General features: G+C 53.0%; 55 protein-coding genes (2 of these 55 only partly in view). 36 read left to right on the top strand and 19 right to left on the bottom strand.

The window, feature by feature from the left end; genetic code table 11:
• A protein-coding gene (locus tag EVJ21_RS04655) for a PucR family transcriptional regulator (protein ID WP_070327879.1) crosses the window boundary here: on the bottom strand, positions 1-754 show its 5' portion. 98 nt of this gene lie to the left of the window's left edge; only the first 754 of its 852 coding nucleotides appear in the window; it begins with the start codon at positions 752-754; its stop codon lies off the left edge, out of view.
• Positions 755-829: 75 nt separating this feature from the next.
• Here EVJ21_RS04655 and EVJ21_RS04650 point away from each other — a divergent pair, with 75 nt between their 5' ends.
• From EVJ21_RS04650 to EVJ21_RS04635, 4 genes are all read left to right on the top strand, one after another.
• A complete protein-coding gene (locus tag EVJ21_RS04650; RefSeq protein WP_131466215.1) occupies positions 830-1,921 on the top strand; it encodes a DUF445 domain-containing protein in 1,092 nt (363 codons plus the stop codon).
• 37 nt (positions 1,922-1,958) lie between these two features.
• On the top strand, positions 1,959-2,330 hold the full coding sequence (locus EVJ21_RS04645; RefSeq protein ID WP_016510204.1) for a YlbF/YmcA family competence regulator: 372 nt from the start codon (positions 1,959-1,961) through the stop codon (positions 2,328-2,330).
• A gap of 119 nt (positions 2,331-2,449) precedes the next feature.
• Positions 2,450-4,234 carry an SLC13 family permease gene (locus EVJ21_RS04640; protein ID WP_131489973.1) on the top strand — a complete coding sequence of 595 codons (1,785 nt, stop codon included), beginning with the start codon at positions 2,450-2,452 and terminating at the stop codon, positions 4,232-4,234.
• A 61-nt stretch (positions 4,235-4,295) separates the two neighbouring features.
• On the top strand, positions 4,296-4,787 hold the full coding sequence (locus EVJ21_RS04635; protein WP_145963255.1) for a hypothetical protein: 492 nt from the start codon (positions 4,296-4,298) through the stop codon (positions 4,785-4,787).
• Positions 4,788-4,822: 35 nt separating this feature from the next.
• Here EVJ21_RS04635 and EVJ21_RS04630 read toward each other — a convergent pair whose 3' ends face one another.
• Genes EVJ21_RS04630 through EVJ21_RS04620 form a run of 3 tightly spaced genes read right to left on the bottom strand, consistent with a single transcriptional unit; the run spans position 4,823 to position 7,144 of the window.
• Positions 4,823-5,035: a YhzD family protein gene (locus EVJ21_RS04630; protein ID WP_269089669.1), complete on the bottom strand. Its 213-nt coding sequence runs from the start codon at positions 5,033-5,035 to the stop codon at positions 4,823-4,825.
• Between the two features lie 45 nt (positions 5,036-5,080).
• On the bottom strand, positions 5,081-6,172 hold the full coding sequence (dinB, locus tag EVJ21_RS04625; protein ID WP_236633549.1) for a DNA polymerase IV: 1,092 nt from the start codon (positions 6,170-6,172) through the stop codon (positions 5,081-5,083).
• A 60-nt stretch (positions 6,173-6,232) separates the two neighbouring features.
• Positions 6,233-7,144 (bottom strand): magnesium transporter CorA family protein, encoded by a 912-nt coding sequence (locus EVJ21_RS04620; protein ID WP_131466185.1) that lies wholly within the window; start codon positions 7,142-7,144, stop codon positions 6,233-6,235.
• 83 nt (positions 7,145-7,227) lie between these two features.
• Between EVJ21_RS04620 and EVJ21_RS04615 the strand changes: the two genes are divergently transcribed.
• Entirely contained in the window at positions 7,228-8,187 is a 960-nt protein-coding gene (locus EVJ21_RS04615; protein WP_070327873.1) for an HD domain-containing protein, read from the top strand.
• Between the two features lie 36 nt (positions 8,188-8,223).
• Here EVJ21_RS04615 and EVJ21_RS04610 read toward each other — a convergent pair whose 3' ends face one another.
• Complete coding sequence (locus EVJ21_RS04610) at positions 8,224-9,225, bottom strand: peptidylprolyl isomerase (RefSeq protein ID WP_131489969.1); 1,002 nt, start codon at positions 9,223-9,225, stop codon at positions 8,224-8,226.
• A gap of 151 nt (positions 9,226-9,376) precedes the next feature.
• Here EVJ21_RS04610 and EVJ21_RS04605 point away from each other — a divergent pair, with 151 nt between their 5' ends.
• The gene (locus EVJ21_RS04605; protein WP_236635571.1) at positions 9,377-9,712 is read left to right on the top strand and encodes a DUF1878 family protein; all 336 of its coding nucleotides are present in this window, start codon (positions 9,377-9,379) and stop codon (positions 9,710-9,712) included.
• Here the strand turns inward: EVJ21_RS04605 and EVJ21_RS04600 are convergent.
• Together EVJ21_RS04600 and EVJ21_RS04595 are read right to left on the bottom strand one after the other, a co-directional pair.
• Entirely contained in the window at positions 9,699-10,262 is a 564-nt protein-coding gene (locus EVJ21_RS04600; protein WP_070327870.1) for an HTH-type transcriptional regulator Hpr, read from the bottom strand. The two genes, EVJ21_RS04605 and EVJ21_RS04600, sit on opposite strands and share 14 nt — an antisense overlap.
• Positions 10,263-10,322: 60 nt before the next feature.
• Entirely contained in the window at positions 10,323-10,679 is a 357-nt protein-coding gene (locus EVJ21_RS04595; protein ID WP_233589624.1) for a hypothetical protein, read from the bottom strand.
• 168 nt (positions 10,680-10,847) lie between these two features.
• Here EVJ21_RS04595 and EVJ21_RS04590 point away from each other — a divergent pair, with 168 nt between their 5' ends.
• Positions 10,848-11,183 carry a hypothetical protein gene (locus EVJ21_RS04590; protein WP_071399216.1) on the top strand — a complete coding sequence of 112 codons (336 nt, stop codon included), beginning with the start codon at positions 10,848-10,850 and terminating at the stop codon, positions 11,181-11,183.
• A 52-nt stretch (positions 11,184-11,235) separates the two neighbouring features.
• On the opposite strand, the gene EVJ21_RS04585 is transcribed toward EVJ21_RS04590, so the two are convergent.
• Positions 11,236-11,664, bottom strand: coding sequence for an HIT family protein (locus tag EVJ21_RS04585; protein ID WP_131441620.1), 429 nt, complete (start codon positions 11,662-11,664; stop codon positions 11,236-11,238).
• Between the two features lie 132 nt (positions 11,665-11,796).
• On the opposite strand from EVJ21_RS04585, the gene EVJ21_RS04580 reads away from it, so the two are divergent.
• A complete protein-coding gene (locus tag EVJ21_RS04580) occupies positions 11,797-12,849 on the top strand; it encodes a hypothetical protein (RefSeq protein ID WP_131489968.1) in 1,053 nt (350 codons plus the stop codon).
• A 51-nt stretch (positions 12,850-12,900) separates the two neighbouring features.
• On the opposite strand, the gene EVJ21_RS04575 is transcribed toward EVJ21_RS04580, so the two are convergent.
• Positions 12,901-13,155, bottom strand: coding sequence for a GlsB/YeaQ/YmgE family stress response membrane protein (locus tag EVJ21_RS04575; protein WP_070327866.1), 255 nt, complete (start codon positions 13,153-13,155; stop codon positions 12,901-12,903).
• Between the two features lie 168 nt (positions 13,156-13,323).
• Between EVJ21_RS04575 and EVJ21_RS04570 the strand changes: the two genes are divergently transcribed.
• Positions 13,324-14,061 (top strand): ABC transporter ATP-binding protein, encoded by a 738-nt coding sequence (locus EVJ21_RS04570; protein WP_070327865.1) that lies wholly within the window; start codon positions 13,324-13,326, stop codon positions 14,059-14,061.
• Complete coding sequence (locus tag EVJ21_RS04565) at positions 14,058-15,188, top strand: ABC transporter permease (protein WP_131489967.1); 1,131 nt, start codon at positions 14,058-14,060, stop codon at positions 15,186-15,188. Before EVJ21_RS04570 ends, EVJ21_RS04565 begins: the two co-directional genes overlap by 4 nt.
• Before the next feature lie 48 nt (positions 15,189-15,236).
• On the opposite strand, the gene EVJ21_RS04560 is transcribed toward EVJ21_RS04565, so the two are convergent.
• Complete coding sequence (locus EVJ21_RS04560) at positions 15,237-16,535, bottom strand: ammonium transporter (RefSeq protein ID WP_131489966.1); 1,299 nt, start codon at positions 16,533-16,535, stop codon at positions 15,237-15,239.
• A 128-nt stretch (positions 16,536-16,663) separates the two neighbouring features.
• Between EVJ21_RS04560 and EVJ21_RS04555 the strand changes: the two genes are divergently transcribed.
• From EVJ21_RS04555 to EVJ21_RS04480, 16 genes are all read left to right on the top strand, one after another.
• Positions 16,664-16,969: a MerR family transcriptional regulator gene (locus EVJ21_RS04555; RefSeq protein WP_071399222.1), complete on the top strand. Its 306-nt coding sequence runs from the start codon at positions 16,664-16,666 to the stop codon at positions 16,967-16,969.
• A gap of 116 nt (positions 16,970-17,085) precedes the next feature.
• Positions 17,086-18,135, top strand: a complete 1,050-nt coding sequence (gene hemE, locus EVJ21_RS04550; protein WP_070327861.1) for a uroporphyrinogen decarboxylase — start codon at positions 17,086-17,088, stop codon at positions 18,133-18,135.
• The gene (gene hemH, locus EVJ21_RS04545; RefSeq protein WP_070327860.1) at positions 18,132-19,061 is read left to right on the top strand and encodes a ferrochelatase; all 930 of its coding nucleotides are present in this window, start codon (positions 18,132-18,134) and stop codon (positions 19,059-19,061) included. The genes hemE and hemH overlap by 4 nt, the downstream gene beginning before the upstream one ends.
• Entirely contained in the window at positions 19,054-20,439 is a 1,386-nt protein-coding gene (gene hemG, locus EVJ21_RS04540) for a protoporphyrinogen oxidase (RefSeq protein WP_131489965.1), read from the top strand. Before hemH ends, hemG begins: the two co-directional genes overlap by 8 nt.
• An 84-nt stretch (positions 20,440-20,523) precedes the next feature.
• The gene (locus tag EVJ21_RS04535) at positions 20,524-21,417 is read left to right on the top strand and encodes a Cof-type HAD-IIB family hydrolase (RefSeq protein WP_071399224.1); all 894 of its coding nucleotides are present in this window, start codon (positions 20,524-20,526) and stop codon (positions 21,415-21,417) included.
• Between the two features lie 71 nt (positions 21,418-21,488).
• Positions 21,489-22,478 (top strand): lipoate--protein ligase, encoded by a 990-nt coding sequence (gene lplA / locus EVJ21_RS04530; RefSeq protein ID WP_131441598.1) that lies wholly within the window; start codon positions 21,489-21,491, stop codon positions 22,476-22,478.
• A 155-nt stretch (positions 22,479-22,633) separates the two neighbouring features.
• Positions 22,634-23,107 (top strand): PTS sugar transporter subunit IIA, encoded by a 474-nt coding sequence (locus EVJ21_RS04525; protein WP_236636469.1) that lies wholly within the window; start codon positions 22,634-22,636, stop codon positions 23,105-23,107.
• Positions 23,108-23,210: 103 nt separating this feature from the next.
• Positions 23,211-24,755, top strand: a complete 1,545-nt coding sequence (locus EVJ21_RS04520) for a long-chain-fatty-acid--CoA ligase (RefSeq protein ID WP_131489963.1) — start codon at positions 23,211-23,213, stop codon at positions 24,753-24,755.
• Positions 24,756-24,851: 96 nt separating this feature from the next.
• Positions 24,852-25,154, top strand: a complete 303-nt coding sequence (locus tag EVJ21_RS04515) for a metal-sensitive transcriptional regulator (protein ID WP_070327854.1) — start codon at positions 24,852-24,854, stop codon at positions 25,152-25,154.
• 12 nt (positions 25,155-25,166) lie between these two features.
• Positions 25,167-27,278 carry a heavy metal translocating P-type ATPase gene (locus EVJ21_RS04510; protein ID WP_131489962.1) on the top strand — a complete coding sequence of 704 codons (2,112 nt, stop codon included), beginning with the start codon at positions 25,167-25,169 and terminating at the stop codon, positions 27,276-27,278.
• Positions 27,275-27,481: a cation transporter gene (locus EVJ21_RS04505; RefSeq protein ID WP_131441594.1), complete on the top strand. Its 207-nt coding sequence runs from the start codon at positions 27,275-27,277 to the stop codon at positions 27,479-27,481. The genes EVJ21_RS04510 and EVJ21_RS04505 overlap by 4 nt, the downstream gene beginning before the upstream one ends.
• A gap of 340 nt (positions 27,482-27,821) precedes the next feature.
• Positions 27,822-28,484, top strand: coding sequence for a response regulator transcription factor (locus EVJ21_RS04500; RefSeq protein ID WP_070327853.1), 663 nt, complete (start codon positions 27,822-27,824; stop codon positions 28,482-28,484).
• Between the two features lie 29 nt (positions 28,485-28,513).
• Entirely contained in the window at positions 28,514-29,860 is a 1,347-nt protein-coding gene (locus EVJ21_RS04495; RefSeq protein ID WP_233589622.1) for a sensor histidine kinase, read from the top strand.
• 121 nt (positions 29,861-29,981) lie between these two features.
• Positions 29,982-30,452, top strand: coding sequence for a competence protein ComK (locus EVJ21_RS04490; RefSeq protein WP_131489961.1), 471 nt, complete (start codon positions 29,982-29,984; stop codon positions 30,450-30,452).
• Between the two features lie 87 nt (positions 30,453-30,539).
• Entirely contained in the window at positions 30,540-33,608 is a 3,069-nt protein-coding gene (locus tag EVJ21_RS04485; protein WP_131466155.1) for an efflux RND transporter permease subunit, read from the top strand.
• Positions 33,609-33,743: 135 nt separating this feature from the next.
• The gene (locus EVJ21_RS04480; RefSeq protein ID WP_070327850.1) at positions 33,744-34,154 is read left to right on the top strand and encodes a hypothetical protein; all 411 of its coding nucleotides are present in this window, start codon (positions 33,744-33,746) and stop codon (positions 34,152-34,154) included.
• A 26-nt stretch (positions 34,155-34,180) separates the two neighbouring features.
• Here the strand turns inward: EVJ21_RS04480 and EVJ21_RS04475 are convergent, their stop codons facing one another.
• Together EVJ21_RS04475 and EVJ21_RS04470 are read right to left on the bottom strand one after the other, a co-directional pair.
• Positions 34,181-34,534: a hypothetical protein gene (locus EVJ21_RS04475; protein WP_131489960.1), complete on the bottom strand. Its 354-nt coding sequence runs from the start codon at positions 34,532-34,534 to the stop codon at positions 34,181-34,183.
• Between the two features lie 55 nt (positions 34,535-34,589).
• Positions 34,590-34,970 carry a truncated hemoglobin gene (locus EVJ21_RS04470; RefSeq protein WP_070327848.1) on the bottom strand — a complete coding sequence of 127 codons (381 nt, stop codon included), beginning with the start codon at positions 34,968-34,970 and terminating at the stop codon, positions 34,590-34,592.
• A 156-nt stretch (positions 34,971-35,126) separates the two neighbouring features.
• Here EVJ21_RS04470 and addB point away from each other — a divergent pair, with 156 nt between their 5' ends.
• The 9 genes from addB (at position 35,127) to EVJ21_RS04425 (ending at position 50,687) form a co-directional block, all read left to right on the top strand.
• A complete protein-coding gene (gene addB, locus EVJ21_RS04465) occupies positions 35,127-38,567 on the top strand; it encodes a helicase-exonuclease AddAB subunit AddB (RefSeq protein WP_131489959.1) in 3,441 nt (1,146 codons plus the stop codon).
• Positions 38,551-42,153 carry a helicase-exonuclease AddAB subunit AddA gene (gene addA / locus EVJ21_RS04460; protein ID WP_131489958.1) on the top strand — a complete coding sequence of 1,201 codons (3,603 nt, stop codon included), beginning with the start codon at positions 38,551-38,553 and terminating at the stop codon, positions 42,151-42,153. Before addB ends, addA begins: the two co-directional genes overlap by 17 nt.
• A gap of 114 nt (positions 42,154-42,267) precedes the next feature.
• Positions 42,268-42,630, top strand: coding sequence for a response regulator (locus EVJ21_RS04455; protein ID WP_070327845.1), 363 nt, complete (start codon positions 42,268-42,270; stop codon positions 42,628-42,630).
• Positions 42,627-45,185 carry a sensor histidine kinase gene (locus tag EVJ21_RS04450; protein WP_131466146.1) on the top strand — a complete coding sequence of 853 codons (2,559 nt, stop codon included), beginning with the start codon at positions 42,627-42,629 and terminating at the stop codon, positions 45,183-45,185. The genes EVJ21_RS04455 and EVJ21_RS04450 overlap by 4 nt, the downstream gene beginning before the upstream one ends.
• Positions 45,186-45,322: 137 nt before the next feature.
• The gene (locus EVJ21_RS04445; protein ID WP_070327844.1) at positions 45,323-45,703 is read left to right on the top strand and encodes a YisL family protein; all 381 of its coding nucleotides are present in this window, start codon (positions 45,323-45,325) and stop codon (positions 45,701-45,703) included.
• A gap of 101 nt (positions 45,704-45,804) precedes the next feature.
• Positions 45,805-46,806 (top strand): class I SAM-dependent methyltransferase, encoded by a 1,002-nt coding sequence (locus EVJ21_RS04440; protein ID WP_131466141.1) that lies wholly within the window; start codon positions 45,805-45,807, stop codon positions 46,804-46,806.
• A gap of 104 nt (positions 46,807-46,910) precedes the next feature.
• Positions 46,911-48,404, top strand: a complete 1,494-nt coding sequence (locus tag EVJ21_RS04435; RefSeq protein WP_131489957.1) for a phytoene desaturase family protein — start codon at positions 46,911-46,913, stop codon at positions 48,402-48,404.
• Positions 48,401-49,879 (top strand): phytoene desaturase family protein, encoded by a 1,479-nt coding sequence (locus EVJ21_RS04430; RefSeq protein ID WP_131466139.1) that lies wholly within the window; start codon positions 48,401-48,403, stop codon positions 49,877-49,879. Before EVJ21_RS04435 ends, EVJ21_RS04430 begins: the two co-directional genes overlap by 4 nt.
• On the top strand, positions 49,848-50,687 hold the full coding sequence (locus tag EVJ21_RS04425; protein WP_131489956.1) for a phytoene/squalene synthase family protein: 840 nt from the start codon (positions 49,848-49,850) through the stop codon (positions 50,685-50,687). The genes EVJ21_RS04430 and EVJ21_RS04425 overlap by 32 nt, the downstream gene beginning before the upstream one ends.
• A 474-nt stretch (positions 50,688-51,161) precedes the next feature.
• Here EVJ21_RS04425 and EVJ21_RS04420 read toward each other — a convergent pair whose 3' ends face one another.
• The 6 genes from EVJ21_RS04420 to ybaK form a co-directional block, all read right to left on the bottom strand.
• Complete coding sequence (locus EVJ21_RS04420; protein ID WP_131459106.1) at positions 51,162-52,628, bottom strand: phytoene desaturase family protein; 1,467 nt, start codon at positions 52,626-52,628, stop codon at positions 51,162-51,164.
• A 24-nt stretch (positions 52,629-52,652) separates the two neighbouring features.
• Positions 52,653-53,720 carry a glycosyltransferase family 2 protein gene (locus EVJ21_RS04415; RefSeq protein ID WP_131466133.1) on the bottom strand — a complete coding sequence of 356 codons (1,068 nt, stop codon included), beginning with the start codon at positions 53,718-53,720 and terminating at the stop codon, positions 52,653-52,655.
• On the bottom strand, positions 53,717-54,415 hold the full coding sequence (locus EVJ21_RS04410; RefSeq protein WP_131466131.1) for a lysophospholipid acyltransferase family protein: 699 nt from the start codon (positions 54,413-54,415) through the stop codon (positions 53,717-53,719). Before EVJ21_RS04410 ends, EVJ21_RS04415 begins: the two co-directional genes overlap by 4 nt.
• Positions 54,381-55,130, bottom strand: coding sequence for a carotenoid biosynthesis protein (locus tag EVJ21_RS04405; protein ID WP_131466129.1), 750 nt, complete (start codon positions 55,128-55,130; stop codon positions 54,381-54,383). The genes EVJ21_RS04410 and EVJ21_RS04405 overlap by 35 nt, the downstream gene beginning before the upstream one ends.
• 90 nt (positions 55,131-55,220) lie before the next feature.
• The gene (gene pssA, locus EVJ21_RS04400) at positions 55,221-55,919 is read right to left on the bottom strand and encodes a CDP-diacylglycerol--serine O-phosphatidyltransferase (protein WP_016508135.1); all 699 of its coding nucleotides are present in this window, start codon (positions 55,917-55,919) and stop codon (positions 55,221-55,223) included.
• Between the two features lie 19 nt (positions 55,920-55,938).
• On the bottom strand, positions 55,939-56,403 hold the full coding sequence (ybaK, locus tag EVJ21_RS04395; protein ID WP_131489955.1) for a Cys-tRNA(Pro) deacylase: 465 nt from the start codon (positions 56,401-56,403) through the stop codon (positions 55,939-55,941).
• 154 nt (positions 56,404-56,557) lie between these two features.
• Between ybaK and EVJ21_RS04390 the strand changes: the two genes are divergently transcribed.
• On the top strand, positions 56,558-57,295 hold the full coding sequence (locus EVJ21_RS04390) for an enoyl-CoA hydratase/isomerase family protein (RefSeq protein WP_131441577.1): 738 nt from the start codon (positions 56,558-56,560) through the stop codon (positions 57,293-57,295).
• A gap of 35 nt (positions 57,296-57,330) precedes the next feature.
• On the opposite strand, the gene EVJ21_RS04385 is transcribed toward EVJ21_RS04390, so the two are convergent.
• Positions 57,331-57,671 carry the 3' portion of an MATE family efflux transporter gene (locus EVJ21_RS04385; protein WP_131489954.1) on the bottom strand. Its footprint extends 1,018 nt past the window's final position, so the window shows 341 of its 1,359 coding nt (coding positions 1,019-1,359); its start codon lies beyond the right edge, outside the window; the stop codon is at positions 57,331-57,333.

Here is a 57,671-nt window from a genome sequence, read left to right as displayed (position 1 = left end):
GGTAATTGAGCGTGTTCCGATGCATGAACAGCGCTTTCGCCGTATGGGACACGTTCAGCGAGTGGGCGAACAGCGCCTCTAACAATTCGACGCTCGTCTTATCGAGTATCGAATACGCCGCCTCGGTCAATTGGAGACGTGTGGCAAAAGTCTCATGGTCTTGTAGCAAGTAATGGTATAATAATTGACTAGCAGGGTAAGTTTTAGTAGGGAGTTTCGCGAACGGGCGCAACGTCATGTGTTGATGGTAAAGCGTCCCCAACACACCGAGCGGCCGCTCACTAAAGATGACGTGCGCTTCGACGTAGCAGTCGCTCGCGCCGGCACGCAATACGTCCTCGAAATCAGACAAGTCGACGAGTTGGTTCATCTCAATGATTTCAACGTGATGTCGCGTCATGACGACAATCTCCGCTTCTGGCATGAAATCGTGTAATATCTCTAAAAATTGCTCGAGCGATTCCCTCTCTTGATAGTGGAGCGATAGTGACAACAGACGGAACGGTTGCGCGATCCGATACGAATCGGTGAGCAGGCGGTTTTGCCATTTTTCTTGACGGGGGTCGGCGGTCGTCAAAAACGGTGTCGCCGACCATTCGAGCAGTTGCCGTTCACGCTCGTTCAACTCGGTTTTTGGCAAGCCGAACACGGTCCCATCCTGTGCTTGATACCAAGCATAGTCTCCGGATGCGTCTTCCGACCGATGGACAACGGTCGGGAAAATCGATTTAATACGATCAAACGTAGTCAACACAATCACCTCTTCAACAATGTATCATATTTCAGAACGGGGGCAGGCAGTTTGGATAGTCTACTAAAAATATTCATCATGATCGCCATTGGGGCGACAATCGGGGGAGTGACGAACTTCCTCGCCATCAAAATGTTATTTCGGCCCCACGAGCCAAAGTATATCGGAAAAGTCCGAGTACCGTTCACACCGGGGTTGATTCCGAAACGCCGCGATGAGCTGGCGACGAGTCTCGGCAAGACGGTCGTGAAACACTTGTTGACGCCTGAAGGGATGCGGAAGCGCCTGCTCGACGAACAAGTGAGCGGCCACATCACCTATTTCGTCCAAGAGGAAGTCCGGACGATGCTCCGTTCGGACAAGACGATCCGTACACTAGTCGAACCGCTTTACCCGGACGCCGAGTCGCGTGTGTTGACGGAAGCGGACACGAAACTCCGCCAAGAGCTCCGGCTCGTGCTCGCTGACGTCAAGTCACGCAAGCTGTACGAACTGCTCGGTGAGGACGGGATGGACCGTGTCCGTGACGTGATCCCGGAAATCGTCGACGCGATGCTCGTCAAATCAGAAGAGTATTTCTATTCGGCGGAAGGAGAGGCTCAGCTGCGGTATATGGTCGACTCGTTCGTCCAACGCCGGCTCGGTTTTATCGCCGGGTTCATTCAAAATATGAACTTCGTCGAGATGATTCGCCCGGAGATTGTCAACATTTTACGTGGCGGGTCGACTCGTTCTGGAATGGCGACGATGATCACGCGCGAGTTCGAACGGTTCAGTGAGCGTACGGTCGACACACTCTTAGATGAGCGGTTAGAAGACCGATTGATCGATGGGGTGACGACAGAAGTCATCACCCGTCTCCCGGTCGGCGAATTGCTCGACCGGACCGTCTATTCGTACACACGAGACGTCGAGACACGCATCGTCGACGATCTCGTCCCGAACGGGGTTCGGCTCGTCATCGAGCGGTTCACCAATCAAATGGAGACGGTGATGGACCGTCTGAAAATCGATCAAATCGTGCAAGAGCAAGTCCAATCGCTCGATACGTCGTACCTCGAGGAGATCGTCTTATCGATCTCGAAACGGGAGTTCCGGGCAATAACATGGCTTGGAGCGCTGTTAGGTGGTATGATTGGGTTGATTCAAGGGTTGATTGCCATCGTTTGATCGGCCACGGCCCTAATAGTATTTAGGAGGACGTCACATGTCACAAACAAACTTGTACGATCATGCTAACCAATTGGAAAAAGCACTTCGCGAATCTGAGGAGTTCACAAATCTCTCTTCATTATACGATCGTGTCAATGCGGATGCAGAAGCGAACCAGTTGTTCGCTGACTTCCGTGATATCCAAATGACGCTTCAGCAAAAGCAAATGCAAGGCGAAGAAATCTCAGAACAAGAGATGATGGATGCTCAAACGAAAATGATGAGCGTTCAACAGAACGAATTGATCATGGAGCTCATGCAAGAAGAGCAACGCATGCATCAACTGGTCACAGAAGTGACAAAAATTATCATGAAACCACTTGAAGAGCTATACGCTCCGATGGTTAATGAAAACGAAGTTCAATAACACCTGTGCGGATGGCTTTCGAGCCATCCGTTTTTTGTTGACCGACTTGTCAAATTCGTTATGATAGCGCTTACATATTATAGGGTATAATAACCTTGTATATCAATTCACAAGAGAGGGTGGGCGTCTTGGTCACCTTGTTCATATTAGCGGTCATGATCATCTTTTTCATCGGGGGCTGGTTGCGGGCCGATCTCGTCGCACTCGTCGGGCTGGTCGCGCTCGTATTGACGCAGCAATTGTCGCCTGTCGAGGCGATGGCAGGTTTTTCGAATCCGGTCGTCTTGATGATCGCCGGATTATTCATCGTCGGAGCGGGCTTGTTTCATACAGGACTCGCCGAACGGCTTGGCGCTGGGCTCATTCCTTATGCGAAAGGGAGTGAGGTGCGTCTATTTCTCGTTCTGATGGTCACCGTGACGTTTCTATCGAGTCTCATGTCGAACACGGGGACGGTCGCGCTCTTGATCCCGGTCGTTCTCGCCATGTCGAGACAAACGGGTACGAATCCGGCAAAACTGTTAATGCCGCTCGCGTTCTTTTCAAGCATCGGTGGGACGATGACGCTCATCGGCACCCCACCGAACCTTGTCGCCGCCGAGGCGCTCCGCGGTGCCTCAGGCGGGACGCTCGGTTTCTTCTCGCTACTACCGATCGGGTTCGCCGCCGCCGTCGTCGGGCTGCTCTACTTTTATGTCATCGGGAACCGGCTGCTCGATGCGGGCGAGGTTCGTTCGGTCGTCGTCGCCCGTCTGCCGATGCCCGAGTTGAACATCTACGCGCTCACGCTCACGAAAGGTCATCCGCTCGTCGGGAAAACGCTCCGAGATGTGAAGTGGTCACGTGACGGTTTGATCGTCCTCGGCGAAAAGCGAAAAGGGCTCGCGCATCGACTCGTCACGGCCCGAGCCGATACGGTGCTCTATGAGGGACGTGTCCTCGTTAGCGGGGCAGAAGCGGATGTTCGACGCGTCGCCCGTCAAGAAGGGGTGGTCGTTGAACCGATGGAGCTGAAAGATATCTACGGGAAAGAGTCAGGCGTCGCCATTTTCACCGTCCCGTCTGATAGCCCGCTCATCGGTCACTGTCTCTCGGAAAGTCGGCTGCGGAATGACTACCGCTTGAACGTGCTTCAAGTCATCCGCCCGAACGAAGAAATTGCGATGACACGGCTGAAAGACGTCCCGTTAGAGCGAGGTGATATGCTCGTGGCCCAAGGCGAGTGGGGCGATTTAGAAAAAGCGGGTGACGAGACACACTTGTTGCTCGCGAACGAGCGCGTGACCGATGTCGCCAACCGAGCTGTGTCCGAGCGCCATCAACTCGCGGCCGGTCTCATCATGCTAGTCATGGTCGTGCTCCTCGTCTTCGAATGGGTCGATCCGACCGTTGCCGTTTGGCTTGCGGCCATCGCGATGGTGCTGACGGGAGCGGTCCGGCATATGGACGTTGCCTACGAGTCGGTCCAATGGTCGTCGCTCCTGTTGATCGCCGCCATGATTCCAGTCGGGACCGCACTTGAAAATGCGGGTGTCATGACCTGGCTCGTCACATGGATCAGTGAGTCGTTCGGACGTGCTGGTCCGGTCTGGGTGCTTGTCGCCATCTTCGTCGCAACGATGGTGCTCAGTCAAATCATCTCCAATACGGCGACGGCCGTCTTGTTCGCACCGCTCGCCTTATCGCTCGCCGCGTCACTCGAAGTCAGTCCGGTGCCGCTCGTCGTCGCCGTCGCCGTCGCGGCATCACTCGCGTTTATGACGCCGTTCGGCTCACCGACGAACGCGATGGTGTTCAGTATCGGCGGCTATCGCTTTTTCGATTTCGTTAAAGTCGGTTTGCCGCTACAAATGATTGTCGCGGTCGTCGCGATTTTTTCGATTTTATTCCTCTTTCCATTCTGAAAGAGGAAATTTTTGTTAGTTAACGAATAAGTTGAAAACAACGAACTGATGAGGTGGAGAGATGATGTGGAAACGAATCGGGATCCTCCTGTGCGTCTTCTTCCTGGCGGCTTGCTCGAACGCCAACGAAAAACCGATGCTCGGAGAGGACGCCAAGCTGGCGAAGCGTTACCTCGAGGAGAAAGGATATGAGATTGTTTCTTACAAGGGAGGGGACACGTCACGTTTCGAGAAGGAAGACCTTCTCGATTCACCTGTGCGAGATACTTGGAGCGTCCAGACGACGCCACCGGACGACTATATCGGGCGCGACATTAAGCGAGAGCATTTCGTCGTCCGTAACCATCTGCTCGATGATCAGTACGAGCTCGGACAGACGAACGTCTTGGTCCTAATTGATGACGGGGACATCATCGGCGGGACCTCATTCCCTGATTCAAAGGAACCGCTGATGGGGGCACCTTATTCACTGGATGGGAAGACGGCGGAAGAGCTACATCCGGACGACTATTGGGCATGGCGGGAAGACTGGGAGAAACAATATAGCGAATGAACAAAGCGCCTCGGGTTTCCTGAGGCGCTTCGCTGTTATGAGGCCGTGCCTTTCAGTTTTCCAGGAAGTTTGCACCGTTCGAAATAGATGAGTTGTCCTTGGCGGACGATGCGCGCTCCTTTATGGTCGTGACCGGCCTCATGGAGCATCGCTAGCCCTGTCGCTTTTCCTTCTTCGTCGTTCGCTGCCTCGAATGAATCATTAAGTAAGACTGTGCCGTCATTCTCGAACGCAGTGACTGTGTACATGTTCAAACGGACCCCCCCTTTCTTTCCATTGTACTGAATCACCATTCATTCTTCAAGCGATGGTTTCGTCAGTTCGTCGAACGTGAGCTGACGGGCCGTCTCCGTTCGGGGAATCAAATCGGAGACGGTCATGCCGATTAGACGGACCGGCTCGTTGATTGACATCTCGTCGAACAAGCGTCGGGAAAGCCGTTTGATCTCATCATGGTCATGGGTCGGATGGTTCAGCTTGATCTGGTGACTGCGTGCTTGAAACTCGCTCGTTTTGATTTTGATCGTCACAGTTTGACAACTCAATTCACGGCGGTCGAGCTGCTGCAACACGTCTTCGATCTCAGGGATGACGCGCTCATACACTTCCTCCGGGTCGTCGAGGTCAAAGGCGAACGTCGTCTCCGAGCCGATCGACTTGCGTTCACGGGTCGGGACGACGGGACGGCTGTCACGTCCGTGTGCGAGTTCGTATAACTGGACACCACGGTCATGGCCGAGGATGGCCTTCAACTGTTCAGGTCGCGATTGCTGGATGTCGGCAATCGTTTCAAACCCATGCTTGAACAAAGTCTGGGCGGTCACTTTTCCGACACCGTGCATCGTCGTGATCGACAGCGGGGCGAGGAACGACTCGACTTCGTCCGCGGCGACGATAGTGAGGCCGTTCGGTTTGTCGAACCCGGAGGCGATTTTGGCGACGAACTTGGACGGGGCGACGCCGGCGGAAGCGGTCAGTCCGGTCCGGCGTTTGATCTCGCCGAGAATGTAGCGCGCCACGTAAGGCGCCGACATGCTCATGAGTGAATTCTCGGTGACGTCGAGATACGCTTCATCGAGCGATAGCGGCTCGACAAATGGCGTCACGGACTTGAAGATTTCCATCACGTCTTGGCTCACTTGTCGATACGCCTGAAAGCGTGGCTTGACGAACGTCGCTTGCGGGCACAGGGCGAACGCCCGGCGTGACGACATGGCGCTATGCACGCCGTATTTTCTCGCTTCATACGAACAAGTGGCGACCACTCCACGGCTGTGAGGGGCGCCACCGACGACGACAGGCTTATTTCGCAAGTGAGGGCGGTCGCGTTGTTCGACGGATGCATAGAACGCATCCATATCGACGTGTATGATTAAACGTTCCATCGGCATCTCCTTTCCGTTTCAATCGACTCCTTTCATTATAGCGAACTTTTGTTCGTTTTTTTACTGTTTTGTTCTCTTCCGCTGTTTTTCCATTTGTTTTTGGTTACGGATTTGATTCGGGAATTGTAACAGAGACCCAATCCAATTTTTTTGTTTTAACCAAGCGTAAACTAAGCCCGTGAAGAGAACGATCATGACCCAAGCGAATAGATAGCCGAGCGGCCATTCGAGTTCTGGCATCTGTTTAAAGTTCATTCCCCAGACGGCACCGAAGGCGACGACCGGTGTCGTCAGCGCCGTGAAGACGGTCAACGCCTTCATGATCTCGTTGCCACGAAAATTTGACAGCGTCGAGGCGAGGTCGGTCAAGGCGATGACATCGCCTTGGTAGTGTTCGATCAACGTCAACAGCCGATCGACACGGTACTCAGCAAGGCGATAAGACTTCAGCTCATTCAACTCTATGTCGAGGAACGCCTCTCGTCCCGCCATCAGTAGCTCGCGGTACGGGACGACCGTATCTGACCAGCGTTCAATCTCGCTCCGCAGCCCAAATATTTCGTTCATGAACTCAGGCGGAACTTGACCGCTCATTTGACGCTGTGCCATCATCAAACGTTCCTCGTATTCATCGATCCCGTGGAAGTAATAATCCATCTTTTCGGCGAGCAGGTCATAGAACGCTGCAATCGGTGTGGCATATTGTTTCGCTGCGACGCTATCGCAATACAAATCATCAAACCCGATCGTCCATAAAAAGTCGCGCGTCACGAAATAGTGACCGATTTTCTGCGGTTCGCGTTCGAGCTGCTCATAGTCGAGCGTGAGCGAACCGTACATATAGTCCTGCTCGACGATGATTTTCGTCACTTTGGCCGTCGTCAGTTGTTCGAGCCAATACGTGTACGCCTCCGTATAGTAGTCGTCAACGTGTACGATTTCCTCAGGTCGTGTGTACCAAGTCCAATTCATCCTTCATTCCCCCAATGTTCTTCTCTCATCAAGTATTCCCGGTTTACCGAGAAAGTTGGCATCTAGAGCGAACTTTCGTTAAGATGGAAGTACTGACAAGAAGAGAGGTGCTTTCATTGACGACTAAAATCGGTCAGCTCAAAGTGGGCGACACGTTAAACCAATATGTAATGATCAAACAATCATATCGAGGGCTCGCCGGGAACGGGAAGCCTTATCTGACGCTCGTTTTATGCGATGAGAGCGGCGAGATCGAGACGAAGGTGTGGGATAGCGCCGATACCGAGAAGTACGGGACGAAAAAGATCGTCCACGCCTCAGGAGAAGTCATGGACTATCGGGGCCGGACGCAGCTCAAACTGAAGCAGATCTCGATCATCGAAGGGGAGACGGACATCGCACCGTACGTCCGCTCTGCGCCGATCCCGAAGTCGGAGCTCGAGACGACGATCCGGGCGTATATCGACGCGATCAGTCACGAGGGCATGCGGGAACTCGTGACGACGATTGTTGACCGAAACGAAGAGGCATATTTCACGTATCCGGCGGCGGTACGCCATCATCATGCGGTCTATTCAGGGCTCGCGTTCCACGTCATGTCGATGCTCAAACTGGCCGGAACGATGTGTGACTTGTATCCACAGTTGAACCGGGACTTGCTCGTCTCAGGTGTCGTCTTGCACGATTTGGCGAAAGTCATCGAGCTGTCGGACGCGATCACCCCGGAATATACGCTCGAAGGCAAACTGCTCGGTCATTTGTCGCTCATGGCGTCCGAGATCGAAGTCACGGCCCGCGAGCTCGGGACCGATCGTGAAGTCACGACGCTGTTACAACATCTCGTCTTGAGTCACCACGGGAAGCCGGAGTGGGGCTCGGCGAACGCGCCGCAACTTCCGGAGGCGGAAATGCTGTTCTTCATCGACAACATCGATGCGCGGATGAACATGTTCGATAAGGCGTTCGAAGGTGTCGAGCCAGGAACGTTCACAGAACGGCTCATGGCGCTTGATAACCGGGCGTTCTACAAACCGAAGCTATAAAAAAGGCAGGCATCCCGCGGGACGCCTGCCTGTTGCTTATTGTTCTGTCGACTCTTCAGCCGGTGCTTCTTCTGATGTTCCTTCTTCTTCCGCTTTGAGTGCGTCTTTTACTGCGTCGAACTGTGTTGAGGCTTTCGCGTCTTTCACGTCAACGTTGTATTTTTCGATCAACTCAGCGTAGATTTTGTTGGCGTCGACTGAAGCTGCTTTTTCAGTCGCCAATTCTTCACGGATGCGGTCTTTCTCGTCCTCGAGCTTGAGGTCTTTTTCTTTACGGTCTACGACTTTGATGACGTGGAATCCGAATTGTGATTGGACCGGCTCTGAGACTTTACCGACGACATCTTCTTGGAACGCGTATGCTTCGAATTCAGGAACCATGGCGCCGGCTGAGAAGTAACCGAGGTCGCCGCCTTTTTCGCCTGAACCAGTGTCTGTTGATTTTTCTTTCGCGACGTCTGCGAAATCAGCGCCATCGTTGATTTCTTTGATGATAGCTTGCGCTTCTTCTTCCGTCTCGACGAGGATATGGCTCGCCTGGACTTCAACGTTCTCTTTGGCGAATTGTGCTTCGATTTCTTCGTCCGTCACGTCGACGAGTTCAGACTTCGCAGCATCGACGAGCATTTGGCCGCGGAGTGCCTCTTTGAACTCATCCGTGTCTGTCATGCCAGCCTGTTGAATCGCTTGTTCGAACTCTTCTTTCGAATTGAACTGCTCTTCCGTCTTGCTGAACTCTTCGTCGACTTTTTCTTGCTCGACTTTGTCGCCATACTCTTTTTCAAGAAGTGCGTTCATTGTTTCTTGGAAAGCGAGTTGTGGGACCATACGGTCGTAGCTCATGTCCGCGATTTCACCGCGCGTGATTTCGCCACCTTCGAATGAGACAACAGCTGAGTTGTCAGAAGATCCGCCGCTCGTTGCAGCGTACGTACCGCCTACACCGATGAGAAGCGCGATTGCCGATGCGCCGACAAGGGCACCAGTTGAAAACTTTTTGTTTTGTTTGTTTGGTTCATTCGTCATTCCATTTGACATATATTCCACCCCTAAAAATCTATAAGTTTCTATGTTCGACTATACCACATTTTGTTAATCATGACAGCTGTTCGATTACCTGTGTAGTATCATAGCACAGAAACGTGTCGTATAATGATGAAAGAGAATGTGAAATGATGGGGTGGGAAACGTGTCGCTAGAAGAGAAAGTTAATCAGTTGTCTTTTCAGATGGAGCTGTTGCTCGGACTAGTCGATTGGTCGAGTCGGCCGTTTGAATATGAAGTCATCAAAGCAAACTTGACGAAAGAAGAAGTTGCGGACTTCTATAAACTGCTCGACGAAATCAACAATCAACAAAACGAGCAAAGGCGTTACGGCTTGTCGTCCGTAGAGCCTTTGCTCGTCAGTTTCGTCGGGATGTTGCATCCGTCGTTAGACCCAGGGGTCATCTTGGCGGCGTGCGTCAAACAAGGAATCGCTCTCGAAATCACAGAGCCCCTTTACGCGCACGTCAAGCTTCTTTAGTCAGCTCGTCATCTTCGGGACGACGTCCGGCCTCTTCAGAAATCATTTTTGATGTTTCAGCGAAGATGTCCATAAAGTTGTCGCCGTACAGGCGGCGGACGATGGCCGTGATGTCCGTCAAGTCTGGGAACTTCCCATATAACTCCTGCAACGGGAGCGAGGCACGGAACACACCGTTCTCTTCAGGGTCGAACGCATGAATCGTTTCGAGCAAGAGCGCTTCGCCTTCAGGCGTCAACTGTACATAAGTATTACGTTTGTCCGTTTCTTTTTTAGAGAACGTGAGGAGACCACGATCTTCTAATTTTTTCGAAAAGTTGAACGCGGTCGATACGTGCATCACGCCATATTTCGCAATCTCAGAGATTGAGGCGCCACCGAGCGCGTGGGCGATCCATAAAATATGATGCTCGTTTATGTTCAAATCGAAAGGCTTGATCCAGTTCTGCCAGTCTTTTTCGACCGTCTTCCACAATGCTTTACTGAGCTGAATGATTTTATGACTATAGAGCATGGCCTCAGGGCCAGAGAATTCTTTTTCATGTTCCATCTCAATTCATCCTTTCCGGATACAAAGTGACTAAAACGACGGACGATGCCTAAAGACCGGTCAGTCGGTCTTCTTCGCTTTCGCTTCGGTCATATCTGACTGTACGTTTGAAAGCTCGTTTAGGTTTCCTTGGATCTGCTCGATTGAAGGCTGAATGTCTTGTTGATAGCGTTCGACCTCGGCTTTCACTTGATCCGTCAATTCTTTGCCTTGTAACTTACCAGCCGCCACCACTTGTGAAGCATCTTTGGCAACTTTTTGGAATTGTTCTTTCAACGTAGTGATTGTAGACGCCCGATGCTGATTCGATGCGGCATCATTGGCTGTTCCACGAGCAATCTTTTTCACTGTCGCTACGCCTAAAAACGCTACGACAAAGCCAAAAGCAACCCACTCGCGACGATTGTGACTCGACAATACATTCCCCTCCTCAAGCACGATAATGCTAGAATACATTCTTTTCATATTATTTTACCAAAAAAGAGAGATTAAAAACCTATATCTCAAATAAAATTTTTCAGAACATTCAATTTTGACCGAAAAATCATTTTATTTTAAAATGAGGTCAAAGGAAGGTGACCTCCAGTGGACAAGCAAAAGCGTTGGTTCGATGACATGCTAGACTTGTACAACGCGGCGAAACAACTGGGAGATGACCCTTGGGCACATAAAATAATGGAAGCACTCGAGGCGGGATACGAAGCGTCAGAACAGAACGAACAGACGCGTAAACAAACTTTGCTTGAAAAGCGACTTTTTGAAATCGACACCCGTCTAAATGAATTAAGAAAAGAGTTCGAACAAGCGGAGTCTGTCAAATCTCGTCAGCAACTGTATGAGCATGCAATCAAATTGCAAATAGAACGGGCACAAATTGAAGAAGAGCGGAAGCGGCACTTCAATTCGATCAACTCGTCATGACACACAAGAAAGCGGACCAGACTCCTCCTAGAGCCTGGTCCGCTTGTTTCGTTCAAACACGTTGTTTGATTTGAGCCGCGAGCGTGTTCATTTCTTCTGGCGTGTACGCATCGTTATGGGTTTCCCATTTCGCGTCGAAGCCGTCTTCGTGGCCGTAGCGCGGGAGCAAGTGAATATGGAAATGGTACACCGTCTGACCGGCGATTTGTTCGGCGTTCGAGAGGACGTTCATCCCGATTGCGCCCGTTTCGCGTTGAATCGCGCTCGCGATTCCCGGTACTGCTTTAAAGACGTCACTTGCGACGTCACTCGGTAGTTCGTAAATGTTTTTGGCATGATGTTTCGGGATGACGAGGGTATGGCCTTTCGTCACTTGGGAAATGTCGAGAAAAGCGACGACGTCATCATCTTCGTACACCTTGTAAGAAGGGATGTCGTTGTTGACGATTTTACAAAAGATACAATTGGCATCGGTATGCATCGTATTTCCTCCATTCATGAAATGACTGATCGATTTCATCATAACACGGAAGTTCAGGCGAAAGAATGATTGTCCTCGTTCTCACGTCATCCTACAATAGAAGGACAAGAGAAAGTGATAGGAGTGGAGAGAATGGCTTATGAACGATCGAAGAAGACGACAAGGCAGCGCAAGATTCGCCTCGTCATCGTCCTAGCCGTTTTGCTCGTCTTAGCGACGGGGGCAATCTATATATGGGGCTATAAGCCGGCGGAGGCGAACGCGCAAATCCACGTTCGATTTAAAGAGGCTCTGTTGACGGAAGACGTCGCTTTCTTTGAGCAGACGGTTGAATATGAGACTGAGCCGCTTACGCGTGCCGAGGCACTTCGGTTCATGCGTTGGCTGAACGAAGAGAAGGCGATTCGAGGTGAGGCGATCTCTGAGGTGGCGGCGGACCGCGCCGATGAACGTCAAGGTATGGAGTCAGTCGGGTTGTTCCGCTTGCTTGATACGGGAGACGGCCGGTTCGGCTTTGCGGATTATCGGATTGAGCTGTTACCGCAAACGTTCGTTGCGACGTCAGACGTGCCGTTGACGAACATATGGGTCGATGGGACACAAGTAGGCCGGATTGATGCGGCGGGCGACAGCTTGACAGTCGAGCGGATGCCAGGCCGGTACGACGTCAAAGCCGTCGCGGTCGTGAACGGGGAGACCGTCACGCGAACGGAGACGGTGACGCTCGTTCGGGAGGAACAGCTCGCTTTCGCGCTACAGCCCGAAGCGAACGAGACGATTGCCGGTCAGTTCGATATCGAGCGGGTCGAGCTGATCGAGATTGAAGTCGAGGCGAGGACCGGGCATTCGCTTGAAACGATTGAGTCGGTTATGAACAAGCGGGAGAAAGCGGTCGTCGAACAGCTCGGTGAACCGCTTGAACGGGACGGCGACGTGTGGCGGTATGACGGCATGGATGTGACATTTGTTAAAAAGAAAGTGAACCAAATCGACATCGATTTGGACAAACGGACGGATGATATGGTCGCCCTCCTCGGTGAACCGAATGAACGAATCGAGACAGAGCTTGGGATCGAGTGGCGTTACGATCGCTCGCTGTTCGAATCGATTTTCACGTTGCTCGGTCTAGAAACGGATAAACGCTTCATCGAACGCGACGGGGCGATGTATTTACTGTTAAGTTGAACGAAAAAAATGGGACCCTCGTGTCGAGGGTCCCGTTTTTGTAGCACTGGATTAGCGCTTTTTGTTCATTGATTTCATAACGAACGATACGATCAAGATCAAGATAATCGCACCAAGAAGTGCTGGAATAATCGCGATGTCAGCGATGATCGGTCCGAAATCAGGGAAGATCAATCCACCAAGCCAAGCACCAATGATACCAGCGATGATGTTACCGATAACGCCGCCTGGTACGTCTTTACCTAAAATAAGACCTGCTAACCAACCGATGATACCTCCGACGATCAAATAAAGAATAAAACCCATGCAAACATTCTCCTCTCTGTTTTGTCCATTGTTCTCAATAACAATTTTATGGAACAATGGAAGTGATGAATAAGTTTTTAAAATGCCTTACAGTAGAGAATATTCCCATGTGACAATTTTTAAAACATATATCACAAAAAAAAGTTGAAAATAAGGGGTGGAGTTTTCATGTTACACGTCGAACACTTGAACGGCGGTTATATAGGTAAACAAGTGCTACATGATGTTTCGTTTGAAGTAAAAAAAGGTGAGCTCGTAGGGCTGATAGGGCTAAACGGTGCCGGGAAATCGACGACGATCAAACATATTTTAGGATTGCTTGAACCGATTTCGGGATCAGTCGAAGTCGACGGAGAAACGTTGCAATCGTCCGAAAAAAATTATCGCAAGAAAATAAGTTATATACCTGAGACGCCGATTTTGTATGACACGTTGACGTTACGTGAACATTTGTTGTTGATGGGGAAAGCGTACGAGATCGACAGCCGTGACCTCGAGATGCGGACGGAACGATTGGCCCGCGACATGCGTATGGAGAAACAGTTGGACTGGTTCCCATCCGTCTTCTCGAAAGGGATGCGCCAAAAAGCGATGATCCTGAGCGCGCTCGTGACGAAGACGCCGCTCTTGATCGTCGACGAACCGTTCGTCGGTCTCGATCCGCTCGCGATCCGTCAACTGCTCCGCCTGTTTGATGAGTATAAACAAGAGTGTGCGATTCTCATGTCGACGCATATCCTCGAGACGGCGGAACGTCACTGTGACCGGTTCGTGTTTCTCCATCAAGGAGTCGTGATCGCGACCGGTACGGCAGCGCAGTTGCGTGAAAAATATGCGCTCCGTCCTGACGCGACGCTCGATGACATTTATGTCGAGGCGATCGAGGCCGAGGAGCGGGCGCAATGAGGGTGTTTAACGCTCGGTTCAGTAGTTGGATGGAAGAAGTCGTGAAGTATAGCCGCTATGTGGCGAACGGGGGTCTCTTGTTCACGCTCTACTTCACGCTCATTTACGGGGGATTCGTCTACAATCAATTTTTAAACGGACTCGACCCGGCGTTTCCGAGCGAATGGGTCGTCGCGCTTGTGTTCTTGCTCTTGCCGCTCGGTCATCGGCCACGGACGTTGCTTCAAGAAGCGGATCAAGTGTTTTTGTTGCCAGAGCTCGGTGATATCCGTTCGTATATGAACGGGGTTCGTCTGTTCAACGTCGTGTTCGCGAGCGTTCGGGCGCTCGTCGCCATGCTCGTCGTCTTGCCGCTCATCGTCCGGACGCAAGCGCTCACGCCGGCAGAAGTAGGCGCCATCGTCGCAGCGAGCGTGTTGCTTTCGGCAGCGGGTCGCCTCGCAAAGCTCGAACTGGTCTCAAACGTGGTGCTCTTCAGTGCGCTCGCGAGTGGAGTCATCATGATTTTTGGTGTCCCGTTATTGACGCCGGTGCCAGCGCTTGTCGCGCTTGTCTTGCTTCATCTAAGACGACACGACCGCATCCCGCTCCTTGATTGGCTCACGCTCGAGCAGAAGAGCAAGGCGCAGTTCGACCGTGTCATCAGTTGGTTCGTCGACTTGCCGGCGATGCGGGAGGAAGTGAAGGAGAGAAGTGTCATCGTACGAGCGCTCGAGCGTTCGGTGCTCAGACGCGCGGATGCCGCACGTTATGTCTATGGCTTACGTGTCATCCGTTCGAAAGACTCGCTCGACCTCGTGTTCCGCCTTTCTGTCGTGGCGTTCATCGTCATGTGGCTGTCGGGTGGCTGGTATGTCGGCTTGGTCGTCCCGCTGTTCGTCGGTTTGACGGCACTCCAACTCGTGCCGCTCTTCAAACGACTCGATACGATGTCGATCGCTTCATGGTTGCCGATCACGCGTCTTGAACGGTTGGCGGGTTACAAATGGTGGATGAACCGCTTGCTGATTGGTCAGTTGGTCGTCCTGACGCTCGGGTCGGTCGCTTTCGGTGCTAGAGTTGACGCGGTCGCGGGAGTCGTGCTCGGCTATCTTGTCATCCGTTACTATTTAGGGCGGTTGAAATGAATAAGGGACACCCTTCCACGCGCGTGAAGGGTGTCCCTTTGACTGCTGTTATTTTTTTGGTGACATGACCGACACGCTCGAGCCGAGAATCTTCGGCAGACGAGCCGGAGTGTCAGTTTCCGCATCGATTTCACCGTACGCCGATACACCGTGCTCGGCGATATCGAGTCCGACGTCTTCTTGCTCCTCAGTGACACGGAGACCGATCGTCACGTCGAGTAGTTTTAAGAAGACATAGCTTCCGCCTCCGGCGATGACCATTGCGATCAAGACACCAAGCGCCTGGACGCCGAGTTGTGACAAACCGCCACCGTAGAAGAGGCCGGCCGAACCGATGCCGGTGATCTCGACGAGACGCGGTGATGCGAAGAACCCGAGTGCGAGTGTTCCGATGATGCCAGCGACACCGTGGACTGAGAAGGCACAGAGTGGGTCATCGATATACTTCGCCATGAGGATGCTCGTGCCGTATGTTGCGATGGAAGCGAGGGCGCCGATGACGACAGCGGCCCATGGTTCGACAAAGGCACAAGCGGCTGTGATGGCGACGAGCGCCCCGAGGACACCGTTGACGACTGAAGGGATGTCGGCCGTCTTCTTGTGGATCATGACGATGGCGAGCGCGCCGAGCGCACCGGCAGCCGTAGCGAGCATCGTCGTAAGTGCGACATAACCGAAGAATCCGTCAGCGACCGACATCGTCGATCCCGCGTTGAATCCGAACCAACAGAGCCAAAGGACGAGTCCGCCGACGACCGTCAAGACGTGGTTATGACCGGCGAGTGATTCTGTTTTCCGTCGTGGTTTCAAGATGATCGTCGCCATGAGGGCAGCCATCCCACCTTGAAGATGGACGACGGCTGAGCCTGCGAAGTCTTGCATCCCCATTGAGCCGAGGAGTCCACCCGCCCAAACCGAGCGAGCGACGATCGGATAGAGAATGGCGACGAAGAAGATACCGAATAAGACATAGGCCGACAGTTTAGCCCGTTCCGCAAATCCGCCCCAAGCGATTGCGAGCGCAACGGCGACGAATGACAATTGGAACAAGAATTTAATGTCGAGCGAGACGTTGGCCCAGTCGAGGCTCGTGAACGATCCGTTTAAAAAGAATCCTTCAGTCCCGAACCAGCGTGTACCATCCCCGAATGAGAGGCCGAACCCGACGGCCCAAAAGGCGAGTGCCGCCACAGAGAGGCTGATGATTTGTTTGACAGCGACATGCCCGGCGTTTTTAGCCCGGAGCGTCCCGGTCTCGAGTAAGCCGAAACCAAGTTGCATCGTCAAGACGAGCAGTGCAGCGATGAGTACGAACAGCGTGTCCATATAATACATAATTTCTTCCATGTTGCGATTCCTCCTTTTAGCAAGTGTGATTTCAAAAGTTGGTTTCAGTTTAAGACGAAATGAACGGGTTGGATTGCAATTTGTCAGATTATCTGACATAGTTTTTTTGAGAAGGGAGATGGCGGACGATGGACTACAAGTCGAAGAAAGTGATTGGAATGGGCGTTATTACCGAACTGACCGGACTTTCTGAACGACAAGTGCGCTATTATGAGGCGAAAGGACTCGTCTTCCCGGAGCGGACAAAGGGAGGCTCGCGTAAATATTCTTTCCATGACGTCGAGCGATTGATCGACGTGGCGTCAAAGCTTGAGGACGGATGGCGGATTCAAGACATTAAAGAGCGCGAAAAACGTCTATCGACGAGACAGCGTGATGAATTGATCCGGGGTCAGCTCAATTCGGCGTTCCGCACGTATCCGACAAAGAAATGACACAATGAAAACACAATGAAAATGCTTCACATTAGCATTATTCTAATTAATTTCTGTATAATGTTTTTGAGTTCACATACCTATAGAAGAAGAGTGTAGGAGAATTATAGAGGGGAATGACGCGACGTATGAACGATACTATTTTGAAGGCGTTTCGAGGAGAGGCGACAGACTATGTGCCGGTCTGGTATATGCGCCAAGCCGGACGCTACCAACCAGAATATCGTGAGATCAAGAAAACGAGGACGTTGTTCGAAATCACACACGATTCAGAACTATGCGCCTACGTGACGGAACTCCCGGTCAAGCAACTCGGAGTCGACGCGGCCATTCTGTACAAAGATATTATGACGCCACTCCCGTCGATGGGCGTCAACGTAGAAATTAAGAGCGGGATTGGCCCGGTCATCGATAATCCGTATCGGACGATGGAGGACGTCGAGCGCTTAAAACCGCTGAATGTTGACGACATCTCGTACGTGCTCGAGACGATCCGTTTGCTCCGAGAGCGTCTTGAAGTGCCGCTCATCGGATTCTCGGGAGCACCGTTCACGCTTGCGAGCTATATGATTGAAGGCGGTCCATCGAAAAGCTATCATCGGACGAAAGCACTCATGTATGCTGAGCCGGACGTTTGGAACGCGCTCATGGACAAACTTGGAGACATGGTCATCACGTACGCCAAAGCGCAAGCCGAGGCCGGTATCCAAGCGTTCCAATTGTTCGATTCATGGGTCGGGACGCTCAGCCGCAAAGATTATGTCCGTTACATTAAACCGACGACTGAGCGCATCTTCACTGAATTGCGCACACTCGACATCCCGCTCATCATGCACGGTGTCGGAGCGAGCCATCTTGTAGAAGAATGGCAAGATCAGCCAATCGACGTCGTCGGGCTCGACTGGCGCTTGTCGGTTCAAGAAGCGCGCGATCGCGGCATTACGAAAGCGGTGCAAGGAAACTTGGACCCGTCGTTCTTGCTGGCACCATGGCCGGTCATCGAGGAGAAAGTGAAAGAAATCCTCGATGAAGGGATGAAACAACCGGGCTACGTCTTCAACTTGGGACATGGGGTGTTCCCAGAAGTCGACCCGGCCGTACTCGTCAAATTGACGGCATTTATCCATGACTATTCACGTGAAAAAATGGGAGGCAAATCATCATGAAAACAGTCGGATTACTCGTAATGGCTTATGGAACACCATATAAACCGGAAGACATTGAACGATATTATACGCACATCCGTTACGGACGCAAGCCGGCACCGGAAGCGCTCCAAGACTTGACGGAACGCTATGAGGCGATCGGGGGCGTATCTCCGCTCGCGAAGATCACGATCGACCAAGCGGAGACGCTTCGAGACATTTTGAACGAGCGTCACGCTGGTGAAATCGACTTCAAATTATATATCGGTCTCAAGCACATCGAACCGTTCGTCGAGGATGCGGTCGCGCAAATGGCGAACGACGGCATTAAAGAAGCGGTCTCAGTCGTTCTTGCCCCTCATTATTCGTCATATAGCGTCAAGTCTTACAACGGACGCGCCCATGAAGAAGCGGCGAAATACGACATCGAGATCCGTTCGGTCGAGTCGTGGTACGATGAGCCGAAATTTATCAATTGGTGGGCTGAAGCGATCAAAGAGACGTTCGCGAACTTGCCGGTCCCAGCCGAAAAGGCATGCTTGATCGTGTCGGCGCATAGCTTGCCAGAGAAGATTTTGGCCGGTGGCGACCCGTACCCGGATCAGTTGAAAGAGACGGCAGATAAGATCGCGCAAGCTGCTGGTGTCATCAACTATGAGGTCGGTTGGCAGTCTGAAGGCAACACACCGGATCCTTGGATCGGGCCGGACGTCCAAGATTTGACGGCTGAACTTCACGAAAAACATGGCTACGAGGCGTTCGTCTATACGCCGGTCGGTTTCGTCGCTGACCACCTTGAAGTGCTCTTCGACAACGACGTGGAATGTAAAGTCGTTTGTGACCGCCTTGGCGTTCACTATGCACGTCCAAATATGCCAAACGCAGAGCGGAGCTTCATCGAAGCCGTCGCAGATCGGATGGAAAGCGTGATCGTGCATCATGCGTAATTTGACGATTGTCGGTGGTGGGATCACAGGTCTCACCGCCGCTTTTTATGCCGAGCGTTATTTGCCGGAAGACGTGTCAATCACGCTGTTAGAGGCCAATGACCGGTTGGGCGGAAAAATCGATACGTTTGAGACCGGTGAATTCGCAGTCGAGCGCGGCCCCGACTCTTACGTGTTCAGGAAGACGGCGATGACCGAGTTGATCCATGACGTCGGTCTCGGGGACGAGCTCGTCCGGAACGGGGTCGGCCAAGCGTACGTCTTGCATCATGACGGGTTACATCCGATCCCGAAACAGACGGTGATGGGCATCCCGCTCGACGTCGACGCGTTCAAGCAGACGTCGCTCTTGTCAGAAGACGAGCACGCGGCATTGCGGGCCATGCTGGTATCGCCCCCAGACATCATTCCCCCAGAGACGGACGTCTCACTCGGCCTCTATCTTCGAGAACGGGTCGGAGATCCGATTGTCGACCGATTGATCGAGCCGCTATTGTCGGGTATTTATGCCGGCGATATCGACAAGATGAGTGCGCTGTCGACGTTCCCGCAGTTTATCGAAGGTGAGAAGAAGTACGGCAGTCTATATGAAGGGATGCGCCATCTTCGTCCCGAACAGCGTGTCGCTGAAGTCGGCGCGAAGAAAGTCGGACAGTTCGCTTCGCTCCGGCGAGGTTTGAAGTCGCTGACGGACCGTCTCGCGGAACGGCTCGAGCGGACAGAGGTCATCTTGAACTGTTCGGTCGAACAAGTCGAGGAGATCGAGACAGGCTATCGTCTGCTCACGAATCGTGGCGATATGGATTCAGAGCGTCTCGTACTGACGGTCCCGCCGCGTCTCATTCGTCAGTTCTTACCGAAAGTCGACAGTGATTTCTTGGCCGATATGAAGCCGCATGCGACCGCGACGTGCTCACTCGTCTTTAAAGAGACAGACATCGAGCTCCCGTTCGTCGGTACGGGCTTCGTCACGAGCCAAGAAGCGGACGTGATGATCACGGCGTGTACGTTCATCGATCAAAAATGGCCACACGCCGTGCCGGACGGCTATCACGTTCTCCGTGTCTTCCTCGGTCGTCCGGGTGCTGACGAGATCGTCGATGCACCGGATGAGGACATCGTGGCGACAGCGCTCCGTGACTTGGGCGGTTTGATGAACATCAAAGCCGCACCGCTCCAGGCGGTCGTCAGCCGGCTGCGGGACGGATTGCCGCCGTACGCGGTCTTCCACGCCGACCGGGTGCGAGCGCTTCGGGCCGAGATGAGCCGAGTTTATCCTGGCGTGCTGCTCGCGGGGATCGCCTACGACGGGATCGGCATGCCGGACTGTATTAAGAGCGTCCACGAGCAGATCAAACAGTTAGCAGAACTTGGTTAAGGATTTGTGAAGAGAGGTGTCGGATTTTTCCGTCGGCCTCTCTTTTTGTTATAGTTAGAAGCGAAAGAGAAAAAGAGGGAGTGGATGTTGATGACAACGTATAAACTGTTCGTATCCGATATGGATGGCACGATTCTGCACAACCACACAAAAATCGCACCGGAGACGGCTGAAATCGTCCGCGCCGCCGAAGAACAAGGGATTCGCTTTGCGATTGCGACGGGACGCAATTACTTCAACGCGAAAGAGATTCTCGATGAAGCCGGTCTCACGTGCCCGATCGTCTCGTCAAACGGGGGCCGCGTCTTGACCGAAACGGGAGAAGTGCTCCATGAAATCGATTTGACGGTTGAAGAAGCGCTCGAAGTCGTGTCGGTGCTTCATCAAGACCATAAGTATTCAGACATTTTCTACGAGATGTATTCGGAAGCGGGACTTGTCGCAAGTCGCCTCGATTTGATCGATGCAACGATGGAAAACTTGAAGCAAAACGGTGACGACCGGTCGCTCGAGATGTATGAGTTCTTCCGGAAGCGTTATTACGTCAACGAAGACGTCCGTCTCGTCGAGGATATCGAGGACTTCATCAAAAACGAGGCTGGCCGCGTCTATAAATTCATCGCGTTCTCAAGTCATTTTGAGAAGATGTCATCACTATGGACTGAAATCGATGAGCGTGTCGACGGGGTATACGTCACGTCATCAGGGAACGACAACATCGAAGTGATGGCGAACGGGGCCGACAAAGGTCACGGTGTCAAAAAATTAGCCGAGCACTTCGGTGTCGATTTGTCAGAAGTCGTCGTCATCGGTGACAACTTGAACGACGTGCCGATGTTTGAAGTCGCCGGCAAAGCGATCGCGATGGGCAACAGTCACGACGACTTGATCGCGATCAGCCACCACGTCACGGAACGTCATGATGAGTACGGCGTCGCGAACGCGCTGAAGCGCATTATGAGCGGTGAGTGGAAGTAAACAAGTTGTAGAGCGGGTGATTCGTCTCGTATAATACAACTAACGAACATCCGATTAGGAGGAAACCGACTGTGAAATTTATCTTTAACCCGGACATCCGGGACCCAAAACTCAACTTGGCGGTCGAGGAGTATATCCTCAAGCATTTGAACGTCGAGCATGAGGACTACTTCTTGTTCTATATTAACGGCCCGTCGATCATCATCGGCAAAAACCAGAACACGTCAGAAGAAGTCAACTTGAAGTATATCGAAGAGAACGGGATCGACGTCGTCCGTCGCTTGTCTGGCGGCGGTGCCGTCTATCACGACGAAGGTAACTTGAACTTCAGCTTTATCACGAAAGATGACGGCAATTCGTTCAACAACTACAAGAAGTTCACACAGCCGATCGTCGATGCGCTCAAACAACTCGGTGTCGAAGCAGAATTGACCGGTCGTAACGATATTCAAGTCGGCGAACGGAAAATCAGCGGGAACGCCCAATTCACGACGCGCGGTCGCATGTTCAGCCACGGGACGCTCATGTTCAACTCGAACATCGAGGAAGTCGTCAACTCGCTCAACGTCTCGGAAGAGAAGATGCGCTCAAAAGGCATCAAGTCGGTCCGGAGCCGGGTCGCCAACATCACGGAATTTTTAGAGGAAGAGATGGAGATGGAACGGTTCGTCGAGGCGCTCCTCCACTCGATCTATGATGGTCAAGACCCGGAACGTTACGTGCTCCGTGACGAGGACTGGGAAATCGTTCAAGACATCTCGAAAGAACGCTACGCGAACTGGGACTGGAACTTCGGGAAGTCACCGAAGTTCGACGTCGAATCGAAGCGTCGTTTCCCGATCGGCACAATTGACGTTCGTTTGAACGTCAATAAAGGGACGATCACAGAAGCGAAAATCTACGGCGACTTCTTTGGCGTCGGTGATATCCACGACGTCGAGCAAGCACTCGTCGGGACGCGATTCGAACGAGCCGCGATTCGGGAACAATTGTCACACCTCGACGTCAAGCATTACTTCGGTAACGTCGACTTAGAAGAACTGGTCGATCTCATTAGCTGAGGCGATTTTGCAGGAGGATGGTCTGTTTCAGAGACCATCCTTTTTGGCGTTTTCGTGAAACCTTATGTGTAGCGTTGCGAGTCGTTGCGGGAAGGCGTATCATAATCAGTGCAAGCGCTTTCGTTAATGGAGATGAGCCAATAGGAGGAATGAAGATGTGCCGTTTCATCACAGAATGGATGGACACGAACTGGATGTGGGTGACCGATCAACCGACGTTCGAGCGAGCCATGCTCGCGATTGGTCTTGAGCTAGAAGGAAAAGGGATAGTCGATGATACGTTCGCGCAAGTCATCATCGAGCAGGAGCGCACGATCCCGTCCGGAGTGACGGACGTCGCCATCCCGGTCGCTGTCATCGACGTGCCGAACCAGGTCTCAAAGCGCGATGGCATCACGCTGCTCCACTTGAACCGTCCGTTCGACGTGCGGACGATCGCCGGGGAATCGGTCTGTGCAGAAATGATCTTTATCATCACAGCGACGACTGACGAGAAGAAACAGATGTTCCATAAGTTGATCGATGATCTGCTCATGGACGACGAAGCGTTGCAAGCGCTCGTTCACGTCCAAAGCCGGGCCGGACTATATCATTTACAGATGATGGATTTGAAAGCGTTTTCTTCCTGAGATGTTTCATGTACAATAGAGATAACTGAAAAAGAGCGCGGTTGCCGTGCTCTTTTTTACGGCTCAAGAGTGAATCGTCATTCATTTCTAAAGGGGGATTACCATGGCAAACTTAGTCACAGCGTTACAAGGGGTTGTGGCCGCGCATCCAAATAAGGCGGCCTATGTGTTCGGGGAGGACACGGTCAGCTACGAGCAGTTTTTCGGACAAGTCCAAGCGATGGCATCGACGCTTGAACAGAAGGGGATCGACAGAGGGGACCACGTCGCGCTCGTCCTCGGGAATAGCCCGGCGTTCTTGATTTCTTATTTTGCGGTCCTCGCGCGAGGGGGAATCGTCATTCCGATCAACCCTACATATACGCCGGACGAGATGGCTTATATTTTACTCGATGGAGACGTGAAAGCGATCGTCGCCTTGTCGCCGCTCGTCGCGCAAGCCGAAACGGCGCTCACGAACTTGCCGCAGTTGAAACTTGTCATCTCGGTACCGTATGCGGATGTGCCCGCAATCGAGCGCACAGGGGATATCGAATTTATGGCGTTTTCAAAAGCGTTCGCCTCGGGCGTGACAGCGCTAGTCGAGGTCGATGAACAAGACGTCGCCGTCATCTTATATACGAGCGGGACGACAGGTAAACCGAAGGGGGCGCTGTTGACCCACCTCAACTTGTTCTCGAATGCGCACTCAATCGGAGAATATCTCGAGATCACACCGGACGATAAGGCGCTCGCGGCGCTGCCGATGTTCCACGTCTTCTGTTTGACGGTCATCGTCAACGCGCCGCTCCTGCGCGGGGCGACGATCATCATCTTGCCGAAGTTCTCGCCGCAAGACGTATTCGATCTCATTCCGAAGCATCAGGTCAGCATTTTTGCCGGTGTGCCGACGATGTACAACTTCTTGTTACAAACGGCGCTGAAAGTACCGGCTTACGCGTCGGCGCTCAAGCACGTCCGCGTCTTCGTCTCGGGCGGGGCGAGCTTACCGGTCCAACTGCTCGAATCGTTTGAACAAAAGTTCGAGTGTAAGATCCTCGAAGGGTATGGCCTGTCAGAGGCGTCGCCGGTCACTTGTTTCAACCCGCTCCACGGGGAACGGAAAGCGGGATCGATCGGTCCGTCGATCATCCACGTCGAGAACAAAATCGTCGACGAGCTCGGTGAAGAAGTTGGTGTCGGCGAAGTCGGGGAACTGATCGTCCGCGGTCCGAACGTCATGAAAGGCTATTACAAACTGCCTGAGGAGACGTCGATGACGCTTCGGGACGGATGGCTCTATACGGGCGACTTGGCGAAACGTGACGAGGACGGATATTTTTACATCGTCGACCGGAAAAAGGATATGGTCATCGTCGGTGGTTATAACGTCTACCCGCGGGAAGTCGAAGAAGTGTTATACCAACACCCGGGTATCGTCGAGGCTGCCGTCATCGGCGTGCCCGATGCCGAGCAAGGTGAAGCGGTGAAGGCGTTCATCGTCACCCGCGATGAGCTTTCGGTCGACGAGATCCGCGCGTTCGCGGCGACGAAACTTGCCAAGTATAAACAGCCGAGCCACATCGAGATCATCGATGAGTTACCGCGAAACACGACCGGTAAGATTTTGCGGACGGTTTTGAAAAGCGAGGCGTTTCAACGCAACTGAATCAAGCAAGGGCGACACACAATTGTCGCTCTTTTTTTATTTCATACGTTTGACACCATTACGGGGTAGGGGTATATTAGACGTGAGGTGATAACAATGGATGAATTCTTGCACGAACAGCCGCTCGTCCCGCGCGAAGACGCCGAGCGAGTTGCGCTCAGTAAGCGGCTGCGCCGGATCGAAGGCCAAGTCCGTGGGATTCAAAAGATGGTCGAGAGCGACCGATATTGCGTCGATATCTTGACGCAGACGTCGGCTATTCAAGCCGCGTTAAAGCAAGTCGAGATGCAGCTGCTTGAGCGTCATATGCGTAAATGCTTGGTCCATGCGAGTGAAACGGAAGATATGGATCCATACATTGACGAATTGATGACAATTGTCAGCCGCATTAAAAAGTAAGGAGGTGCTCGTATGAAGACTGTCGAACTGTCGATTCAAGGAATGACATGCGCCGCATGCTCAGCCCGAATCGAGAAAGTATTGAATAAGATGGACGGGGTCGATGCGACCGTCAATTTGCCGCTCGAGACGGCGACAATTCGCGTCGAGGACGGCATCACCGAAGAGGAGCTGATCGCCCGGATCGAGAAGATCGGCTACGGGGCGGAACGAAAAGTCGAGCTCACACCGAGACATGACCTCCGCCCACTAGAACGGAAAGTGCTCATTTCGGCGCTTCTTTCGGCGCCGCTCTTACTCGTCATGATTACCCATATCCCTGGGTTGATGTTCCATGCCGATTGGCTCATGAACCCGTGGTGGCAATTCGCGCTCGCGACACCGGTCCAGTTTTGGATTGGGGCCCAGTTTTATCAAGGGGCGTATAAGAGCCTGAAGAGTGGGGCGGCCAACATGGACGTCCTCGTCGCGACGGGGACATCCGCCGCCTACTTCTATTCCGTGTTCGAAATGCTCATCCATCCGATGAATCCGTCCCTTTATTTCGAGACGAGCGCTGTGTTGATCACGCTCGTATTGCTCGGGAAATGGTTGGAGGCACGGGCGAAAGAAAAAACGACGGACGCGCTCAAATCGCTTCTGTCGCTGCAGGCGAAAGAAGCAATCTTACTCGTCGACGGGGAAGAACGGTCGGTGGCGATCGACCTCGTCAACGTCGGCGACGTGATCGTCGTCCGTCCAGGTGAGAAAGTGCCGGTCGACGGTAAAATCATTGAAGGTGAGACGGTCATCGATGAATCGATGTTGACCGGAGAATCGATCCCGTCTGAAAAAGGCGTCGGTTTTGATGTCGTCGGTGGGACGATCAATCGATCGCATCGCTTCTTGATGGCGGCAGAGCGTGTCGGCAGCGAGACGATGCTTGCGCAAATCGTCCGTGTCGTCGAACAGGCACAAACGGATAAAGCGCCGATTCAACGGCAGGCCGACCGAATCTCCGGCGTGTTCGTGCCGATTGTCGTCGCCATCAGTGCCGTCACGTTCGCCGTTTGGTTGTTCGGGTTTAATGATCTCGATATGGCGATTCGGTCTTCAATCGCCGTCCTCGTCATCGCTTGTCCGTGTGCGCTCGGACTTGCGACCCCGACCTCGATCATGGTCGGGACCGGCCGTGCGGCTGAACAAGGCGTCCTCTTTAAAGGGGGCGGTCAACTCGAATCATTGAACGGTGTCGATATCGTCGTGTTCGATAAGACGGGGACGCTCACGAACGGGACGCCTGAAGTCGTGGCGACGTTCGGGGACGAGTCGTTTTTACAACGGGCGGTCATGGCCGAACGTCAGTCGACGCATCCACTTGCGGAAGCGATCGGACGCGGCGCCGGCGTCGGGCACGTGGAACGGGTCGAAGAGTTATCGGGCCGAGGATTGAAAGCGGTCGTTGATGGGAAAGAGCTTCTTATCGGTTCGGTCCGGATGATGCGCGAGGCCGGATTCACGTTGCCTGATTGGGACATGCAAGCGATGACGCCGGTTTACGTGGCGAGTGAATCTGAAGTCGTGGCGGCGTTCGGTCTTCAAGACCGGTTGAAAGAAGGTAGCCGGGCTGTCGTGCAACGACTTGCGACGACGAGACAAGTGTATGTCTTGACGGGAGACCGAAAAGAAGTCGCGCTCGACGTGGCGCGTGAACTAGGCATCGCTGAAGCGAACGTCATTGCCGAGGTGTTGCCCGTCGAGAAGGCAGACCATATCGAGGCACTGAAACAACGTGGCCGCGTCGCCATGGTCGGTGACGGGATGAACGATGCGCCTGCGCTCGCCGTCGCGGACGTCGGTATCGCCTTCGGCAGCGGGACGGACGTCGCTTTAGAAGCGGCGGACGTGACAATCATGGGTCGAGATATCGAAGGCGTGGATCGGGCGATCGAGATGAGTGCGCTCACGATGCGAAACATCCGTCAAAACCTATTTTGGGCGCTCGCCTATAATAGCTTCGGTATACCGATTGCCGCGGCCGGTTTGCTCGCTCCATGGATTGCTGGGGCAGCGATGGCGTTCAGTTCGGTTTCGGTCGTATTGAACGCACTGCGATTAAAAAAACAAGGAGGACATTCCAAATGAATGAAACAGTCTTGAAAGTAGAAGGTATGACATGTAACCATTGCAAGGCAGCGGTTGAAGGGGCTTTGACCGAATTAGAAGGCGTCGAGTCAGCCATCGTCTCGTTACAAGATCACCGAGTCGATGTAATCCATAACGATAAGATTTCCGTCAAAGTGATGATCGAAGCTATCGAAGAACAAGGTTACGACGTCAACGCATAACGACCGAATCCCGCCTGTGAGGCGGGATTTTTTTGTGATGTTCTCATGCTAAAAACTATGATATAGTATAGATGATAATGAGAATCGGTATCAGCGGGAAGGTGGGGTTACGATGGAACTCGTCATGATCAGCGGCGTGTTGGCGTTACTTAGCGGGGGGACGGCCTTCCTCGCTCAACAATTGCGGACACGGTCGACACGGTAAGGAGGGGAAACCCTTCTTTTTTTCGTTAACTTACGCGATTGACGGTACATCCAGCCGGTTCAAAACGAGTGATTTCCCATCATTCGTCGACAATTGTTTGATATGATGTTAAAAAATGCTGCAGAGGTGACTAAAATGTACACGATCTATTTAGTCGATGATGAGGTCAATTTAAACAAAATGCTCGTCACGTATTTAGAGCAAGAAGGCTACCAAGTCCGTTCGTTCACGGATGGTGTATCAGCCCAAGCCGCGATTCAAGACGAACCTGACTTATGGGTGCTCGATATTATGCTGCCGGACCTCGATGGCTTTCAGTTGTTGAAGCAAATCAAGGCGACGAACGCCAATACACCGACGATCTTCATTTCGGCCCGTGATGAGGACATCGATAAAATCATCGGACTGGAGATGGGTTCGGATGACTACATCGCCAAACCGTTCTTACCGCGCGAGCTCGTCATCCGGGTCAAAAAATTGATCGATCGGGTGTACGGGTCGAAATCGAACGAACATATCGAGTATGGGGAATACACGATTTATCCGGACAAACGACTGATCAAGCATGCTGCGGATGATATCGATTTGACGTCCAAAGAGTTCGATTTATTGTTGCTCTTCCTCGAACATCCGGGCTCGGCGCTGTCGCGTGAGCAAATATTAGAAGGTGTTTGGGGTCGCGACTATTTCGGCTCAGACCGTGTCGTCGATGACTTGGTCCGACGCTTACGGAAGAAGTTGCACCGACTCGAACTTGAGACGCTGTATGGGATCGGTTATCGACTCGTTAAGCCATGAGACTTCACGATCTTAAGCCGAAACGGCTCATGTGGAAAATCTGGGTATTGATTTTACTCATCATCGTCACCTTGGCGTTGATGATCTTGTTGACGGTCCGCTCCTCGATCACGCAGTTCATCGATGAACAAGTGTATGAGACGCTTCAAGATGTCGATTATTACCTCGGAAATACGAACGAGCTCGAAAATATTCCGAGCAACCCGATCGAGTACGATCGGCGTCAACAAGAATCACGTTCGGTCAATCAGCTTATCTTTTTGCCGAACGGACGCATCATTTACGGCTCGGCCCCGCTCGAGCTGACGAATCGGATGTATCAAGAGGCGCTCGAACAGACGAGCGAGGTCGCCAAATATCAGACGACGATCGATGGGGAAGACGTCTACTATACGATTCGTCAAAACGAATATGACGGTGCCCTCATCTACCAGGCGTCTTACGCCTGGGACGCTTATCGCCGTGAGCTCGTCTCGACATTGTTCTGGCGTATCTCGATTTTAATTGGTGTCATCAGCCTCCTATCACTCATCCCGGCCCTTTGGATGTCGAGAGAGTTGACGAAGCCGATCGTCGAGATGGAACGGGCCGTTGAGAAAATATCGAACCGCCAATGGGAGACGGTGTTACCACTCGCCAGGGAAGACGAGCTCGGACAATTGGCGCGGTCGATCGACGCGATGCGCCAAGAACTGCAAGAGCAAGATTTGGCGCAACAGGCGCTCTTACAAAACATCTCTCACGATTTGAAGACGCCGATCATGGTCATTCGCGGCTATGCTCAGTCGATCGGGGACGGCATCTATCCGACCGGAGACTTGAAAGGGTCGGCCGAAGTCATTGATGAAGAAGCATCGCGTCTCGAGAAAAAAGTGGTCGACTTGTTATACGTCACCAAGTTGGAGTATTTCAAAGGGCAGGAGATGAAGCTCGATCCGATCAACCTCGATAAGTTGGTCGAACTGCTCATCGACCGCTTCAAGCTCCGAGGTAACCTCGAGTGGACGTTGACCGGACACGCGGGCGAGATGCTCGGTGACGGGGAACAGGTTCGGGTCGCGCTCGAAAACGTGCTCGACAATGCGATTCGTTACGCCGAGTCGACGATTCAGGTCGAGCTCGAACGAACGGATGCAGGAATCGACATCGTCATCAAAAACGATGGCCCGTCAGTCGATGAAAACCTTGATCTGTTCCATCAATTTTCCCGTGGGAAGCAAGGCAAGTTCGGTCTCGGCTTGTTTATCGTCCAACGCATCGTGACCCTCCATGGAGGGACCGTTACCTTGGGTAATACGAACGACGGAGTTGCTGTCCAATTCCACTTCCCCCACCTGAAAGACACACAAAAATTAAAAACGGATGACAGATTTTAAAAACCAGCCTGCGAACGGCTGGTTTTTTTAGTGGGAAATGTCGACGAGCCGTTTGCACACGTTTAAGGAACTTGTTATGAATAACGTGTAAGTCATATTATACGTTTTGGAGGAAGAACAGATGACACAGTTGACGAATGATACAAGAGCGTTGGTTCCGGTATTTAATGAGTACGGTGAGGCCGAGACACTCGTCTATCAGCCTGATGGCGTGCACCGTCTGAAAGGTTCTCCGATTCACTTGCTCGAATCGGCTTGTCTCTATTATGGATCGAGTATCCAAGGGCGAATTGAAGCGGCCCGTCACGTGCTTGGTCCTCATCGAAAAACCCCTGTCGTCATGGATTGGCACGCCGATGCCGTCTTTTTCCCGACAATCGCCAAAGAGAGTCCTGATTGTGCGTGGATCAATTTTCAACATGTCACGGGCATCAAAAAGTCTGGCAACGGGACCCGGATTCAATTTCTGACCGGGGAATCGATTCAAGTCCCTGTCTCCGATCATACGGTCCAACGGCAGAAGCAGCGATCGATTGAATTATCTTATGCGTTCCAAAAACGTTTCCATAGTAGCACATTGCATCACGTTTAAGGATTGAAAACCGATTCAAACCCCTCTATGATAAAGGAGAATAGTTCATATGTGTATTTGCACATTATCCGAAAGCGAGGGGTCAATATGTTTTTTCAGAAAATGATTGAGCGAGGAAAATTGATAATTGTATTTTTACTCGTTGCAATCGTCGTCGGGGTACTCACGTTTTTCCAGCTCCCGAAACGTGAAATCCCAGAGACTAGCGTTAATATCATTCTCATTCAGACCCCATATCCAGGGGCGACCGCTGAGACGGTCGAACGGAACGTCACGAACATCCTTGAAACCGAGTTAAGAGGGCTTGAAGGGGTGGAGAACGTATCGTCGCTGTCGGCGTCGGAGTTCTCGAATATTACCGTCGAGTATGAAGACGGATTTGATCAAGGCGAGCTGCAAGCGAACGTGAGGCAGGCGATCTCAGACGCGGCGCCTCGGTTACCTGACAACGCCTTAGCACCGACGGTCAACGATTCGATCGGTCAGCTTCCGGTCGCATCGTACTTACTGACGTCGAGCGATCGCGAGTCGCTTGAAGCGGTTCGAGAACAGGTCGAACGGCTAGAAGATCGATTGCTACGAACAGATGGTGTGACCGGGTTCACGATCAAAGGGCTCCCGGAAACAGAATTCGTCGTCTCACTGGATTCCGAAGCGCTTGGGGAACGCCAACTCGCATTCCCAGACGTCTTGACGGCAATCAACGAAGAATATAAGACGACACCGCTCGGTCGCCAATCGACGGACGACGGTATTTATCAATTGGCGATCGATAACTTGACGAACGTCAACGACATGGATCAAGTCATCGTCGGTTCTGTCGACGGTGATCCCGTCCGCCTTGCCGATGTCGGTACGGTCGAAGAGACGACAAAAGCAGTCACCGACCTCGTCTCACTCGACGGCGAACCGGCAATCTCGCTCACGGTGACAATCGAGCCAGGTCAAGACATCCCGACGCTGCAACAACGCGTCGATGAAGTCGTCGCTTCTGAAGTGGGAGACTTAGACGGGGTCGAACTCGTCACTTATTACGATCAAGCGAAAGCGGTCGATGCGATCTTCTCGTCACTTACGAAAGAATTCATCATCGCCATGATCGCAGTTATCGTCGTCACGACGATCGGGTTGACGTTCACAGGGTCACTCATCGTCAGCTTGGCGATTCCGTTGTCCTTCTTGATCGCACTCATCCCGCTCCGCTTCACGGGAGTCGATTTGAACCAAATCTCGATCATCGGGGCTATCATCGCGCTCGGTATTCTCGTCGATGACGCGATTGTCGTCAACGACAACATTTTGCGTCGCTACCGGAAAGGCGATACAGCCATGGTCGGTGCCGTTCGCGGAACGAAAGAAGTCTGGGGATCGATCGTCACGTCGACGCTCGCCGTCGTCTTCGCGTTCTTACCGCTGACACTCTTGTCAGGCGCGAACGGGAACTTTATCCGAGCGTTACCGACAGTACTCGCGTTGTCGGTGCTCGCATCGATGGTCATCAGTTTGACACTCGTGCCGATCGCACAGTATTGGTTGAACCGGAAGAAAGTGAAAGTGTCGAAGCGGGAGCCAGGCTGGCTTGGCGGACCGCTCAACCGTCTCAGTAATTTTTATGCGGATCGGTTGCTCCCGGTCGTCGCTAAACGGCCGTGGACGTTCGGATTGGTCGGGTTTGTCATCACGACAGCACTATACGGGCTGATTCTGTTGACACCGTTCGAGTTCTTCCCGGCTGCGAACCGACCAGAAGTCGTGACGAGCGTCACGTTCCCGGTTCAAACCGACTTAGAGGAAACAGAACGTCGCCTCCAACAGATCGAAGCCGAATTCCAACAGATTGACGGTGTTACCGAGACCGCCATTTTCGCTGGCGGTGGGCTTCCGAGCTTGTTCACCGGTGGACTCAATCAGTCGGGTGACAATGCAGGACAAGTCGTCGTCCGAGTCGACAACGAACAAATCGATGCGATTCAGTTGATTGATGAGTACACATCGCAAATACGTGAAAACTATCCGGACGCTGAAATCTTCTTAGATACGCAGCAGCAGGGACCACCAACGTCTGCCCCGGTAGAGTTCACAATGCGCGGTGAAACGATCGAAGAACTTGTCGCGGCACGCGATACGGTCAAGGCAGACCTCGAAGAAATCGATGGCGCGCTCGTGCTCGACAACATTAAAGAACCGTTCCAGACACTCACGTACGAATTGAACCGAGAAGCGATGGCTGCTTCTGGAGTGACCGCGAAAGCAATTAGCGATCAGATCCGGTTAGTCACGGACGGCATCCCGATCGGTACGTTCGACGATGGTGTCGAACAACGCGATGTGAAAATCGTCGTCGATGCGGCCGCAAACCGCGAGGCGCTCGCCCTTGACGAGATTCTCGTCCCGGTCGACACGGAAGCCGGTCCGCCGGTCGCCCCGCTCAGTACGTTCGTCACCGAAACGACGACTGAACAGATCCAACAGATTCCGCGTGAGAACGGGGAGCGGATCGTCACGCTTCAAATCTATGCGACTGAAGGGATGGACGAAGATGCGTTCAAACAAGACGTTGAACGGATTCTCGATGACGCAAAATCAGACTTGACGAGCGATGGCATCTCGTTCGAACAGTCGGGAGCGAGCGATACGCAAAATGAGTTCTTCGTTGAACTCGCGACGTTGTTCATCGTCGTCTTGTTCTTGATTTTCTTAATCATCGCATTCCAGTTCAATTCACTTTCTTTACCGCTTCTCGTCTTGTTCACGATTTACTTGGCGATTGCCGGTGCGGTCGTCGGGCTGTTCATCACGCAGACGCCGTTTAGCTTCATGGCATCGATGGGGATGGTCTCACTTGCCGGAATCGTCGTTCGAAACGCGGTCGTCTTGTTCGAATTCATCGAGCAAGGAATTCGCAGTGGAATGTCCGTCACGACAGCGGTATATGAGGCAGGACGTGCACGGATCCGTCCGATTCTCCTGACGGCGTTGACGGCGGTCGTCGCGTTACTACCGGTCGCGTTCGGTGAAGACCCGCTCTTCAAACCGCTCGCCATCTGTATCGTGTCGGGAATTCTGTTCTCGACCGTACTGACACTCGTCCTTGTTCCGGCTTATTACTTGATCTTGGCGAAACGTCGCCATCGGGATAAACCGTTCACGGATTGATCAGCAAGCGAATCGGCGCCCGGTCCAAGGTAGGACCGGGCGCCTGTTTGTTTGTCTCGTCAAGACTGATGTTTTCGTCAGATGTTGTATGGGTATAATATGAAGAGATACTTCAGCATATTGGAGGGAATATAGATGAACGATTCATACACTTGGTTAAATCGTCGTAAGATTCGTCCGGCCTATAGCGCGACCGGTGCCCGCACATGGACGAGCGAACGTGTCGTCCGACCGGATGCCGCTCGTGGAAAGACGGTAACAGACGTCAAGCGGGTTCGCCGGCCTTACACGGATGAATATGGAAACCGCCGCTATACGACAGGACGTGTCGTCGTGACGGACGCGGCCCGCAAAGCACGGGCGAACGGTCACGGTGAGACGGCCGTTCAACTTGAATTGTCGGTTCCGACACCGTACGAACGTGTCAAAAAGATGCTTCCGACGAAGAAAATCCTCGTGCCTGCGATGGCTGGAATCGCCGTCGCCGGAGGAATCGCCGGAGTGATTTACGCGCTTCGCAAGAAAAAACGAAACAAGAAACAATAAAAAAAATCGCCCGCGGGCGATTTTTTTTATTTGAGTCGATCGGCAAGGATCCGCTTGAGCTGTTTCTCGCCGAGTTTTTGCATCTCTGCTTCGTTCTCTTCATCGTAGGCATCATCTGTGAAACGCCCGACAAATTCGACTTTCCCGTTTCCAAGTTCACGGAACACGAGGTTTTTACGGTCGTGATAAAAGACGACGCGATACTCCCGTCCGTTCTTCTGTGTATAGTTGAACACACCTTTGATGTGGTCCATGTTCTTTTCTTCGGGTAAATCTTCTTCCTCATCCTCTTCAAGGACTTCGGCGAGGACTGCCGTAGGTTCTACTTCTTCCGTTTCCTCTTTAGCTGAAACGGTCTCTTTTTTCTCTTCTTCTGTCATGAAAACCGACCTCCTTTGCTTACTTTCCTATCATACCCGCTTTTTTAAATGATGACTACTCAAAATGGTGCGAGCAGACGCGGATGACGTTTGACGACGACATGATCAGACGTTGAAACAATTGTCGCTTGATCGCTTCCGGTGCGTCGACCGTCTTGAGCGCTTGTTCCATGCACCCGAGCCAATGACCGGCGTGTGTTTCTGAGATTGGATGATCGCGGTGGATCATCGCCAAATTGCCGCCGCCACGGCGTTCCGTATACAGTTTTGGTCCTCCGAGCAGTTGCGTCAGAAATTCGAACTGATGTTGTTTTACCCGGTCTTTGTCGTCTGGAAACAGTGGCAACAGTACGGGATCAGCGTAAACGAGTTCGTAAAAAGCGTCGACGAGCTGTTGGACGCCGCGTTCGCCTCCGAATTGTTCATATGCACTCATAGTATTCCCCCTCATACGTTCAGTCTAATCGATTTTCGAACGAATGGGATACTAGAAGGTTGTGTTTTTTTCTTACAAGGTAGCCGGCAGGTTTCCCTCTACAAACAGCAGGCGATACGTCATAATAAAAGAAAAAGGGAAGGGGTGTTCGCCTAAATGACGGTCACTTTTCATGTCGGACGATCGGGTAGCGGTAAGAGCGAGCGGATGATCAATCAAGTCATTCAAGAGCTAAAGCGCGATCCGAGCGGCCCGACCATCTATATGCTTGTCCCAGACCAAATGTCGTTTGAAATGGAACGGAAGATGGCGATGACGGACGGTTTAAACGGATCGACGCGGATTCAAGTGCTGTCGATGCGTCGTCTCGCATTCTTGATCATGCGCGATCACGGTGTCGCGACCGAGCAGTTTTTAGACCAGACAGGGACCCATCTTTTGTTACGGCGTGTCGTCGAGATGAACGAGGAACGGCTGACGCTGTTCCGACGCACGATGAACCAGTACGGGTTTTACGAAGAGCTGAACGAGTTGATCACGATGTTGAAACGCGGCCTCGTCGAGCCGGAGCAGTTGCTTCGCCTGAGCGAGCAAGACCAACATCGGGCCTTGAAGTTGCAAGACCTCTCCATCCTCTATGAAGGCTTCTTGGCGATGACGGCCGGCAAAACGCTTCACGCCGAAGACTACTTCAAAGTGATGTTGCAGTTGTTACCGGAAGTCGATTTAACAGGGACTCACTTTTATGTGGACGGGTTCAACGAGTTTTCGGAACAAGAGCTCGCGGTACTCGTCGCTTTAGCCGAGAAGGCGCCGCTGGACGTCTTGTTGACGGTCGACCCAGACTCGCTCTATCGTCCGCACCCGTTGTTCGGACCGACACAGCGGACGCTGATGCGCTTTAAAGAGCTGCTCTCAGAACGTCAACTTTCGTCGACGGATGAACTGTATCATGGGGTGCATCGCTTTAAACATCCGAGTCTCGCTTATCTCGAGGCGACGTTCGGGCAAGTGACGGCAGCGCCATATACGCGGCCGGAAAATCAAGTCGCCTTGAATGCAGCCGTCGACCGGACCGTAGAAGTAGCGGCCGCTGTACGCGAGGTCACACGACTTGTCCGCGAAGACGGCTACCGCTTCCGAGACATCGTGTTCATCTCAAGGTCACTTGAAGAATATGGAGATTTGGCGTCACAAGCGCTTCAAAAAATGAACTTGCCGTTCTTCCTGGATGAACGGCAGCCGATGCTCGATCATCCGGTCGTCGAGTTGTTGAAGGCGACGATCGAAGTCGCGCTCCGCGGCTACCGGGAAGAAGCTATATTCCGCGCGTTGAAGACCGAGTTGATCGTGCTCGACCGAGATCATCGGCGTACGTCTGTCGATCGGCTCGAGGCGTTCGTGATTGAGCGAGGCATCAAACATTATCACTGGCATGACGAGTGGCAATTGAAACGCCGGGCCGAAGATGAGGCCAAGTTGACGGGGGAAGAACTCGATACGGAGACGGCACTCAACGCCTATCGTCAAACCGTCGTCGAAACGTTCGATCCGCTCCTCACCGATTTGAAAGCGGCCAAGACGATGCAGGCCTACACGCACGCCATTTACGCTTTTCTAGACCGAATCGACGTCTCGTCATGCCTTGCCCATTGGCGCGAAGAAGCGCTTGAGGCATCACGCCTGATTGAAGCAAGAGAGCATACACAAGTATGGGACGCCGTCCTCCATCTTCTCGAGCAACTCGAGGCGGCTGCGCCGGAAGAGACGCTCTCGACGGAACTGTTCCTGCAAATGATGGACACCGGCCTCGATAGCCTACGCTATGCACTCGTCCCGCCGTCACTCGATCAATTGACGGTGACCGATTACGTGCGGGGGCGTTTGATTGATAAAAAAATCGTCTTCTTGCTCGGTGCCAACGAAGATCAAATCCCGCTCGTCGCGACGCAATCGAAACTGTTGACGGACCACGATATGGACTTCATGCATGAGAACGGTGTCCGGGCGGGGAAAGCGACCGAGCACTTGTTTGACGATGAGACGTACTACTTGTATAAAGCGTTGACGGCGCCAAGCGACCGGTTGTACGTCAGTTACGCACTCGTCGACCGGAGCGGGAAAGCGATTCAACCGGCGAGTTTCATCGCCGACGTCAAGGCACGACTCGGTAACGGCAAGGCCATCAAGACCCACTTCGCAGAAGCGGGAGAGCATCGCCCGACAGATCAGCTCGCCTTCATCACGAACGTGAACCAGACAGCGGCCGTGACGGCGCTCGAGTTGCAGCGGCTCAGCCGTCACTACCCGATTCAAGAGACGTGGTTCACGGTGTACAACGAACTGTTGAAGCACCCGGAAGGACGCGAGCGAATCCGACTGTTGACGAGCGCGCTGTTTTATCAAAACGTTCCCGAATCCTTGCCGGAGTCGGTCGCGAAGTCACTTTACACGAACTCGATTCGGGCGAGTGTGTCCCGCCTCGAGACGTTCCAAGCCTGCCCGTTTCGTCATTTTGCGAACTACGGCTTGCGTCTGAAAGAACGACGGCTCTATCGGCTCGAGGCACCGGACATCGGTAACTTGTACCACCGGACGATCGAGCATATGTCTCAAACCGTCAAGATGGACGGGAAAGAATGGCGTGACGTGTCGCCCGACCAATGTGCGACACTCGCGGAGTCGGCTGTCGAACTCGTCACACCGGAGATTCAAAATGCGATTTTGATGAGTTCGAACCGCTACGGTTACTTGAAGAAAAAGCTGACGGACGTCGTCAGTAAGACGGCCGAAGTATTGATCGAGCAGTCGAAACGTGACGGGTTCGATCCCGTCGCGTTCGAACTAGCGTTCGGGAGTGGCAACTTCCCGCCGGTGTCGTTCACGCTCAGCAACGGGGCGACGTGTGAACTTGTCGGCCGGATCGACCGGGTCGATACGGCACAGGTTCATGATCAGCTGTACGTCCGCATCGTCGATTATAAGTCGAGCAAACGGGAGATCGACTTCGCTGAGATTTATTATGGTTTGGCGATGCAGATGCTCATCTATTTGAAAGTGTTGATCGAGCAAGCAGATGCTTGGGCGAAAGGTTCCGTGGAACCTGCAGCCGCGCTGTATTTCCACGTCCACCGACCGCTCGTCACACCGGCCGAGACAGATGCCGAAACCGAGCGGAAAGTGCTCGAATCGTATCAGATGCAAGGGTTGCTCGTCGACGATCCAGCCATCCTAGAGGTGATGGACAAGACGGCGAAAGGGGAACAGAAAAAATCGATCGTCATTCCGGTCAAATATAAGAAAGACGGGACGCTCGATGCGAACACGACGAAAAAAGTCGTCTCACCTCCTCAGCTCGAGCAGTTGATGGACCACGCGCTCGACCTTGCCGAGACGAGTGTGGAGGCGATGTATGATGGGAAAATCGGTGTCGAGCCTTATGAATATAAAGAGCGGCGTCCGTGCCAGACGTGTCCGTATCAAAGTGTCTGTCATTTTGACGAGGCGCTCGCCAACGAGCCCCGTCAGCTGAAAAAGTTAGATAAAGAAGAAGTTTTGTTTAAATTAGGAGGTGACGCCGATGAAGTGGACGAGTGATCAACAAGCAGCCATCGACGCACGGGGGTCTCATGTACTCGTCTCGGCGGCAGCCGGTTCAGGGAAGACGGCCGTGCTCGTCGAACGGCTCGCAAGCCGTTTGCTCGATGAAGCGGACGAGTTGACGGCGGACCGTATGCTCGTCGTGACGTTCACGAACGCCGCCGCGGCCGAGATGAAACGACGGATTGCTAAAGCGCTCGATCAGGCGCTGCGGGAACATCCGGAAAACGACTATATACGAAAACAACGGCAAATGCTGAACCGGGCGCTCATCACGACGATTCATTCATTCTGCTTAGAAGTCATTCGTGAGAATTACTACTTGCTCGACCTCGATCCGGCCTTCAAGATCGCCGAGGAGCGGGACTTGGTGCTCTTGCAAGACGATGTGCTCGAAGACGTGCTCGAAGAACAGTACGGTCAAGAAGATAGCTCGTTTTTCGCACTCGTCGATGCCTATACGTCGGACCGTGGTGACAGTGAAATCGAAGAGCTGATCCTAGGTTTGTATCAATACGCGCGAACCCTTCCGGATCCGGAATCGTATTTAGATGAGCTGGTCTCCCTTTATCAGTTTGAAGGCGACCCTGACGAGGAACGGCTGCTCGTCGAATTCGGGCAGTTGCTCTGGGTCGATATTGAAAAGGCACTTCGGCAACTCCGGCGTGTAGCGATCGAACTCCGGCTTGCCGGTTACGAGGCGCAATCGGAAAATGTATCCAAAGCGATTTTCCCGTTCCAAAACATCGACGAAGACACGCTCAAATGGAGCGAACTCGAGACGGCGTCCCGAGCGGTCAAATTCGGGACGATGAAATCGGTCCAGAAAAAAGACGAGCATCACATCTATCACACGGTGTTGAAGCCGGCCTATGACCAAGCGAAAAAACGGCTTGTCGATGCGGTCGGTCAAGCGAGTGTCAGCGGAGCTGATCATTTAGACGTCTTGCTGTCGCAGCGTCCGCTCGTCGAGACGCTCGTACGTACCGTCCGGACGTTCGGGGCCGCTTACGAGCAAGCCAAGCGGGACCGCGCTTTCGTCGACTTCAGCGATCTCGAGCATTACGCGCTCGCCATACTACGGGACGGGGATGCCCCGTCCTCGGTCGCATCGCTCTACAAACAGCGATTCGCCGAAGTATTGGTCGATGAGTATCAGGATACGAACGAGATCCAAGAGACGATCATCGGACTCGTCAGCAATGAGAGTGAACAGCTCGGCAACTTGTTCATGGTCGGGGACATCAAGCAATCGATCTACCGGTTCCGGCACGCCGAGCCGAGGTTGTTCATCGAGAAAGCGACGCGGTTCAAACAAGCCGGTTCGGGGCAACGGATCGACTTGTCTCAAAACTTTAGAAGTCGCTCCGAAGTGCTGCACGGAATCAATGACCTATTCATTCAGTTGATGGACGAAGAAGTGAGTGAGATCGAGTATGACGAGGCGGCACGTCTCGTACCGGGTCGGGCGTATGAAGAACTCGAGGCAAGTCCTGAACTCTTGATCGTCAACGGAGAAAGCCGGGACTTATCGAAACAGGAGCTTGAAGGCCGTGCCATCGCCACACGTATATTAGAGCTCGTCTCTGGTGATGAGCCGTTCAAAGTGACGGACGAGGCGACCGGATTGCTTCGTTCCTGTGAGTACCGTGACATCGTCATCTTGGTCCGTTCGAAAAAAGAGCGGGTCGAGCAGTTGATGGACATTTTGACACAGTATAATATCCCGGCTTATACCGATTCGGACGGTGGCTACTTCCAAGCGACGGAAATTCGAATGATGTTGTCGCTCTTGAAGTTGATCGACAACCCGCTCCAAGACATCCCGCTCGCCGGGGCGCTCCGGTCACCGATGTTTGGTTTCACCGATCAAGAGCTGGCCAAGATTCGCTTAGAGTCGGAAGCGTCGTTTTTCGATGCACTCAAGGCGAAAGCAGACGATGACGACGAGCTTGGATTGAAATGTGGGGACGTGCTCGATCAGTTGTCGGAATGGCGTACGTTCGCCCGCAACCACAGCTTGTCGGAGTTGATTCAGCAAGTGTTCAACGACACCGGGTTTTACGATTTTGCCGGCGGACTGCCGGGCGGGAAAGGGCGTCAAGAGAACTTGAAGGCGCTCTATGACCGGGCCCTCTCCTATGAACGGAGCGGCTACCGTGGGTTGTATCGCTTCTTGCGGGTCATGGACCGGCTTCAAGATAACGGTGAAGATTTATCGGAAGCACGTTCACTCGGAGAAGAAGAGAACGTCGTCCGCATCATGACGGTCCATAAATCGAAGGGGCTCGAGTTTCCGGTAACGATCGTCGCCCAACTCGGCAAACAGTTTAATAAACGTGATCAAATGCAGCGTATCATCTTCCATAAACGATACGGCATCTCCCTCGACGCGATCGATGTCGTCACACGGACGAGAACCGAGACGTTCGTGAAAGAGATGATTCGTCGCGATCTCGATGCGACGATGAAAGCCGAAGAGATGCGCGTCTTGTACGTCGCGCTGACCCGGGCAAAAGAAAAATTGATCTTAGTCGGTACGGTCGCAGAACCGGCTAAACAGATCAACCAATGGCTGCAGGTCGAAGCGACGGGTGAGACGTTGTCCGCTGACGCACGACGCGAGGCGAAGACATATCTGGACTGGGTCGCGCCGGCGCTCCTCAAACTAGAAGGCGCGGTACCGTTCATCGAGGAGATGGGCTTACCGGTCTTTTCGCCGATAGGGGAAGCGACGAACTGGACGTATCGCATCATCGGACAAGACGATTTGGCGGAAGTGGCCACACTCCAAGCGATGATGGCCCAGCTTCATCATGTGCAACAGTTCGAGGCGATTGATTTTCCAGTCAAAGACGAAGAAGCGACGATTCAAGTCGTCAATCGAGCCTTTTCGTACAGCTATCCGGCCCAAGCCGCGACCGAGACGGCAGCGAAACAGACGGTGACGGAATTGAAACGAGCGATGCAACTCGAGCAAGGGGCGTTCGAAGACACGTTCCGCCCGAGCGATACCCCGTATCGGGAGCCGAAATGGAAGCAGACGAAGCAGACAGGTGCCGAGCGCGGGACGACGCTACATCTCATCTTCCAATTATTTGAGCCGACTGAACCGCTCGACATACAAATCGACCGGTGGGAAAATAATGGGATGCTCGGTCCGGTCGAGGCGGAGACGGCACGGCTAGCGCTGCCTGAAATCGAGTCGTTCTTCAACTCGGAGATCGGTCGGGCGCTGTCTGAAGCGCTACAAGCCGGGCGAGGATGGCGCGAGCTGCCGTTCACGTATACGGTGCCTGCGGAGCGAGTGAATCCGACGGCGACGTTCACGGACGAGCACGTGTTGATTCAAGGGATCATCGATTGCCTGTTCTTCGATGGTGAGACGTATGTCCTGCTCGACTATAAATCGGACTCGGTTTTGTTCGCGAGCGCGTCGCGAGAAGAGGCAAGACAGTTGCTTCGTGACCGCTACGCTGTTCAGCTGTCGCTCTACCGCGAAGCGATCGAGGCGATTTGGAATATCCAAGTCGGGACGACGGTCATTTATTCTTTGGAATTGCAGGAAACTGTTGTACTATAATGTAGACGATATGATTGTAAAGGTGTACGGTTATAAACCGTGCATCTTTTATTTTTGTGATTACGAAATAGATTAGGTAAAATAATGGAATGAGATAATAATGGAGGAAACGTCATGGTGAAAATTCTACTAGCAGAAGATGAAGAAGTATTGCGCATGCTCGTATTAGATACGTTAGAAGATGAAGGATACGATATTGATGAAGCGCCAGACGGTCTTGAAGCCTATCGGCTGATCGAACAGAACGAGTACGACCTCGTGATTGTCGACCATATGATGCCAGGAATGACAGGTCTTGAAGTCATTGAGAAAGTGAGGAAGTTGCCGGGACGTCAACATACGAAAGTGATGATGTTGACGGCGAAGAGCCAACAATCTGACCGTGATTGCGCGAATGAGATTGGGGTCGATTATTTCATTTCGAAGCCGTTTAGTCCGCTTGAACTTGTGAAGATCATAGGAGGCATCGTGAAGTGAATAAATGGTTTAAACAAAAACTAGGACGTGACATCATGACCGTCCTATATTCGTTCCTCGCGCTCGCGCTCGTCGGATCGATGATCATGTACGTGCAGATGGAAACACGGGTCAGAGAGAATGAAGCCCGTCTCCAACAAGTCGATGAACGAATCAACCGATTGAATACGCTTTGGGACGAATGGCAGAGCGCGCAGTATGACTCACGGGGCTACTTGCTGTTCGGTGATGCGGAGGCGCTCGAGCGGGCCCAAAGTAAAGAAAATGAGTTCCAACAAGAAATCAACTGGTTCAAGGGTGCTGTCGAATCAAAACAAGGTGAGATCTTCGCAGCCGACCTACAAACCTTTCACGATTTTTACTTCGATGTGATCATGCCGGTCACGGCGGAATATGGTCAACTACGAGCGTCCGGGGAAATCACCGAGAATACGATTGACCCTGAAACCATATTGGCGTTGCCGACGGCCGAACGGTTGATTGAACAAGGTACCGTGCCGTACAATCCGGAACGCGGCATCGATACACTCGGTCCGATCCAACAGATCGAATCGTCACTCATGGACTACAAGGCGTTGATGAACAGTGAGAAAAACAGAGTGTACGCCGACTGGAAAGTGAACAATGATGTCTTACAGTTCTTATGGATTGCGAGCATCTTCTCGTTCGCGGCGTTGATTTTACTATTCGTCCAACCGTTCTTGCGTCGTCAGTCCCGTCTGATCTCTCGCCTGTCGGTCGCATCTGACCGCTTACTGAAAGGTGAGATCGTCGACTTGAGCGATCAAATGGAGCGCGAAGACGAGATCGGGACGATGTCCCGTTCGTTCAATAAGATGGCGGAGACGCTCCGTGAAAATGAACGTCACTTGATTGAGAAGAACCATGAGTTGCAGGCACAACAAGAAGAATTGATCGCCCAGCAAGAAGAGCTGCAAGCGCAGCAACAAGAGCTTGAAGAGATCTTGGAGCAGACGCAACAGAACGAACAGCATTTGGCGTACCGAAACGAATTGACCGAGACGCTCGCGGCTCGCGATTCGTTGACGGCTTACCCGGAGATCATCGAGAAACTTGTCGCCATTACCGATTCAGAAGTCGGGGCGCTCGTCTTCCTCGATGCGACAGGCTCGTTCTCTATCACGAGCCACGGGCTGAACGAGACGTTGTCGCGTAAATTGCTCGATAGCGAGAACTCCGTGTTGACGCGGGCGATGACATTGCGGACGACGGTCCATTCGTCGAAACAAGTCGCAAGCGACCATCCGCTACCGTATCCGTACTACATGTATGAGACGGCCGTACCGGTCCACGACCCGACCGATGATTCAATCATCGCCTTCATCTATCTTGTCCGTTACAAAGACCGCTTCACGCAGACGCAAATGGGCGATATCATGTCGTTCGCACGTCAGCTGTCGTTGTCGTTACTTCGGATGCGTCTGTTTGAAGAGATGACCCGTGAAAAAGGCAAGACCGAACGGATCCTCGATTCAATCCGTGAAGCTGTCATATACGTCGAACATTCAACCGACGACGTGTTCGTCAACCGGCCACTTTACGAGATGTTCCCAGAGCTCGATGCGATCACATCGAGTCAGCTCGCGGAATTGTCTTGGAACGAGTGGCGGGAGACGATCGCGACGACGGTCGACCAAGACGATGACTTCATGACATATACAGACCGTCTGTTCACAGACGACTTCCCGCACGACAGTGTCAGTTTCTCGATCCGTAAAGGGGAGATGAACTTACAGATGTATGCCGAGCGGATTGTCGTCGGCGGTTTGTCGAAAGGGACGCTGCTCGTCTTCCGTGATATTACGAGTGAGACCGAGGCTGAGCGCTTGAAGAGCGAGTTCATCTCGACGATCTCGCATGAGTTGCGGACACCGTTGTCTTCGATTTATGGGTTCACCGAGCTCATGGTCAAGAAACAGTTGCCGAACGAGAAACAGGCGAAATATTTGCAGACAATCCACGCTGAGACGGAGCGGTTGACGCATCTCGTCAACGACTTCCTCGACGTACAGCGCATGGAATCAGGTAGCCAAATGTATGACCGGGAACAGCTCGATATCGAGCCGGTCATCCAAGACATGATGACGTTCTACGAAGCGTCGTCATTGAAACACAAGTTCGAGCTTGTCACGGTCGACGACCGACCGTACGAACTGTTCGCAGACTGTCAGAAGTTCAAACAGCTGATGAGTAACTTGCTCTCGAACGCCGTGAAGTACTCACCGCGTGGCGGGAAGATCACGGTCGAGCTAGCCCATCACGACCAATCGATTTCGATTAAAGTGAAGGATCAAGGGATCGGCATTCCGAGCGACGCCCTCGATCGTCTGTTCGATAAGTTCTATCGGGTCGACAACTCGGATAGCCGTGAAATCGGCGGCACGGGACTGGGTCTCCCGATCTGCCAAGAAATCGTGCGCGGTCACGCCGGTCAAATCCATGTCGAGTCCGTCCAACATAAAGGCTCGACGTTCACCGTTGTGATTCCGAGCTTCGAACACGCTATTCGGGAAGAAGAACAAACGACGGCTTGATCAAAACAAGAGGAGGAGACGTGCCGTTCAATCGTGACAGGCACGTCTCTTTTTTGTGGTGTAAATGCGGGCTTGACCGAAAAGTGGCTTGTTCGTGTACAATAGTAGTTGTACATAATAAAAAGGGGGATTTTTAAATGCCATTGACAGCATTTCTACACACGCACGTCACGAGTTGGATTTTATTACTCGTCTTGTTCGCTGTCGCCTACATCGGCTACAAGAACGGAAACAAGAGCGGCAAGATCGCGCATATGGCGTTTCGGCTCATGTTGCTCATCGCGTTCGGCACAGGACTTTATTTGTACTTGCAACTGAACGGAGGCGGCATGTTCTACCACGTGAAAATCACGGTTGGATTGCTCGCACTTATCTTCGGTGAGATGACGCTCATTCGTTTGAAAAAAAGAAAACCATCGGGCGCTATGTTTGGCGGCTTCGTAGCACTGTCACTCGTGACGATCTTTATCGGTTACGCGTTACCGTACGGTCAGTCGTTCTTCAGCAACTTTATTTGAGTCACATCCCACTTCACACATCGAAGTGGGAATTTTTTGTTTGTCCGCAAATTATTAGGGGAAAATAAAAAAATCAGTGATAACGATGATGAGGTGAAACAATGGATCAACAAATGAATGAATGGTCGCGTGTATTACATGCGCGTAGATGGATGAAGCAAACCGAATCGTTCTTGCCGTTATGGCACGGCTATATCGGCTACAAATACGGATTGTTCGACGCGCTTCAAGGCGGGGCGAGCTTCGCTGAAATGACGCTTCGCTTGAAGCAGCCACTCACGAAGCTCGCACTCGAGCGTTGGCTAGAAGTCGGGGTCGCCGTGCGCCATTTGAAGAAGAAAGGGTGGCGCTATTTTCCGACACGTAGCTTGAAGTATCAACTTTCGCTCAAAGACGAGCGCAGCATCGGGTTCATGCTTCAAGAGATGATGGAACTTCATATCCCGGCACTCATCGCCTACCCAGACTTTTTAGAGTCCGGCAAACAGAAGACGTTCGACGGTGCGACACACGGGAAAGTCGTCGCTCAAACGTCGACGCTCGTCGAAACAGTCGCTTTCCCGGTCGTCCAACAGCTGCTCCGCCAAGCGGACGTCAAGACGATGCTTGATATCGGATGCGGCCACGGGGGCTATTTGCGAAAACTCCATGGTCTTGAGCCGGATTGGAAGTTGACCGGCATCGACCTCGAGCAAGAAGTCGTCGAAGAGGCACGTGAGCAAGATGAGACGGGTGAGATTCGTTACGAAGTGGCCGATTTCATGGAATGGGATCACGACGAGCGGTTCGATGCCGTCATGATGAACAATATGCTTTACTACTTCTCGCCCGAGCAGCGGATCGGACTGTTAGAACGGATGCTCAGTAATCTCGATACGGCAGGTGTCGCCGTTCTCGTCACACCGCTCGCGGAGTCACCGCTCGGCGCCCGCTTCGCTTCGGCGTTCAACGCGTTCATGACGCTCCACGATAACCTCCATCCGCTCCCGACGACTCGTCAGTTGCGCCGGCAATTGGAACAGGTCGGCTTTGAGAAAGTACGTTTCATTCCGTTTATACCGGAAGGATCTTGGTATATCGTCATCGCCGAACGAGGAGATTGAAACGTCCAGCGCACAGCGAACCGATTCAGATTTGAACTTGTGTCCAGTCATTTCTATAATAGAATAGAAGCATAAGAGACTTTTCACATAGGGAGTTGTTCAACGTGTCGGAAAAAAGAGTCGCAGTGATCGGTGCTGGGCCAGGTGGGCTTGCTGCCGCAATGATCTTGTCGAGCCGTGGTGTGGATGTAACCGTATTTGAGAAACAACCGTTTGTCGGTGGACGGACGTCACGTCTGCAAGTCGGGGAGTTCGCGTTCGATCGTGGCCCGACTTTTTTGAATATGCCGTATATTCTTGAAGAGATGTTTGAGGAGACGGGACGGGATTTGGCTGATTATGTCGATATGAAGCGATTAGAACCGATGTACGATCTTTACTTTGATCGCGGACAAAGCGTGCTATCGATGACGACCGACCGCGACCAGATGCGTCAATCGATTGAAGAGATGTTCCCCGGAAACGGTGAAGGGTATGACCGGTTCATGGCCGACCAGGCGGTCAAACTATCGAAGCTCATGCCGGTGCTCCAGACCGCCCATGATAAGCTGACGGATTACGTGTCGACACGCGTCTTGAAGGCGCTGCCGTTCCTCTCGATCGGAAAATCGCTATACGACGTTCTGTCTGAATACTTTACGAGTGAAGAACTCAAATACTCGTTCACGTTCCAAGCGAAGTACCTCGGGATGTCGGCTTGGGACTGTCCGGGCGGGTTCTCGATCTTGTCGTATATGGAACACGCTTACGGCGTCCATCACCCGATCGGCGGGGTGAACCAACTCTGTTCGGCGATGGCCCGTGTCATCGAGGAGGAAGGCGGGACGATCCGGTTAGGTGAAGCGGTCGACCGTCTATTGCTCGACGGGAAACGTGTCAACGGACTCGTGGCGGACAACGTCCATTACGCGTTTGACGAAGTTATCGTCGGGGCGGATTTTGCCCATGCGATGACGACGCTCGTACCGAGCGATACGCTCACGCGCTGGAGTCCGAAACAGTTGAAGAAGAAGCGCTATTCTTGCTCGACGTTCATGCTCTACCTCGGACTCGATCGCGTCTACGATGAGGTCGGCCACCATTCGATTCACTTTGCGGATGATTATGAGCGCAACGTCAAAGAGATGACGCAAGACTTGAAGCTGAGCGAGGATTTCTCGTTCTACGTCCAAAACGCGTCACGGATCGACCCGACGCTCGCGCCAGCCGGCAAGTCGTCGCTCTACGTACTCGTCCCGGTGCCGAACAATCTGTCAAACCTCCCATGGGACACGCTCGAGGAAAAGATGACCGAACTCGTCTTAGACGCACTCGAGACACGTTCGCCTTACCGGAACGTCCGCGATCATATCGAAGTGATGCAGGCGCTCACCCCGAACGATTGGGAAGCGTTTGGGGTCTACGAAGGGGCAACGTTCAACCTGGGACATAACTTGTCGCAAATGATGTACTTCCGTCCGCACAATCAGTTCGAAGAGCTCGACCATGTCTGGCTCGTCGGCGGTGGGACGCATCCAGGCAGCGGACTGCCGACGATTTTTGAATCGGCACGAATCACGGCCAACTTGCTTCGGGACCGGGCGGGTGTCGGACGATGAACATCAGTTTCGTTGGTGCCGGTATCGGATCGCTTTACGCCGCCTTGTTGTGGACTCATAAGCATCCGTCGACCCAAGTGACGATTTATGAGAAAGAGGACCGGGTCGGTGGGCGGCTCAACTATGTCGAGTTCGAGAACGGTGCTCGCATCGATGAAGGACCGACAATCGTCTTGCTGCCGAGCAAGCTGAAGAGCCAACTGCAAGAAGCAGGGTTTCCCGAACAGGAACTCGAACTGCTCGAAGTCGATCCGCTCTATCGCCTCCGTTACGAAGATGGGACGACGTTTCATAAATATCACGACATCGATCGTCAAGCCGAAGAGATTGAACGATTTTTCGGCGAAGGCGACTCGTTCCGTCGCTACATGGGGCAAAAGCGCGAGGAATACAAAATCGGTTTTGACACGTTTTTAAACCGAGGCTATAAAGGCAAGACCGACTTGTTCGAGCCGAGACTGCTCATGTTGCTCATGCGCCTGAAAGCGTATGAATCGGCTCATGAGAACATGAAGCGGTTCTTTAAAGATGAGCGGCTCCGGGTCGCCTATAGTCTGCAGACGCTCTACATCGGCGGCAATCCTTATGAGACGCCGTCCCTGTACGGCTTGATTCCATATCGCGAGCAAGAGGAAGGAATCTGGTACGTAAGAGGAGGATATTTCTCGCTTGCGACGAAGTTAGAACAAGAGCTGAAGAAACGGGGCGTCACGTTCAAGCTGAACTCGCCCGTAGACCGCGTCCGCGTCCAAGACGGCCGTGCTAACGCCGTCGTCGTCGATGGCGTCCCTCATCCGTATGATGCGGTCATCGTCAATGGAGATTTCCCGCTCATGGAACGTCTGATCGATGGAATCAAGCCGAAAGCGTACGAACCGTCGAGCGGCACACTGCTCCTCTATTTCACGGTGGACGGCGAGATTGAACTCCCGGTCCATCAGTTCGATTTGCCAAACGACTTTGCCGGGTCGATGCGTACGATCTTTGAAGATGGTAAACTGAGCAAGTATCCGGCGATGTATACGTTCAATCCGTCGCTCATCGATTCGACGCTCGCACCAGTCGGGACGAGTGTGCTTTATGTCCTTGTGCCGGTACCGCGCAAGTTAGAGCGACAAGATTTTGAACAGAGCGGGGCGATTGAACATCTCGTGTCCCGGATCGAAGGGATGGTCCCTAAATTTAGAGACCGTGTCATCGAGATGAAAGTCCGGACACCGATGGACGCGGAACGGTTCGGGTTGTTCGAAGGCGGAAGTTTTGGGATTGCCCCGAAACTTTCACAGTCGGCCGCATTCAAGCCGCAAGCCCGACCATACGCTCAAATCGAGCGCCTCTATGCCGTCGGTGCCTCCGTACATCCATGCGGTGGTGTCCCGATCGTGATGATCGGCTCACAGTTGTTAGTGAAAAGAATGGAAGAAGAAATGGGGGCATTGTACCATGACGAGGCAAGAAGCGTATCGTCAATGTGAAGAAGTGATGAAGAAAGGCTCGCTCACGTTTTATCGAGCCTTCTCCCTGCTGTCAAAACCGGACCGCCAGGCTGTCGCCGCGGTCTATACGTTTTGCCGGACGTTAGACGATGCTGTCGATGAGTCAGAGTATCCTGAGGAAAGTTTGACCGCATTTCTGGCGGAGTTCGACCGCTTTTTAGCCGGCAACGACCCAGACGGCGCTCTTTGGATTGCTTTACGCGACGTTTGGCAGCGCTATGACATGGACGTCGAGCCGTTCTTCGAGTTAGCGGAAGGCATGAAGTGGGATTTACATAAGACACGTTACACGACACTTGAAGAGACGGAACAGTACGGTTATTATGCGGCCAGCACCGTCGGTTTGATGTTGTTACCAATCCTTGTCCCGGACGCGAATATGGAAGCGCGGCAACAACTGAAGCAAGGCGCGATCGACCTCGGTATCGCCATGCAGTTGACGAACATCCTTCGCGACGTCGGTGAGGACTTGGACCGGGACCGGATTTATGTACCGCGCACGCTCTTAGCGCAACACGCGATGTCAGAGACCGATCTGTTCGAACGGAAAGTGACGCCTCAGTTCGTTGAAGTGTGGGAGACGATGGCTACCCGAGCGGAGACGCTATACCGCAGTGCCCGTGAGACGCATCACTTGTATCCGGCGACGAGCCGAAAGCCGGTCCAAGCAGCGGCGCTCCTCTATGAAGGCATATTAGACGCGGCCCGAAGTAACGACCATGATGTCTTTACGAAGCGCGCTTACGTATCGACACTTCAAAAAGGAAAGCTGTTAGCGAGACTTTGAAAGAGACCCGATTGCTCTCGCAATCGGTCGGGTCTCTTGCTGAACATACTCGAGCCTGTAGACACCGTCTGCAGGCTTTTAGGATACAAAAAAACCACTTTTGGCGGGGGACCAAAAGTGGCGTAAGCGTTATGTGATCCGTTCATCGGGGAAACGAACGAATCGGACGTGATGAACCCTAAAGATGTGCCTCGCTTCATGGGGAATGAAACGATGGGGCATCTTCGCTGAAGTAGGATGCTTGATGGACTAAGGGGGAACATCAGATGCATGCTATTCCAGCAACGGGAAACGAGTGGGGAAACTCGCTCATCACTTTTTTCTCGGGTGTGACAAGTTCAAAACGCGATTGGCTCGGGGAAGCCATTCGATCGCTACAGGTGTAACAAACGTTACAATACTGCTTGAACTCGATATGATGTTATCACGTCTGTGACTTGTCGACAAGTGTCGAATCCTCTGTTCACAAAATGTTCAAATTGTCAGAGGTATGTCCTCCAACATCGAACGAGCAGCGAACTGTCCTGAAAGCGTCACCATTGGGCTGCCGCCTCCAGGGTGGGTCGATCCACCCGCAAACCAGATGTTTGAGACGTCTTCCGAGCGCGAGGCCGGACGGAAAAACGCACCTTTTTTCGAGTTTGCTGACGTTCCGTACAACGAGCCGTAATACGCATAAAAATCACGCGTCAAGTCAAGCGGGGTCACGCGGCGGTGGAACAAGACGTCAGCGTCGTCCCAATCGACGCCGAATGTGCGCAGCCGTCGGCGGATCAAATGTTCATACGTCTCGGCATCGATGTCGGTCAAGTGGGCCGGAGCGTTGACGAGGATGAACAGATTGTCACCGGCCTCACCCATGGACGGGTCGGTGTAGGCCGAGTTCGAGATGTAGATCGTCGGTTCGTCGGCGTAGCGCTCTTCGTCGAACAAGGCACGGAACTCAGCCTCGTAATCGTCCGAGAAGTAGACGTTATGATGGGCGAGATTTAGACGTTTGTTCAGTCCGACCATCATGACGAAAGCAGAGACGGATGGCTCGACCGTATCCCGGGTCGGTACAGGGAACGAGGGACGATGGACCGCATCGACGAGCCGAGGATATTGGGTCAACAGCTCCCCGTTCAAAAGGACGGCATCACAAGACATGACTTCTTCATGGTCGATGACGACAGCATGCGCCTTACCGTTCATGACTTCAATCTTTGTGACTTCATGGCCGAGTCGGAACTCGACACCGAGCTCGCTCGCGCGTTTGGCGAAACCTTTGGCAATCGTCCAGTTCCCACCTTTGGCAAAATAGACGCCATCGTTCAACTCGAGATGTGAGATCAAGGCGAACGTGCCGGGTGTGACGTAAGGGCTGCTGCCGATATACGTCGCGTAACGGTCGAGTGCTTGGATGATGCGCGGATCTTTAAAATATTTTTTATGGAGCGCGTGCAAACTCTTAAGCGGATGGACCTTCATCATATCAGCCCAAAGACCTGTGTCGATTTTTGTGTCCATTCGAGTGAAGAAACGATTGTTGGCAATCTCAAATAGCTTTTCAGCCTCGTCCAAATACGCCGCCAATTGATTTTTGTCGGCTTTGTCACCGGTCAAGCGCCGGACTTCAGCTTCCATCTGTTCCCGTTCGGAGTGGAACGTGAACGTCGACCCGTCGGAGAAGTGATTGACCGTATGCGAGTCGAGTTTGACGAGTTCAAAATAATCCTCTGGGTTGGCCCCGCTGTTCCGGATGACGGAACGGAACACGTCCGGCATCGTGATCGTGTTTGGCCCGAAGTCGAAGCGGTGACCGTCCGTGATGATTGGCATGAGCTTACCACCGACGTGTTCATTTTTTTCGATGACGGTCACATCGTACCCGCGAGCCGCTAGTGTGACGGCGGCGCTCAGGCCTCCGAGACCGGCCCCGATAATAGCGATTTGTTTCATTGCAATGCGCCTCCTAACAATTTTCTAATGATACATCCGGCCTTTCCAAGTGATCGGCTTTCGTCTCCATTTTCGGACGACCGCGTTCGTGAGTAGGACGAGGTAGGCAACCAGACTGAACGGATGGAGCCAAAAATGGCGTCCGCCCGACTTTAAGTCGATGGCTAGCCGTGCGAACAAGACGAACAGGCTCGCTCCGAGCGATATCCAGTCTGGTCGGATGAGCAGGAAGATGAACGCCGATAACTGGACGCCGTAGTAAAGGGAAAAATAAAGGGCGATGCCCACTGCTTCATTCATTCCCTTGAATACGTTTTTTGAAAACCCGTTCCAGACTTCCTCGTTCGTCGCATACATATCGCACGTGATATAAGGCGAGACATTGACGAGCGACGTCACTTTTTTACGGCGCTTAAATTCGCGGCATAAATCGATATCATCAATCAGGGAGTCGTGGATCGAGGCGTGACCGCCGACTTCCTCATAACTAGTCCGTTCGACCAAGACGTTCATCCCGTTCGCAGCGGCGAAGGCGGGATGTCTCACTTTTCGCCAAAACAGCGGCAAGTGCTGGGCGATCAAGACGTGTTGCATCGGAATGAGCAGTTTACCGAGCCACGTCGGCGTCGGGAAACGGGGGAAGCCGGATAAAAAGACGGCGCCTTCCCGGACGAGCGTTCCGTGCATGCGGCCGACGAAGCTCGGGTCGATGGTCACATCGGCGTCGAGAAACAATAAGTAAGGTTCACGGGTCTGCGTCGCCAATTGATGACAGGCGTGTACTTTTCCGGACCAACCGTCGGTGAGCGGCACACCGCGCAAGATCGTGAACCGGTCGTCCGAGGCGATTTCCCGCACGAGCGCGTCATACGTCCCGTCCTCAGAGCGATCCTCATATAAGTAGACGTGACAGCCGGCGGTGAGGGCCGGCTTTAAACTGTTGATCAATTTTGGGACGTTCCGCTCTTCGTTGCGGAGCGGAATGCAAATCGCGGTCGGCGGCACCGGGATTGGGGCCGTGAGCGGACGAAGAAATGCCAAGTTGACCAGCGTGAAGAGAAACATGAGTCCAGTGAGCACGAATAGGATCATCGTTGTCTCCTCCCGATGTTGAGCAAGTGCTCCGTCCAGTCGGCGAGCCCGCGTCGTGGCGGAAACAACGACATGTACCGGTCCGACTGGGCGATCACATCGGCGCGCGTGTCGTCATAGAGCTGTTCGAGCGCTGTGGCGAGCTCTTGCTTTTGCTCCCGGCGTGTCGTCGAGACGACGGTATGGGTCCGGAACCGGACGTAGACGACCGGGGACGCATGCGACGCGAACGCGTAGTAGATGGCACAAAGCCGGACCTCGGGTTTTGCGAGTAGCATCGTCGCACCGGCCCCGATTTCAAGCGGCCGGTGCTCTTGCGGGTATTCGCGGCCTTGCGGGAACACCCACACCGATTTCCCGACGGACAAAAGCTGATTGGCATAGTTGAGAGAAGCGCGAATGTCGGATAACTTCCCTTTTTTGATGGAAAAGGCGCCTAAGTGACGGAAGAACGGAAAGCGTCGCAATCCGTCCTCATCCATCAGGACGTGAACGTCGTGCCGTAAATAATACTCGTTCAACATGAGCAAGATAAGTCCGTCCCACCAAGAGCTGTGTGTGCTTAAAAAGAGGCCCGGCGTCGGAACGTCATCAGCCCGAACGTTGATCGTGTGAAAGAACGGTCGGATCTGGCGTTCTTTGACGAACGTTGAAAAGATGTTACTGAACCATTTCTTTTTGTTCGCTTCGATCATGACGCAACCTCCGTTCCAAATAGATGACGCTTGCCGTTACAATACTTAGCACACCGATCCCATAAAGACCGGCGTTGACCGCGGTGACGCCGAACAAGGCGTGAAGCATGACGAACAAGTAGCGTCCGTGCATAAGTAAAGTCGGCTCTGCTTCGACTTCGAAGCGGTCGAGTAACCATGAGAAGATGAGCGACAGTCCGAACCATCCGACGAAGTTTTGCGTCGGGATGTCATAATAGAGACCATCATTGGCCCATTCCCAGTAGCCTTTCACGTTGGCTGCGACCGGATCGATCGCCATGTCTAACCAGACCGCCAAAAATGGGACGAGCCAGAGCGTCCGTCGCTTGAACGCGAACAGGCGGGCGACAGCGAAACTTGCGCCGATGACGGCGAGCCAGGCCGCGCCAATCGTGACGGGTACGCCGAACACGGTCGGACCGAACGCTTCGGCATAAATGTACTCGCTGAAAGGGAACCCGGTTTTGACACCGAGCGTCTCTACAGCGATCGAGCCGAAAAAGATGAACGGCACGATGAAACGTGCGTGACGGACCCCGTCGGCAATGACCCACCCTCCGATGAGGCCGGCGAGCCATAAGAAGACCGGGTTCGCCCATTCGAGCCAACTCGGCAGTAAATCAAAGCCGACGAGAACAACGCCGACGACGTACCAGACTAAAAATAATTTCCAAATCCATGGATACACTTTCATCAAATCACCTCACCTTCTATTCTAAAGAGGTTTTTGACATCCGTCTAATGAATGCATGCACAAAAAAAGAGCCCCTGCTAGAGGGACTCATCAATTCGCCATGCGCTTCCGTTTTTTCACAAATGAGAAAGCGATGAACAAGATGTAGAACGGGATGGCGATGAACCAAAATGTCGGCCATTCTTTCCACCGGGCGAACGTCATATACGTCAAATAGACGAGACTGAACGTGATGATGAACGAGTGACGCGGCAACGGCACGTCTTTAAAACTCGGAATACGAACCCGGCTCACCATGAGCAAGGCGAGACCGGTAAAGAAGATCGGGGTGAGCAGTTCGTTGACGCGGTCGCCAAACGTCGTCACGACGGCGAGCAATCCACCGGCTGCCGTGATCGGGACACCTGAGAAATAGCTGGCCGTGACGTTCGTCGCCGACAAGTTGAACCGGGCTAGGCGATAGGCGCCGAAGAGCGGGAATAGGGCGGCGAAGAAGAGCCCGTAGTTTCCGTAATCGATAAAGAACGTATAGTAAGCGAGCAGCGCCGGGGCGACGCCGAACGTGACGACGTCAGCGAGCGAATCAAGCTCTTTTCCGAAGTCACCGTCTACCCCGAGCATACGGGCGAGACGGCCGTCGAGGCTGTCGAGCATCATCGCGATGATGATCAGGAGTGTCGCATTCGAGAAATCGCCACGCGCGGCGTAGACGATGGCGAGGACGCCACAAAATAAGTTACCGAATGTAAATGAGTTAGGAACCCACGATCGGATTCGTTCTTTCCACATAGTATTTCCTCCATCTTTGTCATTGAGTGAACCAGCGGCCGTCCGTGAAGCGGATCAAGTCGTCCGGTGTTAATTCGATTTGATAGCCACGTTTTCCAGCCGAGATGATGATCTTGTCTTTTTGTTTCGCGCTGTCATGCAAGAAGACGGGGAAGCGCTTTTTCGCTCCGATCGGCGAGACGCCGCCGCGGATATAGCCGGTCAGCGCTTCAAGCTCTTTCATTGGGACGGGCGACGCTTTCTTCGCGCCCCACGCTTTAGCGGCCGCCTTTAAATCGATATCTAAATCTCCTGAGATGAGGAAGAAGGCGTACTTCCGTTGCTCGTTCTCGAGGCAAATCGTCTTATACAGTTGGTCGAGCGGCTTATCGAGTGATGCGGCGACATGTTTTGCGGAGACATCGGACTCATCCACTACATAAGAAAGATAAGTGAACGGGATGTTCCGTTGTTTTAATTGTCTTGCGGCATTCGTCAGTTGCACCAGTCCCACCCTTTCGTTGAACGACTCCCCTAAGAATAGCAAATAGTGGTAGCGTCGGGCAATCGAACTTGAAAAGTTTTGGTGTCAGGAAGGAAACAGAATGACCGATAGAGAAATGAATAGTGATTCATTTTTTTTAAAGGGGGATTATTTCATGGAAACAATTCAAGTGGAACGGCACAACGGGGTAGGGTGGCTCAAATGGAACCGTCCGGAAAAATTGAACGCGCTGAACGAGACGTTGTTGCGCGAAGCGAGACAGGCGCTCGAACAACTTGAAGCCGACGAATCGGTCCGGGTCATCGTGCTGATCGGGGAAGGGCGCGCCTTCTCGTCCGGTCAAGACTTGACGATCGAGAGTGACGCCGATTATGGCACGTATTTAGAAGACGTCTACCATCCGCTCGTCCGGGCACTCTCGGATTGCCGGAAGCCAATCATTGCCGGCATCCACGGTGTCGTCGCTGGGGCAGGACTCAGTCTAGCGCTTGCGGCCGACGTTCGCCTCGTCGCCCGTTCGACGAAGTTCAGCTCGGCGTTCATCAAGATCGGCCTCGTCGCCGACGCCGGTGGGCCATATCATTTGCGTCGTTTGATGCGCCAAGACGTCGCGCTCGATTGGATGTGGAGCGGCAGCACGATCGACGCCGAACGGGCTGAGGCGTTCGGTCTCGTCACTGAACTCATCGAGGATGAGGCGTATCTTGCCCGTCTCACGGCCTACGCCGAGACGCTCGCGGCAAAATCACCGACGGCCGTACAAGGGATGAAGGCGCTCCTTCGCGAGTCATCGTTTGAAGATGGGCTCGCGCAAGAGATCCACTGGCAACGGGAATGCGGCAAGACCGAGGTGCATCAACGGGCGATGCAAGCATTTTTAAGTAAAAAATAAGGGAAGCGGTCGTGTTGACCGCTTCCCTTATTTGTTCAAGAGGATGGTTTGGCTTCGAACTGGAAGCCTTTTTGTTGCCATTTGCCGTACTTCCACCGTCGGAAAGCGAAGAAGCCGCGGAACCACTCGTCGAGCGAGAACGCAAGCCAAATCCCGAGCACACCAAGTCCCATTTGAATCCCGAACAAGTAGCTGAAGACGACGGCGACGCCCCACATCGAGGCGATCCCAATCATGACCGGGAAGCGGACGTCTCCGACCGACTTGAGTGACCCCATCAGAACGATGTTCATGGCGCGACCCGGCTCAAGAATGAGCGTCGCCCATAGGATCGGGATACCGACGGCGATGATGTCCGGGTTCGAGGTGAACAAGC

The sequence above is a fragment of the Exiguobacterium sp. SH0S2 genome (assembly GCF_004337185.1).
Classification (GTDB): Bacteria; Bacillota; Bacilli; order Exiguobacteriales; family Exiguobacteriaceae; genus Exiguobacterium; species Exiguobacterium aurantiacum_A.
Note: the sequence above shows the minus strand (reverse complement) of the source record. Positions and strands in the feature narration are given on the sequence as shown.

Bases quoted from the DNA above. Each gene is read 5' to 3' on its own strand.
- EVJ21_RS04650 (WP_131466215.1), top strand. From the start codon at position 830: ATGATCGCCATTGGGGCGACAATCGGGGGAGTGACGAACTTCCTCGCC.
- EVJ21_RS04645 (WP_016510204.1), top strand. From the start codon at position 1,959: ATGTCACAAACAAACTTGTACGATCATGCTAACCAATTGGAAAAAGCA.
- EVJ21_RS04635 (WP_145963255.1), top strand. From the start codon at position 4,296: ATGATGTGGAAACGAATCGGGATCCTCCTGTGCGTCTTCTTCCTGGCG.
- EVJ21_RS04630 (WP_269089669.1), bottom strand. From the start codon at position 5,035: ATGTACACAGTCACTGCGTTCGAGAATGACGGCACAGTCTTACTTAAT.
- dinB (WP_236633549.1), bottom strand. From the start codon at position 6,172: ATGGAACGTTTAATCATACACGTCGATATGGATGCGTTCTATGCATCC.
- EVJ21_RS04620 (WP_131466185.1), bottom strand. From the start codon at position 7,144: ATGAATTGGACTTGGTACACACGACCTGAGGAAATCGTACACGTTGAC.
- EVJ21_RS04615 (WP_070327873.1), top strand. From the start codon at position 7,228: ATGGAAGTACTGACAAGAAGAGAGGTGCTTTCATTGACGACTAAAATC.
- EVJ21_RS04610 (WP_131489969.1), bottom strand. From the start codon at position 9,225: ATGTCAAATGGAATGACGAATGAACCAAACAAACAAAACAAAAAGTTT.
- EVJ21_RS04600 (WP_070327870.1), bottom strand. From the start codon at position 10,262: ATGGAACATGAAAAAGAATTCTCTGGCCCTGAGGCCATGCTCTATAGT.
- EVJ21_RS04585 (WP_131441620.1), bottom strand. From the start codon at position 11,664: ATGCATACCGATGCCAATTGTATCTTTTGTAAAATCGTCAACAACGAC.
- EVJ21_RS04580 (WP_131489968.1), top strand. From the start codon at position 11,797: ATGGCTTATGAACGATCGAAGAAGACGACAAGGCAGCGCAAGATTCGC.
- EVJ21_RS04575 (WP_070327866.1), bottom strand. From the start codon at position 13,155: ATGGGTTTTATTCTTTATTTGATCGTCGGAGGTATCATCGGTTGGTTA.
- EVJ21_RS04570 (WP_070327865.1), top strand. From the start codon at position 13,324: ATGTTACACGTCGAACACTTGAACGGCGGTTATATAGGTAAACAAGTG.
- EVJ21_RS04565 (WP_131489967.1), top strand. From the start codon at position 14,058: ATGAGGGTGTTTAACGCTCGGTTCAGTAGTTGGATGGAAGAAGTCGTG.
- EVJ21_RS04560 (WP_131489966.1), bottom strand. From the start codon at position 16,535: ATGGAAGAAATTATGTATTATATGGACACGCTGTTCGTACTCATCGCT.
- EVJ21_RS04555 (WP_071399222.1), top strand. From the start codon at position 16,664: ATGGACTACAAGTCGAAGAAAGTGATTGGAATGGGCGTTATTACCGAA.
- hemE (WP_070327861.1), top strand. From the start codon at position 17,086: ATGACGCGACGTATGAACGATACTATTTTGAAGGCGTTTCGAGGAGAG.
- hemH (WP_070327860.1), top strand. From the start codon at position 18,132: ATGAAAACAGTCGGATTACTCGTAATGGCTTATGGAACACCATATAAA.
- hemG (WP_131489965.1), top strand. From the start codon at position 19,054: ATGCGTAATTTGACGATTGTCGGTGGTGGGATCACAGGTCTCACCGCC.
- EVJ21_RS04535 (WP_071399224.1), top strand. From the start codon at position 20,524: ATGTTGATGACAACGTATAAACTGTTCGTATCCGATATGGATGGCACG.
- EVJ21_RS04525 (WP_236636469.1), top strand. From the start codon at position 22,634: ATGTGCCGTTTCATCACAGAATGGATGGACACGAACTGGATGTGGGTG.
- EVJ21_RS04520 (WP_131489963.1), top strand. From the start codon at position 23,211: ATGGCAAACTTAGTCACAGCGTTACAAGGGGTTGTGGCCGCGCATCCA.
- EVJ21_RS04515 (WP_070327854.1), top strand. From the start codon at position 24,852: ATGGATGAATTCTTGCACGAACAGCCGCTCGTCCCGCGCGAAGACGCC.
- EVJ21_RS04510 (WP_131489962.1), top strand. From the start codon at position 25,167: ATGAAGACTGTCGAACTGTCGATTCAAGGAATGACATGCGCCGCATGC.
- EVJ21_RS04505 (WP_131441594.1), top strand. From the start codon at position 27,275: ATGAATGAAACAGTCTTGAAAGTAGAAGGTATGACATGTAACCATTGC.
- EVJ21_RS04500 (WP_070327853.1), top strand. From the start codon at position 27,822: ATGTACACGATCTATTTAGTCGATGATGAGGTCAATTTAAACAAAATG.
- EVJ21_RS04495 (WP_233589622.1), top strand. From the start codon at position 28,514: ATGTGGAAAATCTGGGTATTGATTTTACTCATCATCGTCACCTTGGCG.
- EVJ21_RS04490 (WP_131489961.1), top strand. From the start codon at position 29,982: ATGACACAGTTGACGAATGATACAAGAGCGTTGGTTCCGGTATTTAAT.
- EVJ21_RS04485 (WP_131466155.1), top strand. From the start codon at position 30,540: ATGTTTTTTCAGAAAATGATTGAGCGAGGAAAATTGATAATTGTATTT.
- EVJ21_RS04480 (WP_070327850.1), top strand. From the start codon at position 33,744: ATGAACGATTCATACACTTGGTTAAATCGTCGTAAGATTCGTCCGGCC.
- EVJ21_RS04475 (WP_131489960.1), bottom strand. From the start codon at position 34,534: ATGACAGAAGAAGAGAAAAAAGAGACCGTTTCAGCTAAAGAGGAAACG.
- EVJ21_RS04470 (WP_070327848.1), bottom strand. From the start codon at position 34,970: ATGAGTGCATATGAACAATTCGGAGGCGAACGCGGCGTCCAACAGCTC.
- addB (WP_131489959.1), top strand. From the start codon at position 35,127: ATGACGGTCACTTTTCATGTCGGACGATCGGGTAGCGGTAAGAGCGAG.
- addA (WP_131489958.1), top strand. From the start codon at position 38,551: ATGAAGTGGACGAGTGATCAACAAGCAGCCATCGACGCACGGGGGTCT.
- EVJ21_RS04455 (WP_070327845.1), top strand. From the start codon at position 42,268: ATGGTGAAAATTCTACTAGCAGAAGATGAAGAAGTATTGCGCATGCTC.
- EVJ21_RS04445 (WP_070327844.1), top strand. From the start codon at position 45,323: ATGCCATTGACAGCATTTCTACACACGCACGTCACGAGTTGGATTTTA.
- EVJ21_RS04440 (WP_131466141.1), top strand. From the start codon at position 45,805: ATGGATCAACAAATGAATGAATGGTCGCGTGTATTACATGCGCGTAGA.
- EVJ21_RS04430 (WP_131466139.1), top strand. From the start codon at position 48,401: ATGAACATCAGTTTCGTTGGTGCCGGTATCGGATCGCTTTACGCCGCC.
- EVJ21_RS04425 (WP_131489956.1), top strand. From the start codon at position 49,848: ATGACGAGGCAAGAAGCGTATCGTCAATGTGAAGAAGTGATGAAGAAA.
- EVJ21_RS04420 (WP_131459106.1), bottom strand. From the start codon at position 52,628: ATGAAACAAATCGCTATTATCGGGGCCGGTCTCGGAGGCCTGAGCGCC.
- EVJ21_RS04415 (WP_131466133.1), bottom strand. From the start codon at position 53,720: ATGATCCTATTCGTGCTCACTGGACTCATGTTTCTCTTCACGCTGGTC.
- EVJ21_RS04410 (WP_131466131.1), bottom strand. From the start codon at position 54,415: ATGATCGAAGCGAACAAAAAGAAATGGTTCAGTAACATCTTTTCAACG.
- EVJ21_RS04405 (WP_131466129.1), bottom strand. From the start codon at position 55,130: ATGAAAGTGTATCCATGGATTTGGAAATTATTTTTAGTCTGGTACGTC.
- pssA (WP_016508135.1), bottom strand. From the start codon at position 55,919: ATGTGGAAAGAACGAATCCGATCGTGGGTTCCTAACTCATTTACATTC.
- EVJ21_RS04390 (WP_131441577.1), top strand. From the start codon at position 56,558: ATGGAAACAATTCAAGTGGAACGGCACAACGGGGTAGGGTGGCTCAAA.